The 57,671-nt window shown below is 72.1% G+C and carries 52 protein-coding genes (2 of these 52 running past the window's edge); 39 read left to right on the top strand and 13 right to left on the bottom strand.

What is annotated here, in order from left to right:
- Positions 1-417: the 5' portion of a beta-class carbonic anhydrase gene (locus Srubr_RS08090; RefSeq protein ID WP_189996580.1), read on the bottom strand. Its footprint begins 132 nt before the window's first position; only the first 417 of its 549 coding nucleotides appear in the window; its start codon is at positions 415-417; the stop codon falls past the left edge of the window.
- 350 nt (positions 418-767) lie between these two features.
- On the opposite strand from Srubr_RS08090, the gene rsmH reads away from it, so the two are divergent.
- From rsmH to Srubr_RS08010, 16 genes are all read left to right on the top strand, one after another.
- Positions 768-1,724 (top strand): 16S rRNA (cytosine(1402)-N(4))-methyltransferase RsmH, encoded by a 957-nt coding sequence (gene rsmH, locus Srubr_RS08085; protein WP_189996581.1) that lies wholly within the window; start codon positions 768-770, stop codon positions 1,722-1,724.
- A 64-nt stretch (positions 1,725-1,788) separates the two neighbouring features.
- Entirely contained in the window at positions 1,789-2,415 is a 627-nt protein-coding gene (locus Srubr_RS08080; RefSeq protein WP_189996582.1) for a cell division protein FtsL, read from the top strand.
- Positions 2,416-2,420: 5 nt separating this feature from the next.
- Positions 2,421-4,385 carry a peptidoglycan D,D-transpeptidase FtsI family protein gene (locus tag Srubr_RS08075; RefSeq protein WP_308439907.1) on the top strand — a complete coding sequence of 655 codons (1,965 nt, stop codon included), beginning with the start codon at positions 2,421-2,423 and terminating at the stop codon, positions 4,383-4,385.
- A 179-nt stretch (positions 4,386-4,564) separates the two neighbouring features.
- The gene (locus Srubr_RS08070; RefSeq protein WP_189996584.1) at positions 4,565-6,085 is read left to right on the top strand and encodes a UDP-N-acetylmuramoyl-L-alanyl-D-glutamate--2,6-diaminopimelate ligase; all 1,521 of its coding nucleotides are present in this window, start codon (positions 4,565-4,567) and stop codon (positions 6,083-6,085) included.
- Between the two features lie 4 nt (positions 6,086-6,089).
- Positions 6,090-7,505 carry a UDP-N-acetylmuramoyl-tripeptide--D-alanyl-D-alanine ligase gene (locus Srubr_RS08065; RefSeq protein ID WP_189996585.1) on the top strand — a complete coding sequence of 472 codons (1,416 nt, stop codon included), beginning with the start codon at positions 6,090-6,092 and terminating at the stop codon, positions 7,503-7,505.
- Entirely contained in the window at positions 7,505-8,575 is a 1,071-nt protein-coding gene (mraY, locus tag Srubr_RS08060) for a phospho-N-acetylmuramoyl-pentapeptide-transferase (RefSeq protein WP_030605496.1), read from the top strand. The genes Srubr_RS08065 and mraY overlap by 1 nt, the downstream gene beginning before the upstream one ends.
- Positions 8,557-9,993: a UDP-N-acetylmuramoyl-L-alanine--D-glutamate ligase gene (gene murD, locus Srubr_RS08055; protein ID WP_189996586.1), complete on the top strand. Its 1,437-nt coding sequence runs from the start codon at positions 8,557-8,559 to the stop codon at positions 9,991-9,993. Before mraY ends, murD begins: the two co-directional genes overlap by 19 nt.
- A gap of 68 nt (positions 9,994-10,061) precedes the next feature.
- Complete coding sequence (ftsW, locus tag Srubr_RS08050; protein ID WP_189996587.1) at positions 10,062-11,423, top strand: putative lipid II flippase FtsW; 1,362 nt, start codon at positions 10,062-10,064, stop codon at positions 11,421-11,423.
- A gap of 6 nt (positions 11,424-11,429) precedes the next feature.
- The gene (murG, locus tag Srubr_RS08045) at positions 11,430-12,518 is read left to right on the top strand and encodes an undecaprenyldiphospho-muramoylpentapeptide beta-N-acetylglucosaminyltransferase (protein ID WP_030783441.1); all 1,089 of its coding nucleotides are present in this window, start codon (positions 11,430-11,432) and stop codon (positions 12,516-12,518) included.
- A gap of 26 nt (positions 12,519-12,544) precedes the next feature.
- Positions 12,545-13,336, top strand: coding sequence for a cell division protein FtsQ/DivIB (locus tag Srubr_RS08040; RefSeq protein WP_189996588.1), 792 nt, complete (start codon positions 12,545-12,547; stop codon positions 13,334-13,336).
- Positions 13,337-13,615: 279 nt separating this feature from the next.
- Complete coding sequence (gene ftsZ / locus Srubr_RS08035; protein ID WP_189996589.1) at positions 13,616-14,827, top strand: cell division protein FtsZ; 1,212 nt, start codon at positions 13,616-13,618, stop codon at positions 14,825-14,827.
- A complete protein-coding gene (pgeF, locus tag Srubr_RS08030; protein WP_189996590.1) occupies positions 14,824-15,552 on the top strand; it encodes a peptidoglycan editing factor PgeF in 729 nt (242 codons plus the stop codon). The genes ftsZ and pgeF overlap by 4 nt, the downstream gene beginning before the upstream one ends.
- Positions 15,553-15,558: 6 nt before the next feature.
- Positions 15,559-16,278, top strand: a complete 720-nt coding sequence (locus Srubr_RS08025) for a YggS family pyridoxal phosphate-dependent enzyme (protein ID WP_189996591.1) — start codon at positions 15,559-15,561, stop codon at positions 16,276-16,278.
- A 128-nt stretch (positions 16,279-16,406) separates the two neighbouring features.
- Positions 16,407-17,048: a cell division protein SepF gene (locus Srubr_RS08020; protein WP_189996592.1), complete on the top strand. Its 642-nt coding sequence runs from the start codon at positions 16,407-16,409 to the stop codon at positions 17,046-17,048.
- Between the two features lie 59 nt (positions 17,049-17,107).
- Positions 17,108-17,398 (top strand): YggT family protein, encoded by a 291-nt coding sequence (locus Srubr_RS08015; RefSeq protein ID WP_030605475.1) that lies wholly within the window; start codon positions 17,108-17,110, stop codon positions 17,396-17,398.
- A gap of 52 nt (positions 17,399-17,450) precedes the next feature.
- The gene (locus Srubr_RS08010) at positions 17,451-18,602 is read left to right on the top strand and encodes a DivIVA domain-containing protein (RefSeq protein WP_189996593.1); all 1,152 of its coding nucleotides are present in this window, start codon (positions 17,451-17,453) and stop codon (positions 18,600-18,602) included.
- A gap of 475 nt (positions 18,603-19,077) precedes the next feature.
- Here Srubr_RS08010 and ileS read toward each other — a convergent pair whose 3' ends face one another.
- A complete protein-coding gene (gene ileS / locus Srubr_RS08005; RefSeq protein WP_189996594.1) occupies positions 19,078-22,221 on the bottom strand; it encodes an isoleucine--tRNA ligase in 3,144 nt (1,047 codons plus the stop codon).
- Between the two features lie 605 nt (positions 22,222-22,826).
- Here ileS and Srubr_RS08000 point away from each other — a divergent pair.
- From Srubr_RS08000 to Srubr_RS07980, 5 genes are all read left to right on the top strand, one after another.
- Positions 22,827-23,894: a TraR/DksA family transcriptional regulator gene (locus Srubr_RS08000; protein WP_189996595.1), complete on the top strand. Its 1,068-nt coding sequence runs from the start codon at positions 22,827-22,829 to the stop codon at positions 23,892-23,894.
- Positions 23,895-23,953: 59 nt separating this feature from the next.
- On the top strand, positions 23,954-24,601 hold the full coding sequence (gene lspA, locus Srubr_RS07995) for a signal peptidase II (RefSeq protein WP_189996596.1): 648 nt from the start codon (positions 23,954-23,956) through the stop codon (positions 24,599-24,601).
- A gap of 73 nt (positions 24,602-24,674) precedes the next feature.
- The gene (locus Srubr_RS07990) at positions 24,675-25,619 is read left to right on the top strand and encodes an RluA family pseudouridine synthase (protein WP_189996597.1); all 945 of its coding nucleotides are present in this window, start codon (positions 24,675-24,677) and stop codon (positions 25,617-25,619) included.
- Positions 25,616-26,083, top strand: coding sequence for a GNAT family N-acetyltransferase (locus Srubr_RS07985; protein WP_189996598.1), 468 nt, complete (start codon positions 25,616-25,618; stop codon positions 26,081-26,083). The genes Srubr_RS07990 and Srubr_RS07985 overlap by 4 nt, the downstream gene beginning before the upstream one ends.
- A gap of 112 nt (positions 26,084-26,195) precedes the next feature.
- A complete protein-coding gene (locus Srubr_RS07980) occupies positions 26,196-27,782 on the top strand; it encodes a Na+/H+ antiporter (protein ID WP_189996599.1) in 1,587 nt (528 codons plus the stop codon).
- 7 nt (positions 27,783-27,789) lie between these two features.
- Here the strand turns inward: Srubr_RS07980 and Srubr_RS07975 are convergent, their stop codons facing one another.
- Positions 27,790-28,896: a mechanosensitive ion channel family protein gene (locus tag Srubr_RS07975; protein ID WP_189996600.1), complete on the bottom strand. Its 1,107-nt coding sequence runs from the start codon at positions 28,894-28,896 to the stop codon at positions 27,790-27,792.
- Between the two features lie 107 nt (positions 28,897-29,003).
- On the opposite strand from Srubr_RS07975, the gene Srubr_RS07970 reads away from it, so the two are divergent.
- A complete protein-coding gene (locus tag Srubr_RS07970; protein WP_189996601.1) occupies positions 29,004-29,576 on the top strand; it encodes a dienelactone hydrolase family protein in 573 nt (190 codons plus the stop codon).
- Positions 29,577-29,580: 4 nt separating this feature from the next.
- Here Srubr_RS07970 and Srubr_RS07965 read toward each other — a convergent pair whose 3' ends face one another.
- The 4 genes from Srubr_RS07965 to Srubr_RS07950 all read right to left on the bottom strand — a co-directional run bounded on the left by Srubr_RS07965 (position 29,581) and on the right by Srubr_RS07950 (position 34,325).
- Positions 29,581-31,251 carry an alkaline phosphatase D family protein gene (locus tag Srubr_RS07965; protein WP_189996602.1) on the bottom strand — a complete coding sequence of 557 codons (1,671 nt, stop codon included), beginning with the start codon at positions 31,249-31,251 and terminating at the stop codon, positions 29,581-29,583.
- A gap of 80 nt (positions 31,252-31,331) precedes the next feature.
- Positions 31,332-32,144: a thioredoxin domain-containing protein gene (locus Srubr_RS07960; protein ID WP_189996603.1), complete on the bottom strand. Its 813-nt coding sequence runs from the start codon at positions 32,142-32,144 to the stop codon at positions 31,332-31,334.
- A 97-nt stretch (positions 32,145-32,241) separates the two neighbouring features.
- Entirely contained in the window at positions 32,242-32,931 is a 690-nt protein-coding gene (locus Srubr_RS07955) for a hypothetical protein (protein ID WP_189996604.1), read from the bottom strand.
- Positions 32,932-32,999: 68 nt separating this feature from the next.
- Positions 33,000-34,325, bottom strand: a complete 1,326-nt coding sequence (locus tag Srubr_RS07950; protein WP_189996605.1) for a DUF2252 domain-containing protein — start codon at positions 34,323-34,325, stop codon at positions 33,000-33,002.
- A 266-nt stretch (positions 34,326-34,591) separates the two neighbouring features.
- On the opposite strand from Srubr_RS07950, the gene dnaE reads away from it, so the two are divergent.
- Entirely contained in the window at positions 34,592-38,131 is a 3,540-nt protein-coding gene (dnaE, locus tag Srubr_RS07945) for a DNA polymerase III subunit alpha (RefSeq protein WP_189996606.1), read from the top strand.
- 118 nt (positions 38,132-38,249) lie between these two features.
- Here the strand turns inward: dnaE and Srubr_RS07940 are convergent, their stop codons facing one another.
- Complete coding sequence (locus Srubr_RS07940; RefSeq protein ID WP_167346016.1) at positions 38,250-38,417, bottom strand: hypothetical protein; 168 nt, start codon at positions 38,415-38,417, stop codon at positions 38,250-38,252.
- 223 nt (positions 38,418-38,640) lie between these two features.
- On the opposite strand from Srubr_RS07940, the gene Srubr_RS07935 reads away from it, so the two are divergent.
- From Srubr_RS07935 to Srubr_RS07920, 4 genes are all read left to right on the top strand, one after another.
- Positions 38,641-39,861, top strand: coding sequence for an NYN domain-containing protein (locus tag Srubr_RS07935; RefSeq protein WP_189996607.1), 1,221 nt, complete (start codon positions 38,641-38,643; stop codon positions 39,859-39,861).
- A gap of 62 nt (positions 39,862-39,923) precedes the next feature.
- Positions 39,924-40,934: an ABC transporter ATP-binding protein gene (locus tag Srubr_RS07930; RefSeq protein ID WP_189996608.1), complete on the top strand. Its 1,011-nt coding sequence runs from the start codon at positions 39,924-39,926 to the stop codon at positions 40,932-40,934.
- Positions 40,935-40,998: 64 nt separating this feature from the next.
- The gene (locus Srubr_RS07925) at positions 40,999-41,820 is read left to right on the top strand and encodes an ABC transporter permease (protein WP_189996609.1); all 822 of its coding nucleotides are present in this window, start codon (positions 40,999-41,001) and stop codon (positions 41,818-41,820) included.
- Between the two features lie 34 nt (positions 41,821-41,854).
- Positions 41,855-42,475 carry an AAA family ATPase gene (locus tag Srubr_RS07920; RefSeq protein ID WP_189996610.1) on the top strand — a complete coding sequence of 207 codons (621 nt, stop codon included), beginning with the start codon at positions 41,855-41,857 and terminating at the stop codon, positions 42,473-42,475.
- A gap of 83 nt (positions 42,476-42,558) precedes the next feature.
- Here the strand turns inward: Srubr_RS07920 and ybaK are convergent, their stop codons facing one another.
- From ybaK to Srubr_RS07900, 4 genes are all read right to left on the bottom strand, one after another.
- Positions 42,559-43,059 carry a Cys-tRNA(Pro) deacylase gene (ybaK, locus tag Srubr_RS07915; RefSeq protein WP_189996611.1) on the bottom strand — a complete coding sequence of 167 codons (501 nt, stop codon included), beginning with the start codon at positions 43,057-43,059 and terminating at the stop codon, positions 42,559-42,561.
- A gap of 30 nt (positions 43,060-43,089) precedes the next feature.
- Positions 43,090-43,830 carry an LON peptidase substrate-binding domain-containing protein gene (locus Srubr_RS07910; protein WP_189996612.1) on the bottom strand — a complete coding sequence of 247 codons (741 nt, stop codon included), beginning with the start codon at positions 43,828-43,830 and terminating at the stop codon, positions 43,090-43,092.
- Positions 43,831-43,841: 11 nt separating this feature from the next.
- Positions 43,842-44,897, bottom strand: coding sequence for a hypothetical protein (locus Srubr_RS07905; protein ID WP_189996613.1), 1,056 nt, complete (start codon positions 44,895-44,897; stop codon positions 43,842-43,844).
- Between the two features lie 532 nt (positions 44,898-45,429).
- Positions 45,430-47,013 (bottom strand): oxidoreductase, encoded by a 1,584-nt coding sequence (locus Srubr_RS07900; protein WP_189996614.1) that lies wholly within the window; start codon positions 47,011-47,013, stop codon positions 45,430-45,432.
- A gap of 288 nt (positions 47,014-47,301) precedes the next feature.
- Here Srubr_RS07900 and hisD point away from each other — a divergent pair, with 288 nt between their 5' ends.
- The 10 genes from hisD (at position 47,302) to Srubr_RS07850 (ending at position 54,995) form a co-directional block, all read left to right on the top strand.
- Positions 47,302-48,627: a histidinol dehydrogenase gene (gene hisD, locus Srubr_RS07895; RefSeq protein WP_189996615.1), complete on the top strand. Its 1,326-nt coding sequence runs from the start codon at positions 47,302-47,304 to the stop codon at positions 48,625-48,627.
- Positions 48,624-49,730 (top strand): histidinol-phosphate transaminase, encoded by a 1,107-nt coding sequence (locus Srubr_RS07890; protein WP_189996616.1) that lies wholly within the window; start codon positions 48,624-48,626, stop codon positions 49,728-49,730. Before hisD ends, Srubr_RS07890 begins: the two co-directional genes overlap by 4 nt.
- Positions 49,727-50,320, top strand: a complete 594-nt coding sequence (gene hisB, locus Srubr_RS07885) for an imidazoleglycerol-phosphate dehydratase HisB (protein WP_030743584.1) — start codon at positions 49,727-49,729, stop codon at positions 50,318-50,320. The genes Srubr_RS07890 and hisB overlap by 4 nt, the downstream gene beginning before the upstream one ends.
- A gap of 3 nt (positions 50,321-50,323) precedes the next feature.
- Positions 50,324-50,488: a hypothetical protein gene (locus Srubr_RS07880; RefSeq protein ID WP_189996617.1), complete on the top strand. Its 165-nt coding sequence runs from the start codon at positions 50,324-50,326 to the stop codon at positions 50,486-50,488.
- On the top strand, positions 50,479-51,135 hold the full coding sequence (gene hisH, locus Srubr_RS07875; protein WP_373313552.1) for an imidazole glycerol phosphate synthase subunit HisH: 657 nt from the start codon (positions 50,479-50,481) through the stop codon (positions 51,133-51,135). Before Srubr_RS07880 ends, hisH begins: the two co-directional genes overlap by 10 nt.
- Positions 51,136-51,138: 3 nt before the next feature.
- Complete coding sequence (gene priA, locus Srubr_RS07870) at positions 51,139-51,864, top strand: bifunctional 1-(5-phosphoribosyl)-5-((5-phosphoribosylamino)methylideneamino)imidazole-4-carboxamide isomerase/phosphoribosylanthranilate isomerase PriA (protein WP_189996619.1); 726 nt, start codon at positions 51,139-51,141, stop codon at positions 51,862-51,864.
- Complete coding sequence (locus Srubr_RS07865) at positions 51,861-52,256, top strand: RidA family protein (protein ID WP_189996620.1); 396 nt, start codon at positions 51,861-51,863, stop codon at positions 52,254-52,256. Before priA ends, Srubr_RS07865 begins: the two co-directional genes overlap by 4 nt.
- A 6-nt stretch (positions 52,257-52,262) precedes the next feature.
- On the top strand, positions 52,263-53,018 hold the full coding sequence (gene hisF, locus Srubr_RS07860) for an imidazole glycerol phosphate synthase subunit HisF (RefSeq protein WP_189996621.1): 756 nt from the start codon (positions 52,263-52,265) through the stop codon (positions 53,016-53,018).
- Between the two features lie 117 nt (positions 53,019-53,135).
- Positions 53,136-53,723: an ArsR/SmtB family transcription factor gene (locus tag Srubr_RS07855; RefSeq protein WP_189996622.1), complete on the top strand. Its 588-nt coding sequence runs from the start codon at positions 53,136-53,138 to the stop codon at positions 53,721-53,723.
- A gap of 39 nt (positions 53,724-53,762) precedes the next feature.
- Positions 53,763-54,995, top strand: a complete 1,233-nt coding sequence (locus Srubr_RS07850; protein ID WP_229926740.1) for an MFS transporter — start codon at positions 53,763-53,765, stop codon at positions 54,993-54,995.
- A 25-nt stretch (positions 54,996-55,020) separates the two neighbouring features.
- Here the strand turns inward: Srubr_RS07850 and Srubr_RS07845 are convergent, their stop codons facing one another.
- Entirely contained in the window at positions 55,021-55,656 is a 636-nt protein-coding gene (locus Srubr_RS07845) for a TIGR03085 family metal-binding protein (RefSeq protein WP_189996623.1), read from the bottom strand.
- 128 nt (positions 55,657-55,784) lie between these two features.
- Between Srubr_RS07845 and hisI the strand changes: the two genes are divergently transcribed.
- Both hisI and Srubr_RS07835 read left to right on the top strand, forming a co-directional pair.
- Positions 55,785-56,186 carry a phosphoribosyl-AMP cyclohydrolase gene (hisI, locus tag Srubr_RS07840; protein ID WP_189996624.1) on the top strand — a complete coding sequence of 134 codons (402 nt, stop codon included), beginning with the start codon at positions 55,785-55,787 and terminating at the stop codon, positions 56,184-56,186.
- Between the two features lie 11 nt (positions 56,187-56,197).
- On the top strand, positions 56,198-57,671 hold the 5' portion of the coding sequence (locus tag Srubr_RS07835; RefSeq protein WP_189996625.1) for an anthranilate synthase component I. Its footprint extends 5 nt past the window's final position; only the first 1,474 of its 1,479 coding nucleotides appear in the window; the start codon lies at positions 56,198-56,200; its stop codon lies beyond the right edge, outside the window.

Here is a 57,671-nt window from a genome sequence, read left to right as displayed (position 1 = left end):
CCGGAAGGACTCCACCGCCCAGGCCGGCCGCTGCCCGACCTCCATCTCCAGCTCGGAACGGAAGTCCTCGGTCAGGGACTCCAGGCCGCAGTTGGTGTGGTGGATCAGCACGACGCTGCGGGTGCCGAGCTTGCGCTGGCTGATGGTCAGCGACCGGATCACGTCGTCGGTGACCACACCGCCCGCGTTGCGGATGGTGTGACAGTCGCCGAGTTCCAGACCGAGGGCCTCGTGCAGGTCGAGCCGCGCGTCCATGCAGGCGACCACGGCGACACGCAGAACGGGACGGGCGTCCATGCCCGGGTCCTTGAAGGCCTCGGCGTAGCGCCGGTTGGCCGCCAGGAGACGCTCGGTCACGTTGCCGCCGGGCTTTATGGCGCCTTCGGACCCAGGGTGTGCCGCTGCGGAAGTCGTCATGCCCCCGACGTTACTGGTCACGTGGCGGTCCGGCCCGCTGTGAGAGGGGACAAAGATCGCCCCCGCGGCTTGTTGTGAGCGAATCCACACAGCGGGGGGAGATGCCCGAACGGGTGGACCGGTGCCGGTCCGGGCCCTCGCGCCGCCGCCCGCGCGACGCGCAGGCCGGTTGATTGACCCGGGCACGGCGTGGACTAAAGTGACGCGAAAGCGGGAGACGAGTCTCTCCCCGCTGGTGAAACCCCCGGAGACCCCGGCGCCGCCCGGACCCGTCTCCCCGCGCGCGCGGCGCGTACGTACGGCTCGGGGGACCGACGGTGCGTACGGCCCGCCGGAACTGAGAGGCCCCCTTGAGCCAGAGTCGACACGTCCCGGTGATGCTCCAGCGGTGCCTGGACCTGCTGGCGCCCGCCCTGGAGCGCCCCGGAGCCGTGGTCGTCGACTGCACCCTCGGCCTCGGCGGGCACAGCGAGGCGCTGCTGACCCGGTTCCCCGGCGCGCGGCTGATCGGCCTGGACCGGGACAAGGAGGCGCTGCGGCTGTCCGGCGAACGGCTGGCGCCCTTCGGCGAGCGCGCCACCCTGGTGCACGCCGTGTACGACGAGCTGCCCGACGTCCTCGGCCGGCTCGGCATCGCGCGCGCGCAGGGGGTGCTGTTCGACCTCGGGGTCTCCTCCATGCAGCTCGACGAGGCCGGCCGCGGCTTCGCCTACGCGCAGGACGCGCCCCTGGACATGCGCATGGACCAGACGACCGGCATCAGCGCCGCCGAGGTCCTCAACACCTACCCGCCCGGCGAACTCGTGCGCATCCTGCGCGCGTACGGCGAGGAGAAGCAGGCCAAGCGGATCGTCGCCGCGATCGTGCGGGAGCGGGAGAAGGAGCCGTTCAGCACCAGCGCGCGGCTCGTGGAACTCATCCGGGACGCCCTGCCGCAGGCCGCCAAGCGCACCGGCGGCAACCCCGCCAAGCGCACCTTCCAGGCGCTGCGCATCGAGGTCAACGGCGAGCTGTCCGTGCTGGAGCGGGCGATCCCGGCGGCAGTGAAGGCCCTGGACGTCGGCGGGCGCATCGCCGTGCTGTCGTACCAGTCACTCGAAGACCGGCTGGTCAAGCAGGTGTTCGCGGCCGGGGCGGCCTCCACCGCGCCGCCCGGGCTGCCGGTCGTGCCCGAGCGGTACCAGCCGCGGCTCAAGCTGCTCACCCGTGGTGCCGAACTTCCCACCGAGGAGGAGATCGCGGAGAACCGCCGGGCGGCACCGGCCAGGCTGCGGGGTGCCGAGCGCATCAGGGAGGACGTGGAGTGAGCGAGACGGGTCGGAGGGTCTCCTTCGCGCACCGGGGGAGCGGCATCCCCGTACCGGGGGAGCGGTGAGCAGGAAACCCGAGCTGAGGGGGAGGGCCGCGCGGCTGGCCCGGCTCTTCCCGGCCGGCCGCGCGCGGGCGGCCCGCACCCCGTTCGTGCTCCTCGTCGTCCTGCTGCTCGGCGGCGGTCTCATCGGGCTGCTGGTGCTGAACTCCGCCCTCAGCGAAGGCTCGTTCAAACTCGACGACCTGCGGAAGCGGACGAAGACGCTCACCGACGAGAAGCAGGCCCTCCAGCGGGACATCGACGCCTACTCGGCCCCCGACGCGCTCCAGCGGCGCGCCCGCGAACTCGGCATGGTCCCCGGCGGCGACCCCGCCTTCCTCGCCCCCGACGGCACCGTCAAGGGCGTCCCCAGCGCCGCCCCCGGACCGGCGGCCCTCTCCGCCCCGGCAGCCGCCCCGGGCACCACGACCGTCCCGGGCCAAGCCGCCGCCCCGGGCACCACGACCGTCCCGGGCCAGGCCGCCGCCCCCGGCACCACGGCCCTCTCCGGCCCGGCCACCGCCCCCGGCGCACCGCTCCCGCCCGGCCCCCCGGCCCCCACGACGGCCCCCGCCACCCCGCCGGCCGCCCCCGCGGCCCCGGCCGCCGTCCCCCCGTCCGTGTCCATCCCGACCTCCGGCAGGTGACGGAAGTGTCCGACAGGCAAGCGCCGCGTCGTCGTGTGCCCGGGCCCGCCAAGCCGCCGCGGCCCAGGGAGGCCGTCCGGCGGCAGCCCGGGCCCGGGGCGCGACCGGCGCGCCGGCCCGGCGGGGCCCGGCCCATGCCGCCCGCCCCGCTCCGGCTCGGCAGCCCCCGGCCCCGGCTGCGCCTGGTCGGCCTCGCCCTGACGCTGGTGCTGCTCGTCTTCGTCGTACGGCTGCTCCAGGTGCAGGCCGTCGACGCCAGCGCCTACGCGGCGCGGGCCGAGCAGAACCGGTACGTGGTGCACACCCTCGCCGCCGAGCGCGGCGAGATCACCGACCGCAACGGCGTCGCCCTCGCCGTCAGCGAGGACGCGTACGACATCACGGCCGACCCGACCATGTTCGGCGTCAAACAGCTGAAGATCACCGACGGGCCGGAGCGGGCCGCCGCGCTGCTCGCCCCGATCCTCGGCCAGGACCAGGCCGCCCTCGTCAAGAAGCTGCGGCCCGCGAACAAGAACTCCCGCTACACCCGCCTGGCCGCCCGGCAGACCCCGCAGGTCTGGAAGCAGATCAAGGACCTGAAGACCGCGCTCGCCAACAAGTCCGGCACCGACCGCACCACCGTCAACGTGCTGGCCGGCGTCTTCGCGGACCCCAGCAGCCAGCGCGTGTACCCCAACGGCGACCTGGCCGCCGGGATACTGGGCTGGGTCAACGCCGACGGCAAGGGCGGCGGCGGCATCGAGCAGCAGCTCGACAAGCAGCTCACCGGCAAGGACGGCAAGGTCCGCTACGCCCAGGCCGGCGGCCGCGAGGTGCCCACGGCCGGGTCGACGCAGACGCCCGCCGTGCCCGGCGCCGACGTGGAGCTGACCATCGACCGGGACATCCAGTGGGCCGCGCAGAACGCCATCACCGAGCAGGTGGCGAAGTCCAAGGCGGACCGCGGCTACGTCATCGTCCAGGACACCCGCACCGGCCAGATCCTGGCCATGGCCAACTCGCCCGGCTTCGACCCCAACGACCTGTCGAAGGCCGACGGCGACGCCATGGGCAACGCGGCCCTCCAGGACGCCTACGAGCCCGGCTCCACCGCCAAGGTGATGTCGATGGCGGCCGTGCTGGAGCGGAACGCGGCCACCCCGCTCACCCATGTCGTCGTACCCAACCGGCTGCACCGCGGCGACCGGCTGTTCCAGGACGACATCGACCACCGCACCTGGTACCTCACGCTCAACGGCGTGCTCGCCAAGTCCAGCAACATCGGCACCATCCTGGCCACCGGCGAACTCGCCCGGAGCCAGCCCGAGGCCAACAAGGTCCTCTACTCCTACCTGCGCAAGTTCGGCATCGGCGGCTACACCGGACTCGGCTTCCCCGGCGAGACCCCCGGCATCCTCGCGCCGCCGCAGAAGTGGTCCACCTCGCAGCAGTACACGATCCCTTTCGGCCAGGGCTTCTCCATCAACGCCATGCAGGCCGCCTCCGTGTACTCGACGATCGCCAACGGCGGCGTCCGCGTCGAGCCCACCCTGGTGCGCGGCACCAAGGGCGCCGACGGACGGTTCACCCCGGCGCCGCAGCCCGAGAAGACACGGGTGGTCAGCGCCAAGACCGCCAAGAGCCTCGCCCAGATGCTGGAGTCCGTGGTCGACGACGAGCAGGGCACCGGCATCAAGGCCCGCATCCCCGGGTACCGGGTGGCGGGCAAGACCGGCACGGCCAACCGAGTGGATCCGGCCACCGGCCGCTACCGCGGCTACACCTCGTCGTTCGCCGGTTTCGCCCCCGCCGACAACCCGCGGATCACCGTCTACTGCGCCATCCAGAACGCCACCTCCGGCAGCTATTTCGGCGGCCAGATCTGCGGTCCCATCTACAAGCAGGTGATGGAGTTCGCCCTGAAGACCCTCCAGGTCCCCCCCACCGGCGCGAAGCCCGCCAGCCTGCCCGTCGAGTACAAGCCCTGATCAGCACCCCCACTGGTCAGCACGGAAACACCAGGAACGAACCCGTGACAACGATCACCCCCGATCCCGGGAACCAAGGGCCCCACAGCCCCTCACTTAGCTCCGGAGCCGGTACGCCCGGTACGCTCACCGCCGTGCCACACGCTGATCAGTCCCAAACCACCCAGAAAGGCGCTCCCGTGACATATCCGGGGCCGCCGCGACCGGTCCAGGTCTCCGCCACACCCCTCGCGGAACTGGCCGATCAGCTGGGTACCGCCGCTCCGGACACCGCCGCCGAGGTCACGGGCATCACCCACGACTCGCGCGCCGTCCGCCCCGGCGACCTGTACGCCGCCCTGCCGGGCGCCCGGCTGCACGGCGCCGACTTCGTCACCCAGGCCGCCGGCCTCGGCGCGGCCGCCGTGCTCACCGACGCCGACGGCGCCGAGCGCGCCGCCGCCACCGGCCTGCCCGTCCTGGTCGTGGACGACCCGCGCGGCCGGATGGGCGAGCTGGCGGCCCGGATCTACGGCCACCCCGGCCGCGATCTGCTCCAGATCGGCATCACCGGCACCTCCGGCAAGACCACCACCGCCTACCTGGTGGAGGGCGGCCTGCGGACCGCCCGCGCCACCGGGCTGGTCGGCACCGTCGAGACGCGCATCGGCGACGAGCGGATCAAGTCCGAGCGCACCACCCCCGAGGCCACCGACCTCCAGGCCCTGTTCGCCGTCATGCGCGAACGCGGCGTCGAGGCGGTCGCCATGGAGGTCTCCAGCCACGCCCTGGTCCTCGGCCGGGTCGACGGCTGCGTCTTCGACATCGCCGTCTTCACCAACCTCAGCCCGGAACACATGGAGTTCCACTCCGACATGGAGGACTACTTCCGGGCCAAGGCGCGGCTGTTCACCCCCGAGCGCAGCAGGCTCGGCGTGGTCAACGCCGACGACGAGTACGGCCGCCGGCTCGCGAAGGAGGCGACCGTCCCGGTCGTCACCTACTCCGCCGAGGGCCACCCCGACGCCGACTGGCGCGCCCAGGACGTGCAGATCGGCCCGATGGACTCGACGTTCACCGTGCTCGGCCCGGACGGCGAGCGGGTGCACGCCAGGTCGCCGATCGCCGGTCCCTTCAACGTGGCGAACACCCTCGCCGCCATCGTCGCCCTCGCCGCCGCCGGCCTCGACCCGCAGGCCGCCGCCGACGGCATCGCCGCCGTACCGGGCGTGCCGGGCCGGCTGGAGCGCGTCGACGCCGGGCAGCCCTACCTCGCGGTCGTCGACTACGCCCACAAGACGGACGCGGTCGAGTCGGTGCTCAGGGCGCTGCGCAAGGTCACCAAGGGCCGGCTGCACGTCGTCCTCGGCTGCGGCGGCGACCGTGACCGGACCAAGCGCGCCCCGATGGGCGCCGCCGCCGCCCGGCTCGCCGACACGGCCGTACTGACCTCCGACAACCCCCGTTCCGAGGACCCCCTCGCGATCCTCGCGACCATGCTCCAGGGCGCCGCCTCGGTGCCCGCGCACGAGCGCGGCGAGGTGCTCCTCTTCGAGGACCGGGCCGCCGCCGTCGCCGCCGCCGTGGGCCGCGCCCAGGCCGGCGACACGGTGCTGGTCGCGGGCAAGGGTCACGAGCAGGGCCAGGACATCGCCGGCGTGATCCGTCCCTTCGACGACCGCCAGGTGCTTCGCGAAGCTATCCAGAAGACCCAGGGATGAACTTGTGATCGCCCTCTCCCTCGCCGAGATCGCAGCAGTCGTCGGCGGGCAGACGCACGACATACCGGATCCGTCCGTGCAGGTCACGGGACCGGTCGTCCGGGACTCCCGGGAGGTGGTGCCCGGCAGCCTGTTCGCCGCCTTCGTCGGCGAGCGCGTGGACGGCCACGACTACGCCCGGCAGGTCGTCGAGGCCGGCGCGGTCGCCGTGCTGGCCGCCCGGCCGGTCGGCGTCCCCGCCATCGTGGTGGACGACGTCCAGGCCGCCCTCGGCGCCCTCGCCCGGCACGTCGTGGGCCGGCTCGGCACGACCCTCGTGGCGCTGACCGGCTCGGCCGGCAAGACCAGCACCAAGGACCTGATCGCCCAGGTGCTCGGGCGCAAGGCGCCGACCGTGTTCACGCCCGGCTCGCTCAACAACGAGATCGGGCTGCCGCTGACCGCCCTGTCCGCCACCGAGGAGACGCGGTTCCTCGTACTGGAGATGGGCGCCCGTGGCATCGGGCACATCCGCTACCTCACCGGCCTCACCCCGCCGAGGATCGGCCTGGTGCTCAACGTCGGCTCCGCGCACATCGGCGAGTTCGGCGGGCGCGAGCAGATCGCCCAGGCCAAGGGCGAACTGGTGGAGGCGCTGCCCCCGGCGAGCGAGGGCGGCGCGGCGATCCTCAACGCCGACGACCCGCTGGTGAAGGCCATGGCCTCCCGTACCAAGGCGAAGGTGGTCCTTTTCGGAGAGTCGGCCGAAGCGGACGTACGCGCCGAGAACGTACGACTCACGGACAGCGGACAGCCCTCCTTCAGGCTTCACACACCCTCCGGTGCAAGCGATGTGACGATGCGCCTGTACGGTGAGCACCACGTGTCGAACGCGCTCGCCGCGGCCGCCGTCGCCCATGAGCTGGGCATGTCCGCGGAAGAGATCGCCCTCGCGCTCTCCGAGGCGGGCTCCCTCTCCCGGTGGCGCATGGAGGTCACCGAGCGCCCGGACGGCGTGACCATCGTCAACGACGCCTACAACGCCAACCCCGAGTCCATGCGGGCCGCCCTCAGGGCGCTCGCGGCCATGGGCAAGGGGCGTCGCACGTGGGCGGTGCTCGGCAAGATGGCCGAGCTGGGGGACGAGGCGCTCGCCGAGCACGACGCCGTCGGACGGCTCGCCGTCCGGCTCAACGTCAGCAAGCTCGTCGCCGTCGGGGGGATTGAGGCCTCCTGGCTGCAATTGGGCGCATATAACGAGGGTTCGTGGGGTGAGGAGTCGGTGCACGTGTCCGACGCACAGGCGGCGGTCGACCTGTTGCGCAGCGAGTTGCGCCCGGGGGACGTCGTGCTCGTGAAGGCGTCCCGGTCGGTGGGGCTGGAGAGCGTCGCCCAGGCGCTCGTCGAGGCCGGTACCGAGGGTGAGGTCGCCGCCCGATGATGAAGCAGATCCTGTTCTCGGGAGTCATTGGCCTCTTCCTGACGCTGGTCGGCACCCCGCTGCTGATCAAGCTGCTGGCCCGCAAGGGCTACGGCCAGTACATCCGCGACGACGGCCCGCGCGAGCACGCCAGCAAGCGCGGTACGCCGACCATGGGCGGTATCGCCTTCATCCTGGCGACCATCGCCGCGTACTTCCTGAGCAAGCTCATCACCGGCTACGCGCCGACCTACTCCGGTCTGCTGGTCCTCGGCCTGATGTTCGGCATGGGCCTGGTCGGCTTCCTCGACGACTACATCAAGATCGTCAAGCGGCGTTCGCTGGGTCTGCGGGCCAAGGCGAAGATGGCCGGCCAGCTGATCGTCGGCATCGCCTTCGCCGTGCTGTCGCTGCAGTTCTCCGACTCCCGCGGCAACACCCCGGCCTCCACGAAGCTGTCGTTCATCACCGACTTCGGCTGGTCGATCGGCCCGGTGCTGTTCGTCGTCTGGGCGCTGTTCATGATCCTCGCGATGTCGAACGGCGTGAACCTCACCGACGGTCTGGACGGTCTGGCCACCGGCGCCTCCGTGCTCGTCTTCGGCGCCTACACCTTCATCGGCGTCTGGCAGTTCCAGGAGTCCTGCGCCAACGCGCAGACCCTGACCAACCCCGGCGCCTGCTACGAGGTGCGCGACCCGCTCGACCTCGCGGTGGTCGCCTCCGCGCTGATGGGCGCCTGCCTCGGCTTCCTGTGGTGGAACACCTCGCCGGCGAAGATCTTCATGGGCGACACCGGCTCGCTCGCCCTCGGCGGTGTCCTCACCGGCCTGGCCATCCTCTCCCGCACGGAGCTGCTGGTGGCCATCATGGGCGGCCTGTTCGTCCTCATCACCATGTCGGTCGTCATCCAGGTCGGCTCCTTCCGGCTCACCGGCAAGCGCGTCTTCCGGATGGCACCACTCCAGCACCACTTCGAACTCAAGGGCTGGTCCGAAGTCCTGGTGGTGGTCCGCTTCTGGATCATCCAGGGCATCTGCGTGATCGTCGGACTGGGCCTCTTCTACGCGGGATGGGCAGCGGACAAGTGACCTCCACCTCGGGGCCCTTCGACTTCCAGGGCAAGCACGTCACCGTCGCCGGGCTCGGTGTCTCCGGCGTCCCGGCGGCCAAGGCGCTGCACGCGCGCGGCGCGGTCGTCACGGTCGTCAACGACGGCGACGACGCACGCGCGCGGGAACAGGCCGCGGAACTGGAGGCGCTCGGCATCACCGTGCGCCTCGGTGACGGCTCCTCCCTGCCGGAGGGCACCGAGCTGGTCGTCACCGCGCCCGGCTGGCAGCCCGGCAAGCCGCTGTTCCGCGCCGCCGAGCAGGCCGGTGTGCCGGTCTGGGGCGACGTGGAGCTGGCCTGGCGGCTGCGCGGCCCGGACGCGGCCCCCTGGCTGGCCGTCACGGGCACCAACGGCAAGACCACCACCGTGCAGATGCTCGCCTCCATCCTCAAGGCGGCGGGCCTGCGCACGGCCGCCGTCGGCAACATCGGCGTCTCCCTGCTGGACGCGGTCCTCGGTGAGGAGGAGTACGACGTGCTCGCCGTGGAGCTCTCCAGCTACCAGCTGCACTGGGCGCCCTCGCTGCGCGCCCACTCGGCCGCCGTCCTCAACCTCGCGCCGGACCACCTGGACTGGCACGGTTCCATGGAGGCGTACGCGCGCGACAAGGGCCGCATCTACGAGGGCAACAAGGTCGCCTGCGTCTACAACGTCGCCGACCGGGCCACCGAGGACCTGGTGCGCGAGGCCGACGTCGAAGAGGGCTGCCGGGCGATCGGGTTCACCCTCGGTGCCCCGGGGCCGTCCCAACTCGGCGTCGTGGACGGCATCCTGGTGGACCGCGCCTTCGTCGAGAACCGGCAGAAGAACGCGCAGGAGCTGGCCGAGGTCTCGGACATCCACCCGCCGGCCCCGCACAACATCGCCAACGCCCTCGCGGCGGCGGCCCTCGCGCGCGCCTTCGGGGTGCCCGCCACCGCCGTGCGCGACGGCCTGCGGGCCTTCCGTCCGGACGCCCACCGCATCGCGCACGTCGCCGACATCGACGGGGTCGCGTACGTGGACGACTCCAAGGCCACCAACACCCATGCCGCCGAAGCGTCGTTGGCGGCATATGAGCCGATCGTATGGATCGCGGGCGGACTGGCGAAGGGCGCCACCTTCGACGAACTGGTCGCCAAGTCGGCGAAGCGGCTGCGGGGCGCGGTCCTGATCGGTGCCGATCGGGCCCTGATCCGCGACGCCCTCGCGCGACACGCCCCGGAAGTACCCGTGGTCGACCTCGACCGGACCGACACTGGGGCGATGCTCCAGGCGGTGACGGAGGCCAAGCGGCTGGCCCGGCCCGGCGACACGGTGCTGCTGGCCCCGGCCTGCGCCTCCATGGACATGTTCACCAACTACAACCAGCGCGGCGACGCGTTCGCGGCGGCGGTCCGCGAACTCGGCGCCTGAACCCGGCCGCCTGCCGGGCGGATCTTGGGAGGGACGCGTGGGACGGTCGACGTTCAGCGGAGGCACCGATGCCCGGTAGCCGCACCGGCCGGCCGCCCGTACAGCGGGCGTCCCGCCGTCCCGCCGTCCCCCGCATCGCGCGCGAGAACCCCGTGCAGCGGTTCTACATCCGCGCCCGCAAGGCCTGGGACCGGCCGCTGACCGCCTACTACCTGATCCTCGGCGGCAGCGTGCTGATCACCGTGCTGGGCCTGGTGATGGTCTACTCGGCCTCCCAGATCACCGCGCTCCAACTGTCGCTGCCCGGGTCGTACTTCTTCCGCAAGCAGTTCCTCGCCGCGCTCATCGGCGGCGCACTGCTGTTCGCCGCCTCCCGCATGCCGGTGAAACTGCACCGGGCGCTGGCCTACCCGATCCTCGCCGCCGCCGTCTTCCTGATGGCCCTGGTGCAGGTGCCGGGGATAGGGATGTCGGTCAACGGCAACCAGAACTGGATCTCCCTCGGCGGCTCCTTCCAGATCCAGCCCAGCGAGTTCGGCAAGCTCGCCCTGGTGCTGTGGGGCGCCGACCTGATCGCCCGCAAGCAGGAGAGAAGGCTGCTGGCCCAGTGGAAGCACATGCTGGTGCCGCTGGTCCCGGTCACCTTCCTGCTGCTCGGACTGATCATGCTGGGCGGCGACATGGGCACCGCGATCATTCTCACGGCGATCCTCTTCGGCCTGCTGTGGCTCGCGGGCGCGCCGACCCGGCTGTTCGCCGGGGTACTGTCGGTGGCCGGCCTGATCGGTGTGCTCCTGATCAAGACCAGCGACAACCGGATGGCCCGGCTCGCCTGCATCGGCGCCACCGAGCCCAGGAGCGGGGTCGCCGACTGCTGGCAGGCCGTGCACGGCATCTACGCGCTCGCCTCCGGGGGGTTCTTCGGCTCCGGACTCGGGGCGAGTGTGGAAAAATGGGGCCAACTCCCCGAAGCCCACACCGACTTCATCTTCGCCGTCACCGGTGAGGAACTGGGCCTGGCGGGGACGCTGTCGGTGCTCGCCCTGTTCGCGGCTCTAGGCTATGCGGGTATCCGCGTGGCCGGACGCACGGAGGACCCCTTCGTGAGGTACGCCGCGGGAGGCGTGACCACCTGGATCACCGCCCAGGCGGTGATCAACATCGGTGCGGTGCTCGGCCTGCTGCCGATCGCCGGTGTCCCGCTCCCGCTGTTCTCCTACGGAGGGTCCGCCCTGCTGCCGACCATGTTCGCCATCGGGCTGCTGATCGCCTTCGCGCGCGACGAGCCCGCTGCGCGGGCAGCGCTTGCGATGCGGCAACCCCGCTTTGGTAAAAAGCGGGCGGGAGGCTCCGGTGCCGAGCGGGGGCCTCGGAGATGGAACACGATGCGACGGCGTGCCTCGGCGGCGCGTTCGTCCGGAGAGCGGTGAATTTCGGTGCATGTCGTACTCGCCGGTGGGGGGACCGCCGGCCACATCGAGCCCGCGCTCGCCCTCGCGGACGCCCTGCGCAGGCAGGACCCGACCGTGGGGATCACGGCCCTGGGCACGGAGCGCGGCCTGGAGACCCGGCTCGTCCCGGAGCGCGGCTATGAGCTGGCGCTGATCCCCGCGGTGCCGCTGCCCCGCAAGCCCACCCCCGAGCTGATCACCGTCCCGGGCCGGCTGCGCGGCACGATCAAGGCCGCGGAGCAGATCCTGGAGCGCACCAAGGCGGACGTCGTGGTCGGCTTCGGCGGCTATGTGGCGCTGCCCGGCTATCTGGCCGCCAAGCGCCTCGGGGTGCCCATCGTGATCCACGAGGCCAACGCCCGCCCCGGCCTGGCCAACAAGATCGGCTCGCGCTACGCGGCCCGGGTCGCCGTCTCCACGCCGGACAGCAAGCTGCGTGACGCCCGTTACATCGGCATCCCGCTGCGCCGCTCCATCGCCACGCTGGACCGCGCCGCCGTCCGCCCCGAGGCCCGGCACCGCTTCGGCCTCGACCCGAACCTGCCCACGCTGCTCGTCTCCGGCGGCTCGCAGGGCGCCCGGCGGCTGAACGAGGTGACGCAGACCGTCGCCCCCTGGCTCCAGCAGGCCGGCATCCAGATCCTGCACGCGGTCGGCCCGAAGAACGAACTGCCGCAGGTGCAGCAGATGCCGGGAATGCCCCCCTACATCCCGGTAAGTTACCTGGACCGGATGGACCTCGCGTACGCCGCGGCCGACATGATGCTCTGCCGCGCGGGGGCGATGACCGTCGCCGAACTCTCCGCCGTGGGCCTGCCGGCCGCGTACGTCCCGCTGCCCATCGGCAACGGCGAACAGCGGCTGAACGCCCAGCCGGTGGTCAAGGCGGGCGGCGGACTCCTCGTCGACGACGCGGAACTGACGCCCGAGTGGGTGCAGCAGAACGTGCTGCCCGTGCTGGCCGACCCGCACCGGCTGTACGAGATGTCCCGCGCGGCAAGCGAGTTCGGCCGCCGGGACGCCGACGAGCTGCTCGTCGGCATGGTGTACGAGGCGATCGCCTCGCGCCGTTAGGACCGTATGACGAAAGGGCAGTGACGGTGGCCGGACCGACAACCGCCGAGCGCGGGGAACGCCAGCAGGGGTCGTCCGGTCCGCCGCTCGCCCGCGGCGCCGGACGGCGTCTTCGTACGATCGTCATCCTGGCCGTGGCCGTCGTCCTGCTCGGGGCCGGTGGCGCCTGGGTGTTGTACGGCTCGCAGTGGCTGCGGGTGCGGCACGTCTCGGTGTCGGGCACGCTCGTGCTGACCACCGCGGAGGTCCGCGAGGCGGCGGACGTGCCCGTCGGGGCGCCGATGGCGTCCGTCGACACGGACGCCATCGAGGCCCGGATTCGCCGGAAATTGCCCCGAATCGACACCGTGGACGTGGTGCGTTCCTGGCCCCGGGGAATCGCCCTGAACGTGAGCGAACGCACTCCGGTTCTGCTGATCCGAAAAGGCGGCGACTTCGTCGAAGTCGATGACGAAGGTGTCCGTTTCGCCACGGTTTCGCAGGCGCCGAAAGGCGTTCCGAGCCTGGAATTGTCCGCCTCCCGCAAGGGGCCCGGAGCCGCGAGCCTGCGGCGCTTCGGTGCCGGCCGGCTGGTGCGCGCGGCCGTCCGGGTCGCCGGCGACCTGCCCGCCCCCGTGGCGCGCGGCGCGCGGACCGTCCGGGTGCGCTCCTATGACGCCATCTCGGTCGAGTTGGGCGACGGCCGCACGGTGGCGTGGGGCAGCGACGAGCAGGGCCGCGCCAAGGCACGGGCCCTCACGGCTCTCATGAAAGCATCCCCCGGCGCACGGCACTTCGACGTCACCGTTCCCACCGCCCCTGCGTCATCGGTGAGTTGACGCACATCAGCGCAGGCCAGCCCCCTGGTTGGGCACGGCTACGGCTGATCACATAGGGTGAAAAGAAAAACGGGAGGTTCGGCGTGTTCGTTGAACGGGCGCCACTTGTCGACTTAGTGTCCTGTTCGGAAGACTCCAGGGAACAGACACACTGGTAACCCTAAACTTCAGGGTTAGGGTTCGGGTCGGCGCTACGGACCGTCCCATTCGGCATCCGTCGTCCCGGCGCGGGGCACCGCACGGCGGCGACAACGTAATTCGAGGCGAGAGGCCTTCGACGTGGCAGCACCGCAGAACTACCTCGCAGTCATCAAGGTCATCGGTGTCGGCGGCGGTGGTGTCAATGCCATCAACCGGATGATCGAGGTCGGTCTCAAGGGCGTCGAGTTCATCGCCATCAACACCGACGCACAGGCGCTGTTGATGAGCGACGCCGACGTCAAGCTCGACGTCGGCCGCGAACTCACCCGCGGACTCGGCGCCGGAGCCAACCCGGCCGTCGGCCGCAAGGCCGCCGAGGACCACCGCGAGGAGATCGAGGAGGTCCTCAAGGGGGCCGACATGGTCTTCGTGACGGCCGGTGAAGGCGGCGGCACCGGCACCGGCGGGGCGCCCGTCGTGGCCAACATCGCGCGCTCGCTCGGCGCCCTGACCATCGGCGTGGTCACGCGCCCGTTCACCTTCGAGGGACGGCGCCGCGCGAACCAGGCCGAGGACGGCATCGCCGAACTGCGCGAAGAGGTCGACACCCTCATCGTCATCCCCAACGACCGGCTGCTGTCCATCTCGGACCGCCAGGTCTCGGTCCTGGACGCCTTCAAGTCCGCGGACCAGGTCCTGCTCTCCGGTGTGCAGGGCATCACCGACCTCATCACCACCCCCGGCCTGATCAACCTGGACTTCGCCGACGTGAAGTCGGTCATGTCCGAGGCCGGTTCGGCCCTCATGGGCATCGGCTCGGCCCGCGGCGACGACCGCGCGGTGGCCGCGGCCGAGATGGCGATCTCCTCGCCGCTGCTGGAGGCGTCCATCGACGGCGCCCGGGGCGTCCTGCTGTCCATCTCCGGCGGCTCCGACCTCGGTCTGTTCGAGATCAACGAGGCGGCCCAGCTGGTCAGCGAGGCCGCCCACCCCGAGGCCAACATCATCTTCGGCGCGGTCATCGACGACGCCCTCGGCGACGAGGTGCGGGTCACCGTGATCGCGGCCGGCTTCGACGGCGGCCAGCCGCCGGCCCGCCGGGACAACGTCCTCGGCTCCGCCTCCGGTTCGGCCCCCGCCCGCCGCGAGGAGCCCGCCCCGGCGGCCCGGCCGAGCGAGCCCAGCCGCCCGTCCTTCGGCTCGCTGGGCAGCGTCAAGCCCAAGGAGGAGCCGGAGCCGGCGCCCGAGCCGGTGCCGGACATCCCGGTCGCCCCGCCGGTCCCCCCGGCGCCCCGGACCTACTCGGACAGCGCGGCCGAGGAGCTGGACGTCCCGGACTTCCTCAAGTGATAGGACAGCGCGAGAGCGTGAGCGGCGCGCACTTCGCCTTCACCGACCGGTGGGGCGGGGTGAGCGCCGCTCCGTATGAGGAGCTGAACCTCGGCGGCGCGGTCGGCGACGCGCCCGAGGCGGTGCGCGGCAACCGCGAACTGGCGGCGAAGTCGCTCGGCCTGGACCCGGACCTGGTGGTGTGGATGAACCAGGTGCACGGCGCCGACGTCGCCGTGGTGGACGAGCCGTGGGGCGAGGGCCCGGTGCCGGAGGCCGACGCGGTCGTCACCCCGCGGCGCGGACTGGCCCTGGCCGTCCTGACCGCCGACTGCGTGCCGGTGCTGCTGGCCGACCCCGTCGCCGGGGTCGTCGCCGCGGCGCACGCGGGCCGGCCCGGCATGGTCAAGGGCGTCGTCCCCGCCGCCGTACGGGCCATGGTCCGGCTCGGCGCCGAGCCCGACCGGATCATCGCCCGCACCGGACCGGCCGTGTGCGGCCGGTGCTACGAGGTGCCGGAGGCGATGCGCGCCGAGGTGGCCGCCGTCGAGCCGGCGGCGCACGCCGAGACGAGCTGGGGCACGCCGGCGGTGGACGTGAACGCCGGGGTGCACGCGCAGCTCGACCGGCTCGGGGTGTGCGACCGGGCGCGTACGCCGGTGTGCACGCTGGAGTCACAGGATCACTTCTCGTACCGCCGCGACCGCACCACCGGGCGGCTCGCCGGCTATGTCTGGCTGGACTGATGGGGCATGACGGACCGTAAGACCGAACTCGCCGCGAATCTGGCGAAGGTGGAGGAGCGCATCACCGCCGCGTGTGCGGCGGCGGGGCGCAAGCGGGAGGAGGTGACCCTGATCGTGGTCACCAAGACCCACCCGGCGAGCGATGTGCGGACGCTGTCGGAGCTCGGTGTGCGCCATGTCGCCGAGAACCGCGACCAGGAGGCGGCCCCGAAGGCCGCCGCCTGTGCGGATCTGTCACTGAAGTGGCACTTCGTCGGTCAGTTGCAGACCAACAAGGTGCGTTCCGTGGTCGGTTATGCCGATGTCGTGCAGTCGGTCGACCGCGCACGGCTCGTCACCGCGCTGTCGAAGGAGGCGGTGCGGGCGGAGCGCGAGGTGGGCTGTCTGCTCCAGGTCGCGCTCGACGCCGGGGCGAGCGGCCGGGGCGAGCGCGGTGGCGTGGCCCCCGGCGGAATCGAAGAGTTGGCCGACCTCGTCGCCGGCGCGCCCGGGCTGCGGCTCGACGGACTGATGACCGTCGCCCCGCTCACCGGGGAGTACGCGGGACGCGAACAGGCGGCGTTCGAGCGGCTCATGGATTTGTCGACCGACCTGCGCCGGGCTCATCCGGCTGCGACCATGGTGTCGGCAGGGATGAGCGCGGACCTCGAACAGGCCGTGGCCGCCGGGGCGACACATGTGCGCATTGGCACCGCGGTACTCGGAGTCCGACCCAGGCTCGGGTAACGTCGCCAAGAAGTCGGACCACAGCAGAAAATATGGTCAATGCCCGTGAAGTTGGGCACAACGACCACGTGGATCGCGGGCACTTGGCAGTCGTCAGCCGATCCACCACAGAGCGGAGGACTCAGAGCATGGCCGGCGCGATGCGCAAGATGGCGGTCTACCTCGGCCTCGTGGAGGACGATGGGTACGACGGCCGTGGATTCGACCCCGACGACGACTTCGAGCCGGAGCTGGACCCGGAGCCCGAGCGGGACCACCGGCGGCACGAACCGTCACATCAGCCGCATGGTGCGCATTCTCCCCAAAGGGACGAAGAGGTGCGGATCGTGCAGCCGCCCGCGCCTCGCGAACCGGTTTCCCGTTCGACTTCGCTCGCCGCGGAATCCGGACGTCCGGCGCGCATCGCGCCCGTGGCATCCATCACACAAGAACGTCAGTCCCTGGAGAAGAACGCGCCGGTGATCATGCCCAAGGTTGTGTCGGAACGAGAGCCTTACCGAATCACCACGCTTCACCCGCGGACCTACAACGAGGCCCGTACCATCGGGGAACACTTCCGTGAGGGCACCCCGGTGATCATGAATCTGACTGAGATGGATGACACAGACGCGAAGCGACTTGTCGACTTCGCGGCCGGTTTGGTGTTTGGTCTTCACGGCAGCATCGAACGGGTGACGCAGAAGGTGTTCCTGTTGTCTCCTGCTAACGTCGATGTCACGGCGGAGGACAAGGCCCGCATCGCAGAGGGCGGGTTCTTCAACCAGAGCTGAGACGCAACGCAGGACCGAAGCACGGAAAAGCATGGACAGGGGAGAGGGAACCACAGGCCATGAGCGTGTTCGCGCAGGTGATCTACATCGCGCTGATGGTGTTCCTCGTCATCCTCATCTTCCGGCTGGTCATGGACTACGTCTTCCAGTTCGCCCGCTCGTGGCAACCCGGCAAGGCGATGGTGGTCGTTCTGGAGGCCACCTACACTGTCACCGATCCACCGCTGAAGCTTCTGCGGCGGTTCATCCCGCCGCTGCGTCTCGGGGGCGTGGCGCTCGACCTGTCCTTCTTCGTACTGATGATCATCGTCTACATTCTCATCTCCATCGTGCAGGGTTTCGTGAGATGAGGGTGGACGATCCGGTCTTGCCGACTGCCGATGACAACGTTGAGGTGAAGAGATGCCGTTGACCCCCGAGGACGTGCGGAACAAGCAGTTCACGACCGTCCGCCTCCGAGAAGGCTATGACGAGGACGAGGTCGATGCCTTCCTCGACGAGGTCGAAGCCGAACTGACCCGTCTGCTCCGGGAGAACGAGGACCTGCGCGCCAAGCTGGCCGCCGCGACGCGAGCCGCCGCGCAGAACCAGCAGAACGCGCGCAAGCCTCCGGAGCAGGACCAGCAGCAGCAACATCCGCAGCAGCAGCACCCCCAGCAGCAGGGCATGCGAGGTCCCGGCCAGCCGGTGCCCGCCGGGATATCGGGCCCGCCGCAGCAGCAGATGGGCGGCCCCATGGGTGGTCCGCCCCAGCTGCCGAGCGGTGCCCCGCAGCTGCCCGCCGGCCCCGGCGGTCAGGGCGGCCCGCAGGGTCCCGGCCCCATGGGCCAGGGTCCGATGGGTCAGGGCCCGATGGGCGGTCAGCCGCCCATGCAGCAGCAGATGGGCGGCCCGATGGGCGGTCCCATGGGTGGCCCCATGGGCGGTCCGATGGGCGGCCCCGGTCAGGGCCCCGGTGGCGACAGCGCCGCCCGTGTCCTCTCGCTGGCCCAGCAGACCGCCGACCAGGCGATCGCCGAGGCCCGCTCCGAGGCCAACAAGATCGTCGGCGAGGCCCGCAGCCGCGCCGAGGGTCTGGAGCGTGACGCCCGTGCCAAGGCCGACGCCCTGGAGCGGGACGCGCAGGAGAAGCACCGTGTCGCCATGGGCTCCCTGGAGTCCGCGCGCGCCACGCTGGAGCGCAAGGTCGAGGACCTGCGCGGCTTCGAGCGCGAGTACCGCACGCGGCTGAAGTCGTACCTGGAGTCGCAGCTGCGTCAGCTGGAGACCCAGGCCGACGACTCGCTGGCCCCGCCGCGCACCCCGGCCGCCGCCTCGCTGCCGCCGTCCCCGACGCCCTCCATGGCCCCGGCCGGCGCCGGTGCCCCGTCCTACGGCGGCAACCAGTCGATGGGCGGTTCGCAGGCCCCGTCCGGTCCGTCCTACGGCGGCCAGCAGCAGATGACCCCGGCCATGACGCAGCCCATGGCCCCGGTCCGTCCGCAGGGTCCGTCCCCGATGGGCCAGGCTCCCTCGCCGATGCGCGGGTTCCTGATCGACGAGGACGACAACTGAGCACCGGGCACGGTGCGTAGGACGCCTTGAGCGTCGGCGGCATTCAGGGCGCGGCCCCGGGTTCACGATCCGGGGCCGCGCCCTTTTGCGCGGAACCCGCCCCAGCGCCGATTGAGGTGCCGCGGCCGTGGCCGCGCTCTCTCCGCGTGGCCGTGATCCCGTGCGCGGGGCGCGTGGAAGCTCTTCCGGCGCGCGGTGTCGCTCGGGGTGCGCGGGCGGACGGGAGCCGGCAACCGGCTCGCGGCGCACGGGCCGCACCGGCCGGGCTTCCCCGGGCCGAGAAGGCCGCGGTGATCGTTTTCGGGTAGTCTGGCCCGTGCGCCGGGGTGCGTAGCGCAGATGGTCGTCGCGCCTCGATGGCATCTAGGAGGACGCCGGTTCGAATCCGGCCCGCCCCGGCGCACCCGGTCGCTCGTGCGTGACACCGAAGGCCCGGCCCCCGCAGGGGGGACCGGGCCTTCGGGCTGTCCGGCGCCTACGCCTTGCGCAGGCGGAACGTCAGCGACAGACCCTCGTCGGTGAACGGCTCGCCGTAGCCGCCGTCGGCCTCGCCCTGGGCGAAGTCGGTCGCGAGGACCTCGTCGGCGATCAGACCGGCGTGCTCGGAGAGGGCCGCGACGACCGCCGGGTCCGTGGAGGTCCAGCGCAGCGCGATCCGGTCGGCGACGTCCAGGCCGCTGTTCTTGCGGGCCTCCTGGATCAGCCGGATCGCGTCCCGGGCCAGGCCCGCCTGCCGCAGCTCCTCGGTGATCTCCAGGTCCAGCGCCACCGTGGCACCGGAGTCGGAGGCCACCGACCAGCCCTCGCGCGGGGTCTCCGTGACGATCACCTCGTCCGGGGCGAGGGTGATGGTCTCACCGTCGACCTCCACGGACGCCGTGCCCTGCCGCAGCGCGAGGGACAGCGCGGCGGCGTCGGCGCCCGCGATGGCCTTCGCCACGTCCTGCACCCGCTTGCCGAACCGCTTGCCCAGCGCCCGGAAGTTGGCCTTGGCGGTCGTGTCGACCAGGCTGCCGCCGACCTCGGACAGGGACGCCAGGGAGGAGACGTTCAGTTCCTCGGTGATCTGCGCGTGCAGCTCCGGGTCCAGGGACTCGAACCCGGTGGCCGCGATCAGCGCGCGGGACAGCGGCTGACGGGTCTTGACGCCCGACTCCGCGCGGGTGGCGCGGCCCAGCTCCACCAGCCGGCGCACCAGCGCCATCTGCTGGGACAGCTCCGGGTCGATCGCCGACAGGTCGGCCTCCGGCCAGGCGGCCAGGTGCACGGACTCCGGCGCGCCCGGGGTGACCGGGACGACCAGGTCCTGCCACACCCGCTCGGTGATGAACGGGGTGATCGGCGCCATCAGCTTGGTGACCGTCTCCAGTACCTCGTGCAGCGTGCGCAGCGCGGCCTTGTCGCCCTGCCAGAAGCGGCGGCGGGAACGCCGGACGTACCAGTTGGACAGGTCGTCGACGAACGCGGACAGCAGCTTGCCGGCGCGCTGGGTGTCGTAGCCCTCCAGCGCCTGGGTCACCTGGTCGGTCAGCGCGTGCAGTTCGGACAGCAGCCAGCGGTCCAGCACCGGGCGGTCGGCCGGCGCCGGGTCCGCCGCGGACGGCGCCCATTCCGACGTGCGCGCGTACAGCGCCTGGAAGGCGACCGTGTTCCAGTAGGTCAGCAGCGTCTTGCGGACGACCTCCTGGATGGTGCCGTGGCCGACCCGGCGCGCGGCCCACGGGGAGCCGCCGGCCGCCATGAACCAGCGCACCGCGTCCGCGCCGTGCTGTTCCATCAGCGGGATCGGCTGGAGGATGTTGCCCAGGTGCTTGGACATCTTCCGGCCGTCCTCGGCCAGGATGTGACCCAGGCAGACCACGTTCTCGAACGACGACTTGTCGAAGACGAGCGTGCCGACGGCCATCATCGTGTAGAACCAGCCGCGGGTCTGGTCGATGGCCTCGGAGATGAACTGCGCCGGGTACCGGCTTTCGAACAGCTCCTTGTTCTTGTACGGGTAGCCCCACTGCGCGAACGGCATCGAGCCCGAGTCGTACCAGGCGTCGATCACCTCGGGCACGCGCACCGCTTCGAGGGAGCAGCCCTCGTGCGGGCAGGTGAAGGTGATCTCGTCGATGTACGGGCGGTGCGGGTCCAGGCCCGACTGGTCGGTGCCGGTCAGCTCGGTCAGCTCCGCGCGGGAGCCGACGCAGGTGAGGTGGTCCTCCGCGCAGCGCCAGATCGGCAGCGGGGTGCCCCAGTAGCGGTTGCGGGACAGTGCCCAGTCGATGTTGTTGTTGAGCCAGTCCCCGTACCGGCCGTGCTTGACCGTCTCCGGGAACCAGTTGGTCTTCTCGTTCTCCTGGATGAGCCGGTCCTTGATGGCCGTCGTGCGGATGTACCAGGAGGGCTGCGCGTAGTAGAGCAGCGCTGTGTGGCAGCGCCAGCAGTGCGGGTAGCTGTGTTCGTACGGCAGGTGCTTGAAGAGGAGGCCGCGCTGGGCGAGGTCCTCGGTGAGCTTTTCGTCCGCCTTCTTGAAGAAGACGCCGCCGACCAGCGGGACGTCCTCGGCGAAGGTGCCGTCCGCGCGGACCGGGTTCACGACCGGCAGGCCGTAGGAGCGGCAGACCTTGAGGTCGTCCTCACCGAAGGCCGGGGACTGGTGGACCAGACCCGTGCCGTCCTCGGTGGTGACGTAGTCGGCGTTCACCACGAAGTGCGCCGGCTCCGGGAACTCCACCAGCTCGAAGGGACGCTGGTACGTCCAGCGTTCCATCTCGGCGCCGGTGAAGGTCTGGCCCGTGCTCTCCCAGCCCTCGCCGAGCGCCTTGGCGAGCAGCGGCTCGGCGACGACGAGCTTCTCCTCGCCGTCGGTCGCGACGACGTAGGTGACCTCCGGGTGCGCGGCGACCGCCGTGTTGGACACCAGGGTCCAGGGGGTCGTCGTCCACACCAGGAGCGCGGCCTGGCCGGCGAGCGGACCGGAGGTGAGCGGGAAACGGACGTACACGGACGGGTCGACGACCGTCTCGTAGCCCTGCGCCAGCTCGTGGTCGGACAGGCCGGTGCCGCAGCGCGGGCACCAGGGGGCGACGCGGTGGTCCTGGACCAGCAGGCCCTTGCCGAAGATCCGCTTCAGCGACCACCACACGGACTCCACGTACTCGGGGTCCATCGTGCGGTAGGCGTCGTCCAGGTCGACCCAGTAGCCCATGCGGGTGGTCAGCTCGGCGAACGCGTCGGTGTGCCGGGTCACGGACTCGCGGCACTTGGCGTTGAACTCGGCGATGCCGTACGCCTCGATGTCCTGCTTGCCGGAGAAGCCCAGCTCCTTCTCGACGGCCAGCTCGACGGGCAGGCCGTGGCAGTCCCAGCCGGCCTTGCGGCCCACGTGGTAGCCGCGCATGGTGCGGAAGCGGGGGAAGACGTCCTTGAAGACGCGCGCCTCGATGTGATGGGCACCGGGCATGCCGTTGGCGGTGGGCGGGCCCTCGAAGAACACCCACTCCGGGCGGCCCTCGGACCGCTCCAGGCTCTTGGCGAAGATCTTCTGCTCGCGCCAGAAGTCGAGCACGGCGTGCTCAAGAGCGGGCAGGTCGACCTGTGCGGGCACCTGGCGGTACGTCGGCGCTGTCATCTGCGAGCATCCTCCAACGGACTTGCTGCCTTCCGTCGGAGGGACGAGAGCCTTCGATCCTGTGTACGCCGTGTGCGGCGCGCTCCCGCGGTACCACCCTCCTTGGCCCCCCGGCACGCTGTATGCGCCGGTGAGCCCCCTCATTGGGCTCGCGAAGCCGGTTCTACTCGCCGTGGCCCTGCGGCTGCGGCTTTCTTCCGGCGGCTCCGGGGTGATCTTCACGTCGCGCTCGCCCCCGGGCTCACACCGTCCCCGGGTCGCTCTGGGCTGCGTACGCCGCTACTCGTCCCCATCCACGCTTCTCGCTGCGCCCAGTGTACGGCGCCGCGCGGACAGCGGCGGACCGGTTTTCCGGGGGGCGGGGGCGGGCGGCCGGTGACCGGGGCGGATGACCCGAATGGCGAGGGGGTGCCGGAGCCGGTCCGGGCCGGCCCGGGGCGGCGGATTACCCGGCGGGGAGCTGGGCACAACGGATGCAGGCCCGTGGCTCGGGGGGCGCGGGCGGGCGAATCGGGCGGTGTGCCCCGTTGCCGCGGGACTCAAGTCGATTTATCGTCCCAGCACGATTCGCGAGCAAGATCACAATATGTGAAGGGGCCGCGGCCATGGTGGCGAAGAAGACCGCCGTACAGCAGCCGGCGACCGGGAAGACCGGCGCGCGGCCTGCCGCCAGGAAGGCGGCCCCCGACAGCACCGCCCCGGGCCGGACGGCCGCGAAAGAGGGCGAGGCCGCGAAGGAGCCGGCTGCCGGGACGAAGACGGCCGTCGCCAAGAGGACGGCCGTCGCCAAGAAGGCGGCGGTTGCCAAGAAGACGACCATCGGCAAGAAGACGGCGATCGCCAAGGAGACAGCGATCGCCAAGGAGACGCCGAACGGCAAGGAGAAGCCCGTCGGCAAGAAGACCGCGGTCGGCAAGAAGGCGGCGGTTGGCAAGAAGGCGGCGGCTGGGAAGAAAGCGGTGGGGAAGAAGACAGCGGGTGCGGACGCGGTCGCGAAGAAGTCCGCGGCGACGAAGAAGGGGGCCACGAAGAACGCGGTCGTCCCGGCGGCGGCCGCCGGGAAGAACGCCGCCGAGAAGACCGCCGTCCCCGGGGAGGCCGCCGCGGGGAAGGCCGCGGCGCGGGCGGCGGCGCACGAGAGCACGGCCAAGAAAGCGGGCGCGGCGCGGGCCGCCAAGCAGACGGGAGCCACGACGGTGGTTGCGAAGAAGACTCCTGGCACGGCCACGGCGGAACAGACCGCCGTTCCCAAGGCGCGGGCGGGCGCGGCGGAGCCCGGCGAGCTGGCGGTGCGCCCCGGCGAGGACCCCTGGAGCCCACAGGAGGCCGGCGAGGCGCGCGCGGAGCTGCAGTCCGAGCTGGAACGGCTGCGGGCGGAGATCAGCTCCTCCGAGGCGTCCCTGGTCGGCCTCATGCGGGACTCCGGGGACGGCGCCGGCGACGACCAGGCCGACACCGGCACCAAGAACATCACGCGCGAGCACGAACTGGCGCTGGCCGCCAACGCGCGCGAGATGCTCACCCAGACCGAGCGCGCCCTGGAACGGCTGGACGCGGGCACCTACGGTCTGTGCGAGAACTGCGGCAATCCCATCGGCAAGGCCCGGATGCAGGCGTTCCCGAGGGCGACGCTGTGCGTGGAGTGCAAACAGAAGCAGGAACGCCGCTCCTGAGGGCGCCCCGCCGTGCCGTAGTCTCGTGCCCAGTCAGGTACCTAGGCTGAGGGACTCACGTGGCAGAGGCGGAGCGCATCATCGGTACGCCGGACACCCCGGACGACGATCACCAGCAGACGGCGGCGGCCGGTACGGCCGCCGGCGCCCAGGCCGCCGGTGCGTCCGGGGAGGCGGGCGCGGACGGCGCGACCGGGCGGCAGACGGCGCACAAGCCCGGCCGCGGGCGCCGGATCGCCGTGCTGTTCTCGGTGGCCGCCTTCGCGTACGCCCTCGATCTGATCAGCAAGATGCTCGTCGTCGCCCGGCTGGAGGGCCGCGCGCCGATCCGGGTCGTCGGGGACCTGCTGGAACTGCACGTCATCCGCAACCCCGGCGCCGCCTTCAGCTTCGGCGCGGCGTTCACGGTGATCTTCTCGCTGATCGCCGCAATCGTGATCGTGGTGATCATCCGGCTGGCCCGCAAGTTGTACAGCTTCCCCTGGGCGGTCGCGCTCGGCCTGCTGCTCGGCGGTGCGCTCGGCAACCTCACCGACCGGATCTTCCGGGCGCCGGGCGTCTTCGAGGGCGCGGTGGTGGACTTCATCGCGCCCAAGGGGTTCGCGGTGTTCAACCTCGCCGACTCGGCGATCGTGTGCGGTGGCATCCTGATCGTGGTGCTGTCCTTCTACGGCCTGGACCCGGACGGCAAGGTCCACAGGGACTGAGGCCGAGGCCGGAGCCGGGGGGTTGTCCACAGGCTCGTTCGGTGGCCCGCGGCCCGTCCGGCATACTCGACGGGTGAGCACGATTCCCGAGATCCGTACCCTGCCCGTGCCCGACGGCCTGGAGGGCGAGCGCGTCGACGCCGCCATCTCCCGCATGTTCGGCTTCTCCCGCACGAAGGCGGCGGAGCTGGCCGCGGCCGGCAAGGTCCAGGTCGACGGCGCGGTGGTCGGCAAGTCCGAGCGGGTGCGCGGCGGCGCCTGGCTGGAGGTCGAGATGCCGCAGGCGCCCGCGCCGGTCCAGGTGGTCGCGGAGCCGGTCGAGGGCATGGAGATCGTGCACGACGACGATGACGTGGTGGTGATCGTCAAGCCGGTCGGCGTGGCCGCGCACCCGTCGCCGGGCTGGTCCGGCCCGACCGTCATCGGCGGTCTCGCCGCCGCCGGGTACCGGATCTCCACCTCCGGCGCCGCCGAGCGCCAGGGCATCGTGCACCGCCTGGACGTGGGCACCTCGGGCCTGATGGTGGTCGCCAAGTCCGAGTACGCGTACACGTCGCTCAAGCGCCAGTTCAAGGAGCGCACGGTCGACAAGCGCTACCACACGCTGGTCCAGGGCCACCCGGACCCGACGAGCGGCACCATCGACGCCCCCATCGGCCGCCACCCGAACCACGACTACAAGTGGGCGGTCACCGCCGACGGCAAGCCGTCGGTGACCCACTACGACCTCATCGAGGCATTCCGCGCCGCCTCCCTGCTGGACGTGAAGCTGGAGACGGGCCGCACCCACCAGATCCGCGTCCACATGGCCGCTCACCGGCACCCGTGCGTCGGCGACCTCACCTACGGCGCCGACCCGACCCTCGCCAAGCGGCTGCGCCTGACCCGCCAGTGGCTGCACGCCGTCCGCCTCGGTTTCGAGCACCCCGGGGACGGCCGCTGGGTGGAGTTCGGGAGCGACTACCCCGAAGACCTCCAGAAGGCCCTCGACCAGGTCCGGGAGGAGACGTGGGCGTGAGCCCGCGCCACACCGTCCGGGTCGTCGAGGACCCCGCCGACCGCGAGGCCTGCTTCGCGGTCCGCAAGGAGGTCTTCGTGGCCGAACAGGGCGTCCCGGAGGACATCGAGTACGACGCCCACGACGCCGTGGCCGTGCACGTGCTGGCGGTCCACGAGGACGGCCGGCCGCTGGGCACCGGGCGGCTGCTGTACGGCGCGGCGGCGGCGGACCGGACCGGCGGGGACGCCTCGGTCGGCGCGCTGGGCCGGCTCGCCGTCCTGCGGGCGGCGCGCGGGCTCGGCGTCGGCGCGGCCCTGGTGCGCGCCATCGAGGAGGCGGCGCGCGCGCGTGGCCTCACGGCGGTGGACCTGCACGCGCAGACCCAGGCCCTGGGCTTCTACGAACGCCTGGGCTACACGGCGTACGGCCCGGAGTTCCAGGACGCCGGCATACCGCACCGGGCGATGCGCCGGGCTCTTTAGGAGCCGGCGGCTCCGGACCGGCCGGTGCCGAGGGGATGTCCTGCGGAATCCGCAGGTCGCGATGGCAGACTGGACCCCGGCCGTGTGATCGTCGACCCCCGGAGCGCCGTCCGTGGACCAGCTGGCTCTGTTGTTCGTACTGTTGCTCGGGGCCCTGGTGAGCGTCCCGGTCGGGGACCGGCTGGGGGTGCCGGCGCCGGTGCTGATGACCCTGTTCGGTGGGGTCCTGGCCGTGCTGGATTTCGTACCCAACGTGGACATCCCGCCCGAGCTGATCCTGCCGGGGCTGCTGCCGCCCCTGCTCTACGCCGCCGTCCGCCGCACCTCCTGGCGGCAGTTCGCGGCCAACGTGCGGCCGATCTTCCTGCTGGCCGTCGCCCTGGTGTTCGTGACGATGGTCTGCGTGGCGTTCGTCGCCCACCGGATCGTGCCCGGACTTCCGTTCGCCGCCGCCTTCGCGCTCGGCGCCCTGATCGCCCCGCCCGACCCGGTCGCCGCGACCAGCGTCGCCGGACAGCTGGGGCTGCCGCGCCGGCTGGTGTCGATCCTGGAGGGCGAGGGGCTGTTCAACGACGTCACGGCCATCGTCCTGTACCACGTGGCGATCGCCGCCGCCGTCAGCGGCACCTTCTCGGCCTGGCGGGCCGGGCTGGACCTGGTGCTGTCCGCCGTCGTCGCGGTCCTCGTGGGGCTGGCGCTGGGCTGGGGCGCGAACAAGCTGATGGGCCTGCTGGGCGACCCGACGCTCCAGATCGGCATGACCCTGCTGGTGCCCTACGCCTCCTACGTGCTCGCGGAGAAGCTGCACGGCTCCGGGGTGCTCGCCGTGCTCACCACCGCCCTCTTCCTCGCCGAGTACGCCACCGACGCCGACGACGTGCTGACCCGGCTCGCCGGGCACACCTTCTGGGACATCATCGACACCCTCGTCACCGGAGTCGCCTTCGGGCTCATCGGGCTGGAGCTGCACAACGCCGTCCACACGGCCCAGGGCCGGTGGGGCGAGATGCTCGGCTGGGCGGCGGCCGTCGTGGGCGTGGTGGTGGTCGTACGGCTGCTGTGGCTGCTGCCGGCGACCTGGCTGACCAAACGGCTGCACGCCCGCCGGGACTACGACGAGGAGATCCCGGTCAGCTGGCGGGAGACCGTCGTGATGTGGTGGGCCGGGATGCGCGGGGTGGCCTCGGTGGCGCTGGCGCTGGCCGTGCCGCTGCGGACCGAGGACGGCTCCCCCTTCCCCGACCGGGACGAGATCATCTTCATCGCGTTCGGAGTGATCGTCGCCACACTGGTGGTGCAGGGGCTCACGCTGCCCTGGCTGGTGCGGCGGCTCGGGGTGCGGGCCGACGCCGCGCGGGAGAAGGAGTTCGAGAAGGAGCTGGCGGTGCGGGCGGCGAAGGCGGCCAAGCGCCGGCTGCGGGAGATCGAGCAGGTCGAGGAGCTGCCCGAGGAGCTGTCCGAGCAGATGCTGCGGCGCGCCTTCGAGATCGGGATCCGGATCAGTCCGGACATGGGGGAGGACGAGCGGCGCGAGGCCCAGGTCCAGCGGGTCAAGCGGATCAAACGGGTGCGGCGCATCCAGAACGAGATGCTCAGCGCCGCGCGGCACGAGGTGCTGGCCGCGCGGAGCGAGCCCGGCGCGGACCCGGAGATCGTGGACCGGGTGCTGCGCCATCTCGACGTACGGAGCCTGCGGTGACGTCCGCTCAGCCGCGACCCGAGCGCGGGAACTCGTAGGCCCTGCGGAAGGAGGTGCCGTCGGGAGAGGGGGCCTGGTGCGGCGGGAGGACCGCGTCGGCGGTGTTCACCCGGGGCAGCGCGTAGGGGTGTTCCGCGGCCAGCCAGGTGACCATCTGCTCGCGGACCGTGACCCGGACCGTCCAGATGTCGTCCGCGTCCTTGGCCGTCACCAGGGCCCGCACCTGGATGGTGTTGGGCGTGCTGTCCGTCACCTGGAGGCCGTAGGCGCGGCCGTCCCAGGCCGGGCAGGCGCGCAGGATGTCCCGCAACTTCTCGCGCATCGCCTCCACCGGCGCGCTGTGGTCGAGGTGCCAGTAGACGATCCCGGTCATCTGCGGGGTGCCCCGGGACCAGTTCTCGAACGGCCTGGAGGTGAAGTACGACACCGGCATGGTGATCCGGCGCTCGTCCCAGGTCCGGACCGTCAGGAAGGTCAGGGTGATCTCCTCGACCGTGCCCCACTCGCCGTCGACCACGACCGTGTCGCCGATCCGGACCATGTCGCCGAAGGCGATCTGCAGCCCGGCGAACATGTTGGACAGCGTGGACTGGGCGGCGACACCGGCCACGATGCCGAGGACACCGGCCGAGGCCAGCAGGGAGGCGCCGGCCGCGCGCATCGCCGGGAACGTCAGCAGCATCGCCGCCACGGCCACCACCCCGACGATCGCCGACACCACCCGCATGATCAGCGTCACCTGGGTGCGCACCCGGCGGACCCGGGCCGGGTCGTGGTGGGCGCGCGCGTAACGCGTGTACGTCGTCTCGACTATGGCCGCCGCGATCCGGATCACCAGCCATGCCGCCGCGCCGATCAGCACCAGGGTCAGCGTCCGGCCGACGCCGGTGCGGTGCTCCGGGAACAGCTCGGCCTCGTCGTAGGAGCCTCTGAGCAGGGCCGCGCACAGTACGAGTTGATAGGGCACGCGGGCGCGCCGCAGCAGGTCCCACAGCGGGGTGTCGCCATGCCTGTCGTCGGCCTTGCGCAGCAGCAGGTCCGTGGCCCAGCCGACCAGCAGGGTCAGCACCACGGCACCGCCGGCCACGATCGCGGGGCGGAGTACGGTCTCCATGCCTCCGAACGTAACCGGCTTCGGCCGGTCATGAACATGTGTCTTCGGGACGCGCGTGGGTAGGGCCGCGATGCGCCCCCGGTGCGCCCGGCTGGCACCATGGCCCTATGAACATCATGCTCTTTCACTCGACCTACGGGCTCAGGCCCGCGGTGCGCGAGGCCGCGGACCGGCTGCGCGCGGCGGGCCACGAGGTGTGGACGCCGGACCTCTTCGAGGGGCGCACGTTCGACACCGTCGAGGCGGGCATGGAGTTCAACGAGGGGATCGGCAAGGAGGAACTGCTGAAGCGGGCCGTGCTGGCGGCGGCGCCCTACTCCGAACGCGGGCTGGTGTACGCCGGGTTCTCGCTCGGCGCCTCCGTCGCCCAGACCCTCGCCCTCGGCGACGAGAAGGCACGCGGGCTGCTGCTCCTGCACGGCACCTCCGACATCGCGCCGAACGCGCACGTGGACGAGCTGCCGGTGCAGCTGCACGTGGCCGAACCCGACCCGTTCGAGCCGGACGACTGGCTGAGCGCCTGGTATCTGCAGATGGGCCGCACCGGCGCCGACGTGGAGGTCTACCGGTACGCCGGGGCCGGCCACCTCTACACCGACCCCGGGCTGCCGGACTACGACGCGGAGGCCGCCGAGGCCACCTGGCGGGTGGCGCTCGGCTTCCTCGGCTCGCTCGGGTGAGGGATCACACCGGGTCGTAGGTCCGCTCGACCTTCTGGGTGCCGCTCAGGGTGCGGTAGGAGCGCGCCCAGGTGGCGCGGGCGTCCGGGTCGGTGCGGTCGGACAGGACGTAGTAGTCCATCTGCGCCCGCTCGGCGGTGATGTCCAGCACGCCGTAGCCGTGCCGGTCCGTGTCGACCCAGTGGACGTGCCGGTTGGCGGCCCTGATGACCGGGGCGGCGACCGCGGAGACCGTGCCCTCGGGCACCTTGACGATGTCGTCCAGGTTGTCGGAGGTCACCGAGGTCACCACGAACTCGGTGGCCGCCGACGGCGACAGCGGGTAGGTGCCCGCGTCCACCGGCACGTCGTTGGCCCAGGCCATGTGGATGTCACCGGTCAGGAAGACGGTGTTCCTGATCGTGTTGGACCGCAGGTGGGCCAGGAGTTCGCGGCGGTCGTCGGTGTAGCCGTCCCACTGGTCGGTGTTGAAGGCGATGCCCTCCTGCGGCAGGCCGAGCAGCTTGGCGAGCGGCTTCAGCAGGTCGGCGGAGAGCGAGCCGATGGCGAACGGCGAGATCATCACCGAGTTGCCGACCAGCCGCCACTTCGTGTCGGAGGCGCGCAGTCCGGCCTTGAGCCAGTCGAGCTGGGCCCGGCCGGTGAGCGTGCGGTCCGGGTCGTCCACCGAGCCGCTCGCCGTGGCCGCCTGCCGCGAGCGGAAGGAGCGCAGGTCCAGCAGGGACAGGTCGGCGAGCTTGCCGAAGCGCAGCCGCCGGTAGGTGGTGCCGGCGAGGGCCGGGCGGACCGGCATCCACTCGAAGTAGGCCTGCTTGGCGGCGGCCTGACGGGCCGCCCAGCCGCCCTCGGCGCCCTCGGTGTGGTTGACCGCTCCGCCCGGCCAGGCGTTGTCGGCGAACTCGTGGTCGTCCCAGATCGCGATGACCGGCGCCGTCAGGTGCAGGGCCATCAGGTCGGGGTCGGTCTTGTACGTCGCGTGCCGGGTCCGGTAGTCGGCGAGAGTGAGGATCTCGTTCGCCGGCGCGTGCGGGCGGACGACCTTGCCCCGGGCGCCGTACTCGCCGGAGGCGTACTCGTAGATGTAGTCGCCGAGGTGCAGCCAGGCGTCCAGGTCGCCCCGGGCCGCGAGGTGGCGGTAGGCGGCGAAGTACCCGGCCTCCCAGTTGGCGCAGGAGACCACGCCGAAGCGCAGGGAGGAGACGTCCGCGTCCGCCGCCGGCGCGGTGCGGGTGCGCGCCACCGGGGAGTCGGTACCGCCCGCGGAGAAGCGGAACCAGTAGTCCGTGGCCGGGGAGAGGCCCCGTACGTCGGCCTTGACGGTGTGGTCGGAGGCGGCCGTGGCGGTGACGGAGCCCCGGGCGACGACGTCCGTCAGCGCCTGGTCGCGGGCCACGACCCAGCCGACCTCGGTGTCCGGGCCGAGCCCGGAGCCGGGTATGGCCTCCGGGACGGGGGTCACCCGGGTCCACAGCAGCACGCCGTCGGGCAGCGGGTCGCCGGAGGCGACGCCGTGCAGGAAGGCGGGGGCGCCGGTGGCGGCGCGGGCCGGCAGGGCGGCGGCCAGCGGGCCGGCCAGCACGGTGGACGCCGCCGCGGCCTTGACGACCGTACGGCGGCGGGGCGGAAGCGAGCCGGGGTCCTGTGCGGCCCCGGCTGATCTGTATCGACTGGTCACGACCGATCAGGTTACTGATCGGTATGCGCGAAGGCGGGCGAACTCCCGAAAGTTCGCCCGCAGTTCGGCGTGTCGTGGGCTCAGCCCTTGAGGGCCGCCTCCAGCGCGGTGTTGAACTCCTCGACGGTCATCGGCGCGTTCTTGCCGCCGGCGTCCGTCAGGGCCTTGCCGTCCATCTTCAGGGTCGGGGTGGCCTCGACGCCGTCCTTGTCGAAGACCTTCGACTCCTCCAGCGCCCACCGGTCGAAGGTGCCGTCCTTGACGTCCTTCTGGAACTTCGCGTTGCCCTTCAGGGCGGGGACCGTGTCGGCGATCTCGATCAGGTAGGAGTCGTCCTTGAACTTGTCGTCGGTCTCCGCCGGGTGCCACTTCTTGGAGAACAGCGCGCTCTTGTACTCCAGGAACGCCTCCGGGCTGACGTTGAGCGCCGCGCCCAGGGCGCTCAGCGCGTTCTTCGAACCCTCGCCGGTCAGGCCCTTGTCGAGGAAGGTCGCGCCGACGAACTGGACCTTGTACTTGCCGGCGTCGAGGTCCTCCTTGACGGTCGGGCCGACCGCCTGCTCGAAGGAGGCGCAGACCGGGCAGCGCGGGTCCTCGTACATCACCAGCGTCTTCTTGGCGGTGCTCTTGCCGACCAGGACCGTCGTGCCGTCCTCGCCCGTGGCGTGGGCCGGCTTGACCAGCTTGGCGTCCTTCGCCGACTCCCAGTAGCCGGGCTTGTTGGCCTGGACGACGGCGTAGCCGATGCCGCCGGCCGCCGCCAGCACGGCGACGACCGAGCCGGCCACGATCAGCTGCCGCCTGGCCTTGTCGCGCTTGGCCTGCCGCTCGCGCTCCTGCCGCAGCCGCTCCCGGGCCGCCGTCTTCGCGGCCTGGCTGTTCCGCTTGCTCATGGTGGTGATCTCCCTGGGGGACGCGCACATGTCGTACGCGGTTCGTAGGTGGGGGACTGATGTGCTCGGGTGCCGTCCGCCGCGCGGGAGCCGTGGCTCAGGCGAGGGCGGTCCGGCCGGGGCGGGAGCACGGCGGTCCACGCCGTCCCAGGGAGTGCGCGAGGAGCCGGTCCCGGGCGGTGGCCCGGCGCGGCGCCGGGCGGTGCGGCCCGCGGACCGGAAGCGGCCGTACGACGACCGCGGCCACCGCCAGCAGCAGCGGCCGGAAGGTGGTGGCGGCGACCGCGCGCACCAGCCGGGTCAGCGCCCGCTCGCCCCGGCGCAGCCAGGCCGCGGCGAGCAGGCCCACACCGACGTGTGCGGCCAGCAGCAGCCAGGCGGCGGCCGGGCCGGCGTGCGCGAACAGCTCTCCCGCCGGATCGGGACCGGCCATCCGGGCCAGCGGAGAGCCCACCCGGCCCTCGCACAGCACGTCCAGGCCGACCGCGCGCAGCGGGCCCGCGACCGGGCCGCCCGCCCGGCCGTAGCAGGCGTGCTGACCGGTGGTGAACACCGTGTCGGCGGCCAGCTCCAGCGGGACCAGCAGGGCCGCGATCCGGCCGAAGCCGCGCTCGCGGCCCGCCAGCCCGTACGCGGTGACGAACACCCCGGCGGCGACCGCGGCCACGGTCGCCCCCGGCAGCGGGGCACGGGACAGCAGCACGTGCGACGCGGTGCCGAGCGTCACGACGAAGGCCGTGAACAGCGCCGCGCGCACGGCTCTGAGCTGGGTCCCGGATATGTCCATAGCGATTGGAGAGTGTGTCACGTCCGCGGGTAAGGGACCCCTAAAGGGTGCCTGTGAATCCGCGAAGGTCACAGCCCCGGAATCCGGCCGTTGCGGAACAGGTCCACGAAGATCTGGTGATCGGCGCGCGCGCGTGCGCCGTAGCCGTGCGCGAAGTCCACCAGAAGGGGCGCGAAGCCCTCCTCGTCGGCCGCGATCGCCGCGTCGATGGCCCGCTCGGTGGAGAACGGCACCAGGGACTCGCCGGAGGTGTCGTCCGCCACCGCGTGCATGGTCGCGGTGGCCCGGCCCAGGTCGGCGACGACGGCCGCGATCTCCTCCGGGTCGTCGATGTCGCCCCAGTCCAGGTCCACCGCGTACGGCGAGACCTCGGCGACCAGCTGGCCCGCGCCGTCCAGCTCGGTCCAGCCCAGCCACGGGTCGGCGTGCGCCTGGAGCGCGCGCTGGGAGATCACCGTGCGGTGTCCCTCGTGCAGGAAGTACTCCGCGATGGCCGGATCCGTGACGTGCCGGGAGACGGCCGGGGTCTGCGCCTGCTTGATGTAGATCACCACATCGTTCTCCAGGGCGTCGCTGTGGCCCTCCAGGAGGATGTTGTACGACGGCAGGCCCGCCGAGCCGATGCCGATGCCCCGGCGCCCCACCACGTCCTTCACCCGGTAGGAGTCCGGGCGGGCCAGGGAGGAGTCCGGCAGGGTCTCCAGATAGCCGTCGAAGGCCGCCAGGACCTTGTAGCGGGTGGCAGCGTCCAGCTCGACGGAGCCGCCGCCCGGGGCGAAGCGGCGCTCGAAGTCGCGGATCTCCGTCATCGACTCCAGCAGCCCGAACCGGGTCATCGAGCGGGCGTCACGCAGCGCGTCCAGCAGCGGACCCTGCGCGGTCTCCAGCGTGAACGGCGGCACCTCGTCCCGCTTGGCGCCCGTGGCCAGGGCGTGGATCCGCTCCCGGTACGCGTGCGCGTAGATGGTCACCAGCTCGGTGATCTGCGCGTCGCCGAGCGCCTTCGCGTACCCGATCAGCGCGACGGACGCCGCGAAGCGCTTGAGGTCCCAGGTGAAGGGGCCGACGTAGGCCTCGTCGAAGTCGTTGACGTTGAAGACCAGCCGGCCGTTCGAATCCATGTACGTGCCGAAGTTCTCCGCGTGCAGGTCGCCGTGGATCCACACGCGCGAGGTGCGCTCGTCCAGGTACGGACCGCCGCGCCTGTCGGTGTCCAGGTCGTGGTAGAAGAGGCACGCCGTGCCCCGGTAGAACGCGAAGGCCGAGGCCGCCATCTTCCGGAACTTCACCCGGAACGCGGCCGGGTCGGCGGCCAGGAGCCGGCCGAAGGCGGTGTCGAAGACGGCGAGGATCTCCTCGCCGCGCTGCTCCTCGTCGAGCTGGGGGACCGACATCGCGGGGTGCCTCCTGGTGCATGTGTACGACAGCGTTTCTGCCGTCTCCAACGCACGAAGGTACGCGCAGGTGCCCGCCCGTCACCCGACCGCCACCCCCCACGGAGACGCTTCGCGCCACTGTGCTTGTCCTGTCCGTCACCCGACCGCCACCCCTCACGGAGGCGCTTCGCGCCACCGGCTGTCAGTGGTGAGGCATAGACTTCGACGCTGACCCCAGAACCGTCCGCCAGACCGTCGCCGAGTGTTTCCCCGGAGGCTCAACCGTGTCGAAGCCGCCCTTCACGCACCTGCACGTCCACACCCAGTACTCGCTGCTGGACGGTGCCGCGCGGCTGAAGGACATGTTCAACGCCTGCAATGAGATGGGCATGACGCACATCGCCATGTCCGACCACGGCAACCTGCACGGCGCGTACGACTTCTTCCACTCCGCGAAAAAGGCCGGAATCACCCCGATCATCGGGATCGAGGCCTATGTCGCCCCCGAGTCCCGGCGCAACAAGCGCAAGATCCTCTGGGGTCAGCCGCACCAGAAGAGGGACGACGTCTCCGGTTCCGGTGGTTACACCCACAAGACGATGTGGGCGGTGAACAAGACCGGCCTGCACAACCTCTTCCGGCTCTCCTCCGACGCCTACGCCGAGGGCTGGCTCCAGAAGTGGCCCCGGATGGACAAGGAGACCATCGCCCAGTGGTCCGAGGGCATCGTCGCCTCCACCGGCTGCCCCTCCGGCGAGGTGCAGACCCGGCTGCGCCTCGGCCACTTCGACGAGGCACTGAAGGCCGCCGCCGAGTACCAGGACATCTTCGGCAAGGACAAGTACTTCCTGGAGCTGATGGACCACGGCATCGAGATCGAGCGCCGGGTCCGCGACGGCCTGCTGGAGATCGGCAAGAAGCTCGGCATCCCCCCGCTGGTCACCAACGACTCGCACTACACCTACGCGCACGAGGCCGGGGCCCACGACGCCCTGCTGTGCATCCAGACCGGCAAGAACCTCTCCGACCCCGACCGCTTCAAGTTCGACGGCACCGGTTACTACCTGAAGTCCACGGACGAGATGTACGCCATCGACTCCTCGGACGCCTGGCAGGAGGGCTGCGCCAACACGCTCCTCGTCGCCGAGATGGTGGACACCGCCGGCATGTTCGAGAAGCGCGACCTCATGCCCAAGTTCGACATCCCCGAGGGCTACACCGAGGTCACCTGGTTCAAGGAGGAGGTCCGCCGCGGCATGGAGCGCCGCTACCCGGGCGGCGTCCCCGAGGACCGCCAGAAGCAGGCCGAGTACGAGATGGACACCATCATCTCGATGGGCTTCCCGGGCTACTTCCTCGTGGTCGCCGACTTCATCATGTGGGCCAAGAAGCAGGGCATCGCGGTCGGCCCCGGCCGTGGTTCCGCGGCCGGCTCGATCGTCGCCTACGCCCTCGGCATCACCGACCTCGACCCGATCCCGCACGGCCTGATCTTCGAGCGGTTCCTCAACCCCGAGCGCATCTCGATGCCCGATGTCGACATCGACTTCGACGAGCGCCGGCGCGTCGAGGTGATCCGGTACGTGACCGAGAAGTACGGCGCCGACAAGGTCGCCATGATCGGCACCTACGGCACCATCAAGGCCAAGAACGCGATCAAGGACTCCGCGCGCGTGCTGGGCTACCCGTACGCGATGGGCGACCGCATCACCAAGGCCATGCCCGCCGACGTCCTCGGCAAGGGCATCCCGCTGTCCGGCATCACCGACCCCAGCCACCCGCGCTACAGCGAGGCCGGCGAGGTCCGCTCGATGTACGAGAACGAGCCGGATGTGAAGAAGGTCATCGACACCGCGCGCGGTGTGGAGGGCTTGGTGCGGCAGATGGGCGTGCACGCCGCCGGTGTGATCATGTCCAGCGAGACCATCACCGAGCACGTCCCGGTGTGGGTCAGGCACACCGACGGCGTGACCATCACCCAGTGGGACTACCCGAGCTGTGAGTCGCTCGGCCTGCTGAAGATGGACTTCCTGGGCCTGCGCAACCTCACGATCATGGACGACGCGGTCAAGATGGTGAAGGCCAACAAGGGCCTCGACATCGACCTGCTGTCCCTGCCGCTGGACGACCCCACGACCTTCGAACTGCTCCAGCGCGGCGACACCCTCGGCGTCTTCCAGTTCGACGGCGGCCCGATGCGGTCCCTGCTCCGGCTGATGAAGCCGGACAACTTCGAGGACATCTCCGCCGTCTCGGCCCTGTACCGGCCGGGCCCGATGGGCATGAACTCGCACACGAACTACGCGCTGCGCAAGAACGGGCAGCAGGAGATCACGCCGATCCACCCGGAGCTGGAGGAGCCGCTCAAGGAGGTCCTGGACGTCACCTACGGCCTGATCGTCTACCAGGAGCAGGTGCAGAAGGCCGCCCAGATCATCGCCGGCTACTCGCTCGGCGAGGCCGACATCCTCCGCCGGGTGATGGGCAAGAAGAAGCCGGAGGAACTGGAGAAGAACTTCGTCATCTTCCAGGCCGGCGCCCGCAAGAACGGCTACAGCGACGAGGCCATCCAGGCGCTGTGGGACGTGCTGGTCCCGTTCGCCGGCTACGCGTTCAACAAGGCCCACTCGGCCGCGTACGGCCTGGTGTCGTACTGGACGGCGTACCTGAAGGCGAACCACCCCGCCGAGTACATGGCCGCCCTGCTCACCTCCGTCAAGGACGACAAGGACAAGTCGGCGGTCTATCTGAACGAGTGCCGTCGCATGGGCATCCGGGTGCTCCCGCCGAACGTCAACGAGTCGGAGGCGAACTTCGCGGCCCAGGGCGACGACGTGATCCTCTTCGGCCTGTCCGCCGTCCGCAACGTCGGCACCAACGTCGTCGAGTCGATCATCAAGTGCCGCAAGGCGAAGGGGAAGTACACCTCCTTCCCCGACTACCTCGACAAGGTCGAGGCGGTGGTCTGCAACAAGCGCACCACCGAATCGCTGATCAAGGCCGGCGCCTTCGACTCCATGGGCCACACCCGCAAGGGGCTCATGGCCCAGTACGAGCCGATGATCGACAACGTGGTCGCGGTCAAGCGCAAGGAGGCCGAGGGCCAGTTCGACCTCTTCGGCGGGATGGGCGAGGAGACCAGCAGCGAACCCGGCTTCGGACTCGACGTGGAGTTCTCCACCGACGAGTGGGACAAGACCTATCTGCTCGCCCAGGAGCGGGAGATGCTCGGTCTGTACGTCTCCGACCACCCCCTCTTCGGCCTGGAGCACGTCCTCGCCGACAAGGCCGACGCGGGCATCTCCCAGCTCACCGGCGGCGAGCACGCCGACGGCGCGGTGGTCACCATCGGCGGCATCATCTCCGGCCTCCAGCGCAAGATGACCAAGCAGGGCAACGCCTGGGCCATCGCCACCGTGGAGGACCTCGCGGGCTCCATCGAGTGCATGTTCTTCCCGGCCACCTACCAGCTGGTGTCGACCCAACTCGTCGAGGACGCCGTGGTGTTCGTCAAGGGCCGGCTCGACAAGCGGGAGGACGTGCCGCGGCTGGTCGCGATGGAGCTCCAGGTCCCGGACCTGTCCAACGCGGGCACCAACGCGCCCGTGATCCTCACCATCCCGGCCACCCGGGTCACCCCGCCGATGGTCAGCCGCCTCGGCGAGATCCTCAGCCACCACAAGGGCGACAGCGAGGTGCGCATCAAGCTCCAGGGCCCGCGCAAGACCACCGTGCTGCGCCTGGACCGGCACCGGGTCAAGCCCGACCCGGCCCTGTTCGGCGACCTGAAGGTGCTGCTCGGCCCGTCCTGCCTGGCCGGCTGAGGCCGCCGCCGCAAGAGGGCGGGAAAAGCAGCGGGGGCAGGGGTGGAAGAAGGGGCAGGAAAAGGGGCGCACCCGGCACGGGTGCGCCCCTCATATGTGCCCGGGCTTCAACTGCCCTTTAGTTGTGGCCGAAGCTCTTCTGCTTCTTGCGCGCGCCCTCCGCCGGGCCGCCCTGGATGTGGGACACCGGCGACTCGGGCTCCTGAGCCGGGGGCCGCTGCGCGTGCTCGCTCTGCTGCGCGCGGTTCTTCGGGCCGGCCTGCTTGCGGTTCTTGTTCTTGGCCATGGTGATGCCTCCTGTGGGGGATCTAGGGGCCAGGGCCGGGACCAGATTCACATACGCTGACATCAGGCGCATGTCGGATAATTACCGTGTGTGACAGGGCAGCTGGGCGGCCGAGAACCGGAAACGCCACGCCGAAGATCGAGTTCGGGCCGTTAAGCTCCGCGGGGTCGGGCAGACTCGAAGCAAGTCCGAAGCAAAGCCTCCCGGGAAGAGGGTGAGTCGCGTGGACCGCTGCATCGTCCTGGTGGACGCCGGGTACCTGCTGGGCGCCGCCGCCAGCCTCCTCGCGGGTGAGCCCTCGCGGTCCCGGATCACCGTCGACCACGCCGGGCTGATCCAGGCCCTGCGTGAACGCGCGGAGTCCGACACCGAGCGCCCGTTGCTGCGCATCTACTGGTTCGACGGTGCCCCCGACCGGGTTCCCCAGCCCGAGCACCGCCGCCTGCGCGTGATGCCCCGGGTCACCGTCCGGCTGGGCGCCCTGACCCGCAGCGACGGACGCTGGGCCCAGAAGGGCGTGGACGCCGCCATGCACGCCGAACTGACCGAACTGGCCCGCAACCGCGCCTGTTCCGACATCGTCCTGGTCACCGGCGACGGCGATCTGCTGCCCGGCATGATGGCCGCCAAGGAGCACGGCGTCGCCGTCCACCTGTGGGCCGTGCAGGCCGCCGACGGCGACTACAACCAGTCCGAGGACCTGGTCGCCGAGGCCGACGAGCGGCGGGTGCTGGACCGCGTCTGGATCACCCAGGCCGTCCGTGCCAAGGAGCTGACCGGCGTCTGCCCCCCTTCGCCCGCGCCCCGCCCCGAGATCGCCGCGATCCTCTCCGCCCCCCTGCCCGACTCCGCGCTCACCACGGCCGAACGGCCCGCCGAACAGCCCGCGCACCCCCCGGCCGCCGCGGCGGCGCAGAACGGCGCCCCCGAGCGGGTCCCGGCCGCCAAGGGCGTCCCCACCCCCAAGGACCTGGCCGCGCTGCGCGCACCCGGCACCCAGACCGTGCAGCACCCGGCCACCGCGACCCTGCGCTGGTCCTCCGACAAGGGCTGGGTCGACCGGCCCGGCGTGGTCGCCGAGCCCCCCGAGGCCGCCTCCCTGCCGACGCTGGCCCAGCTGACCACCGCCGAACAGCGCTGGGCCGACCGGGAGGAGGACATCACCACCGTCGGCGGCGACCCGTACGAGGTGGGGCAGGTCTTCGCCCGCCGCTGGATCTCCCGGCTCGGCGACCAGGGACACTTGCAGCGGCTGTCGCAGATGTACCCGCGCATCCCGCACCGCATCGACGGCGAGCTGCTGCGCTACGCGGCCCGCTTCGGGCTGCTCGCGCACAAGGACGACCAGATCGACGAACACGACCGTTACGCCATCCGGGCGGGGTTCTGGCGCGAGTTCGACATCCCGGCGGCGGCCGAACAGCACGCGCCCGCCGGCGACTGAATCCCCGTAGCCGCCCCCAAAGGCGAGTAAAGCGCCCGGACCCCGTAGTCTCGTCCCTTGTGATGACGCGCGCGGGACAGGCACTCGGCTACGACGAGGTCGTACGCGTACGCGGGCTCAGCAAGACCTACCCGGCGATCCGGGGCCGGCGGGGCACGCCGGGCACCCCCGAGGTACGGGCCACCGACGGGGTGGAACTGGACGTGCGGCGCGGCGAGGTGTTCGGGCTGCTCGGCCCGAACGGCGCCGGCAAGTCCACCCTGGTACGGCAGCTCACCGGGCTGCTGCGGCCGGACACGGGCAGCGTCGAGATCCTCGGCCACGACATCGTCCGGCACCCCGAGCGGGCGGCCCGCATCCTCGCCTACCTCGGCCAGGAGTCCAGCGCCCTGGACGAGCTGACCGTCTCCCTCGCCGTCGAGACCACCGGGCGCCTGCGCGGCCTGGACGTACGGCGGGCCCGGGCCGAACGGGACGCCGTGCTGGAGGAACTGGGGCTGACCCCGATCGCCGGCCGTGCGCTGAAGAAGCTGTCCGGCGGGCAGCGGCGGCTCGCCTGCTTCGCCGCCGCGCTGGTGGGCCGGCGCCCGCTGCTCGTGCTGGACGAGCCGACCACCGGCATGGACCCGGTGGCCCGGCGCGCGGTGTGGGCGGCTGTGGACCGGCGGCGGGCCGAGCACGGCACGACCGTGCTGCTGGTCACCCACAACGTGATCGAGGCCGAGACGGTGCTGGACCGGGTCGCCGTGCTCGACCAGGGCCGGGTCATCGCCTGCGACACCCCCGCCGGGCTCAAGGCGCGGGTGGCCGGCGAGGTGCGGGTGGAACTGGTGTGGCGGGAGCGGGCGCCGCTGGAGGTGCCCGAGGTGGCCGTGCTGCGCGAGCGGGCGGCGCGGTCCGGCCGGCGCTGGACGCTGCGGCTCGCCCCCGAGGAGGCCCGCGCCGTCGTCGCCACGGTGACCGGCGGGGCCGCCTTCGCCGCCCTGGACGACTTCACGCTCGCCACGCCCAGCCTGGAGGACGTCTATCTGGCGCTGGGCGGCGAGGCCCGGCAGGGACTGGTGAGGGCGTGAGCGAGCGGGTCCCGCAGCACGCGAGGGTCTGTGCCGCCGCCGAAGCGAAGAGGAGCAGCTCGTCGTGAGTGTCGTACCCGCCGAGGTTCTGCCCGGCGGCTCCCGGGCCGTGCCGGAGACGGCGTCCGGCCCGGCCGAGCTCGGGCCGCGGGCGCGGCTGTGGCCGTCGCTGGTGGCCGTCTACCGGGCGCAGCTGTCCCGGGCCCGGGTGGCACGGATTCCGCTGCTGTTCGTGGCGACCTTCCAGTCCGTCGGCATCGCCGTGATGATGCGCGGTGTGGTCGAGGGCGGTGACGAGGCCCAGTCCGTGGTGGCCGGCTCGTCGGTGCTGGTCGTCGCCTACGTGGCGCTGAACCTGCTCTCGCAGTACTTCGGGCAGCTGCGGGCCAGCGGCGGGCTCGACCACTACGCCACCCTGCCGGTGCCGCCGGCCGCCGTGGTGCTGGGCGCGGCGGCGGCCTACGCCTCCTTCACCGTGCCGGGCACCCTGGTCACCGCCGTCTTCGGCTGTGTGCTCTTCGGGCTGCCGCTGACCAACCTGTGGGTCCTGCTGGCCGTCATCCCGCTCGCCGGGGCCGCGCTCGCCGGGCTCGGCGCCGCGTGCGGGCTGCTCGCGCCCCGGCCGGAGCTGGCCACGCTGCTCGGCCAGCTGGGCATGTCGGCGGCGCTGCTGCTGGGCGTGCTGCCGGCCGGCCGGATGCCGGAGGTGATCCGGCTGGCCCGCTCCCTGCTGCCCTCCACCTACGGCGTGGAGGCGTACGCGCGGACCTTCGGACCGCACCCCGACTGGGCCCTCGTCCTCGCTGACCTGGGCGTGTGCGCGGGCGTCGGCGTCGTCTCGCTGGCCGTGGCGACCCGGGCCTACCGCAGGGCCGCCGTCCGGTGACGCGGCGCACGGCGCGACCTGGCACGATGGCAGGGTGACCGCACCGTTGACTCCACCACCGCACGACGACTCCGCGCACCAGGTCTGGCAAGGGGCGCCGCCCGCCGGGGCGCTCGCCGGGCACGGGCCGGAACAGGACGGTCCCGGGCTGCGGACGGAGCTGCGGGAGGCCGCCGTGACCACGGTGGTGCTGGCGCTCGGCGGGGTGCTGCTGGGGCTGCTGTGGTGGTGGCTGGCGCCGCGCGTGCCGCTGGTCGGCGACGTGCTGGACAAGAGCTGGGTCGTCTACCTGAAGGACAGCGAGGGGGAGCAGGCCGTCGGGGTCGACGGAACGTTCACTCTGCTGGGGCTCGGCTTCGGACTCGTCAGCGCGCTCGTCGTCTTCCTGCTGCGCCGGCGCGGCGGGGTGCCCCTGGTGGTCGCGCTCGGACTCGGGGGCCTGCTCGGGTCGCTGCTGGCCTGGCGCCTCGGGATCTGGCTGGGCCCCGACCCGGACGTGCTCGCGCACGCCCAGGCGGCGGGCAAGGGCGTGACGTTCTCCGCGCCGCTGAAGCTGTCGGCCAAGGGCGCGCTACTGGCCTGGCCGCTCGCCGGGCTCCTGGCCCACCTCGGCCTGACCGCCCTGTTCGGCCCCCGGGACCCCGAGACGCCGTAGCCGACGGGCCGCGGGCCGCCGTGACGCGCTGGTCCGGCTTCCCGGGCCGGGCCGCCCGCGCCCGCGGGGCCCGGCGTGACCGGTCAGCTCTTGCCGATCGGGGCCAGTACCGCGTCCGTCAGGTCGGCCAGGTCCTTCGGGGACAGCTCGACCTCCAGGCCGCGGCGGCCGGCCGAGACGCAGATCGTGGGGTGGGCCGCGGCCGAGTCGTCGAGGACCGTGGGGAGCTTCTTGCGCTGGCCGAGCGGGGAGATGCCGCCGCGGACATAGCCCGTGGTGCGCTCGGCGAGCGCCGGGTCGGCCATCACCGCCCGCTTGCCGCCCACCGCCGCCGCCAGGGCCTTCAGGTCCAGCGAACCGGCCACCGGGACCACACCGACCACCAGGGAACCGTCCACCTCGGCCACCAGGGTCTTGAAGACCCGGTCCGGGGAGACGCCCATCGCCTCGGCCGCCTCCTCACCGTAGGAGGGATGGGACGGGTCGTGGTCGTAGGAGTGGACGGTGAAGTCCACGCCCGCCGCCGTCAGGGCCACCGTCGCGGGCGTGCCCCCGGACTGGGCCTTCTTCTGCTTCTTCGCCATCCTCGGTTTCCTCGTGGTCCCTGTGGTCCCTCAGTTCAGGCTCGTCGGCGTCCGCGTCAGCTCGAACGCGGGCAGCGACGGCAGGCTGCGGATGATCGACGTCTCCGCGCGCAGCAGCCTCAGCTCGTCCCGCAGCCGCGAGGCGGTGTCCGGCGCCTGGAGCAGCCGCTGCTTGGTCGGCGTGTCGTGCACCATCGCCGCGGCCACCAGGTACGACACCACGCCCGGGTCGTCCGGCAGTTCCGCGCCGGACGACAGCGAGCGCTCCCGGGCGCCCGCCAGCCGCTTCTGGTAGCGGCGGAAGGAGCGCAGGACGTCCTCGGCCAGCGCGCCGGCGTCGTCCCCGGGCTCCTCCGTCAGCTCCTCCAGCTCCGCGATCAGGTACGGGCCCGACGCGTCCACGGACAGCAGCCGCACCCGGGTCGTCCCGGTCGCCAGCACCTCGAACGTGCCGTCGGACCGTTCCCGGATGGTCGCCGCGTCGGCCACACAGCCCACCCCGTGGAAGGCGCGGAGCGGGTCCGGGCCGAAGCCGGCGGCCGGGCCCCGCTCGGGCCGCGCGGTGGGATCGGGCATGCCGGGGGCGCTCGGCGCGACCTCGTGGCCGTCCCGGATGGCGACGACGGCGAACCGGCGCGGCTCGTCCTCGGGGGTCTTCAGCAGGTCGCGCAGCATGGCGCGATACCGCTCCTCGAAGACGTTCAGCGGCAGCACGAGACCCGGGAACAGCACCGAGTTCAGCGGAAAGAGCGGCAGGCGGACGGTGGTCACGGCGCCCCAGCCTAGTGGCCTGCGGCGCGGGCGTGTCCGCCGTGTCCGTCACCGGGCTCCGGCGGCGCCGAGAGCAGCCCGGCCAGGGCGGCCCCGGGGAGCGCCGCGTCCAGCTCCTCGCGCAGCTTCAGGAAGTGGCCGAGCGGGTCCTCGGAGAACCGGTCCCAGGGGAACGACGTGGCGTACGGGCCGATCAGCCGCAGCTGGGCCCGGGCGTCCCGCCAGCGCTCCAGTCGCAGCAGCACGTACAGCAGCTTGTTGCGGACCTCGGCCGGGTACGGGTCGGCCGCCGGCAGGCGCGCGGACAGGGCGATCGCCCGGTCCGCCGCCGCCTCCAGCCGGCCGCGCGGCACCGCCGCGCCGCAGCCGTCGGTCAGATAGCCGAACGCCGCCCGGGCGGGCAGCGCCTGGACCAGCGAGTCGGCAGGGGCGTCCTGCGCGGCCCGGTCGGCGAAGTCGAAGCACTCGCGGTGGGAGCCGTGCCAGGAGGCGGCCAGGTAGCGCAGGGCGGCCACATGGCAGCCGTAGTGGTGCGGGGCGCGCCGGACAGCCGCCTCCCACAGCTCCCCGAAGTAGCGGTGCCCGGCCCGGGTGCCGCGCGCGTGGTCGAGCGCGATGCGCCAGGGCACCGGGTCGCGGTCGTCGGCGCGGGCGGCGGCGGTGATCAGCGGGCTCACCTCGCGCAGCAGCTCGGCCCGGGCCGGCGAGGGCCAGGCGCGGTCCACCGCCAGCTGGGCTCCGACCAGCAGCACCCCGGCGTCGTGGGGGTCGGCGGCGCGCCACTCCTCGTACCACTCCGGGCGGGAGCGGGCGAAGGCGGCCAGGCGCCGGGTGTACCGGTCCCGGTGCTCCCAGTCGGCCGTGGCGCGGGTGTCGGCGAGCAGCCCGGCCGCGGTGGCGTACTCGCCCCGGCCGGCCGCGACGAGCGCGGGCGAGAGGCGGTCGTCGGGCGCGTCGAGCACGGCCTCGTACCCGGCCGGTGGCCGGTGGGCCGGGCGCGCGGGTCGTCGGGGCATCCGGCGGTGGGGGCGGATGAACGAGGGCAGCAGAGCCATGGTGCCGACCATTGAAAGTCCGCAGGTCGGGGCGGCGCCAGAGGGACACGGCAAGTCGTGGAAGGTTGTACGGCCGACGGTGAAGGTCCTGTAAAGGGTGCATGTGCATGCGGGTCATGCGTGGGTGCGGAGGGCTCGCGCGGGTGCCGCGGGGATCGGCTCCGCCGTAGCGGCCGGGCGCGGCGAAGGGCGGCTCCGCCGTAGCGGTCGGGTGTGGCGAAGGGCGGCTCCGCTGGTAGTGGCCGGGTGTGGCGTGGGTCGGTTCCGCCGGTAGCGGTCGGGTGTGGAGGGTCGGATTCGTCGTAGCGGCCGGGTGTGGCGAGGAGGGGCTCCGCCCGTAACGGCCGGGTGCGGGGAGGACCGGTTCCGTCGTAGTAGCCGGGTGTGGCGTGGGTCGGTTTCGCCGGTAGCGGGCGGGTGTGGCGAGGAGGGGCTCCGCCCGCAGCGGGCGGGTGTGGGGAGGACCGGTTCCGTCGTGGTGGCCGGGTGTGGTGTGGGTCGGCTTCGGTGTGGCGGCCGGCGCAGCGGGCGGGTGCCGTGCGGGTCAGCTTCGTCGCAGCAGCCGGGTCGCGCCCGCCGCCACCGTGGTGGCCAGAACCCAGCCGGCGAGGATCATCACCGTCGCCAGCCACTGCCAGCCGCCGCGCAGCTGCCACTGGCCCGCCTGGCCGAGGTCGATCACCGGCAGCAGCAGGTCCAGTGTGAACAGCGCCGGACTCCAGGCCGGATGGCCGCCGGAGTTCAGCGGCGGATGGTCGGCGTGCGCGAACGCCAGCGTGCCCGCCGCCCACAGCACCGCCATCCACACCGCGGCCCGGCCCGGCCGGTAGCCGTAGGCCACGGTCCAGTCCTGCGCGAACCCCCAGACCTTGGCGGCCGGCGGCAGCGTCTCGCGCCGCCGGCGCTGCTTGGCGAGCAGCACCTCGCGCGCGTCCTCGTCCTCCCCGGCGGAGCGCAGCACCGAGGCCAGCCGCTCGTACGGCTCCGGGGCGTACTCGGCGGTGGCCGCCGCCACCCAGTCCAGGCGCCGGGTCAGCGGGAACGGGCCCTGCGGCACCAGGTTCTCGTAGGTGAACCCGCCCATGTGCAGATTGCCCGCCTCCGGCCAGCTGCTCGCCCGGTCCACCAGGTTCACCACGCGCGCGCCCGACAGCACCACCTTGCCGCGCTGCGGCTTGTCCCCGAGGAAGCGCAGCTCCGGCGTCTGCACCCGGCGCAGCGACAGCTCCTGGTCGTCGGTGAAGGCGAACCGGGCCCGCTCCAGGTCGACGGCGTCCCCGAACCGGCCGTCGTCCAGCCGCACCCCGCCCCGGCACTCGAAGCGCTGGATGCGCGTCCCGTGCGCGGGCGTGGTGCCGCTGAGCGCCGGACCGCCCACGCCGGCCGGGGTCAGGTACAGGGTGCGCTCGACCGTGAGCTGGGGGGCGTTCAGGGCGAACCGCGCATGAGCGTTGGCGAGTTTCGCGCCGCGCAGGCTGAGCGAGACGCCGACCTGGGCGCCGCGCAGGCTCAGCTCGCCGTGCGACTCCAGCATCTCCGCCTGGAGGTCCTGGCCGACGGTCATGCCGTCCGCCGTGATCGACCGGCCGCTGCGGTCTCGGTACGCGATCGCCTGGTTGAGCAGCAGGTCGGTGCCGATCTGCGCGTCCGTCAGCCGGACCCCGCTCTGGAACCGGCAGCGCGGCAGATGCAGATCGCCCTCCGTGTGCACCCGCGCCGCCTCCAGCCGCGGCACCGCGCAGTCCACCAGGCGCACGGTCGTGAACCGGGCCTCCGGCAGCCGGATCTCCTGGTCGAAGCGGCACCTCGTCAGCTCCACGTACGGCGTCACCTGACCGCCGGCGAGGTCCACCACGCCGGTGATCCGTACGCCGACGAGCTTCAGCGAGGACACCCGGCCGGCCAGCGCCGGCGGGCCGTCCAGCAGCAGCCAGCAGACGATGCGGGCCCGCACGCTCCGCTCCGGGCCCCACGGGTGCCCGCCGTGCGGGTCGTCCGCCGTGGGCACGCCGCTGCTCAGGTCGTACACGCTGCCGTTGCGGAAGGCCTGCCACATGCCCGCCTCGGCCGCGGTCAGGTCGTCCGGCAGGTCCCCGGTGGCGATGCGGACGCCGGCTCCCTCGGTCACCGCTCTCCTCTCTTCGTGCGATGCCTTGCGATGCCTTTCGTACAGCCGTTCATGCCCGGTGGGTGACCCGTCGAACACTCCCCGTGAAGGTGATCGTCCGGTTTCCGGCCACCGTCTGTACCAGGCATTGACCCGCGGAGAAGCGGCTGACGGGCGGTGTCACGGCCACCCGCGGGACGTCAAGCACCGGCTTTCGGCCCACGGCGGACCCGGCCATCGGCCCATGTTCTGTATCAGCCACTGATACGCGCGGACGGCTCCCGGCGGCGGTCTGCGAGAATTGACCCCGTGATTTCCCGAATCGATCTGCGCGGCGACGCCCTTCCCGAGGGCCCCGCCCTGCGCGACCTGCTGCCCCGAGCCGACTTCGACGTTCAGGCCGCCCTGGAGAAGGTGCGCCCGATCTGCGAGGCCGTGCATCATCGCGGCGACGCGGCGCTGATCGACTTCGCGGAGAAGTTCGACGGAGTACGGCTGGAAAACGTCCGTGTCCCGGCGCGGGCGCTCACCGAGGCGCTCGCCGGTCTCGACCCGGCCGTGCGCGCCGCCCTGGAGGAGTCCATCCGCCGCGCCCGGCTGGTCCACCGCGCGCAGCGCCGCACGACCCACACCACCCAGGTGGTGCCGGGCGGCTCCGTCACCGAGAAGTGGGTGCCGGTCGAGCGGGTCGGGCTGTACGCGCCCGGCGGGCGGTCCGTGTACCCGTCCTCCGTGGTGATGAACGTGGTGCCCGCGCAGGAGGCCGGCGTCGAGTCCATCGCGCTCGCCTCCCCGGCCCAGGCCGAGTTCGGCGGCCTGCCGCACCCGACGATCCTGGCCGCCTGCGCCCTGCTCGGCGTGGACGAGGTGTACGCCGCGGGCGGCGCCACCGCCGTCGCGATGTTCGCGTACGGCACCGAGTCCTGCCCGCCCGCCAACATGGTCACCGGCCCCGGCAACATCTGGGTCGCCGCCGCCAAGCGCTACTTCACCGGCAAGATCGGCATCGACGCGGAGGCCGGCCCGACCGAGATCGCGATCCTCGCCGACGACACCGCCGACCCGGTGCACGTGGCCGCCGACCTGATCAGCCAGGCCGAGCACGACCCGCTCGCGGCGGCCGTCCTGGTCACCGACTCCGCCGACCTGGCGGACGCGGTGGAGAAGGAGCTGGCACCGCAGGTCGCGGCGACCCGGCACGTGGACGACCGGATCGTGCCCGCCCTCAAGGGCAGGCAGTCCGCGATCGTCCTGGTGGACGGCATCGAGGAGGGCCTGAAGGTGGTCGACGCCTACGGCGCCGAGCACCTGGAGATCCAGACCGCCGACGCCGCCGCGGTCGCCGGCCGGGTCCGCAACGCGGGCGCGATCTTCATCGGCCCCTGGGCCCCCGTCTCGCTCGGCGACTACGCGGCCGGGTCCAACCACGTCCTGCCCACCGGCGGCTGCGCCTGCCACTCCTCGGGCCTGTCCGTCCAGTCGTTCCTGCGCGGCATCCACATCGTGGACTACACCAGGGACGCGCTCGCCGAGGTCGCCCACCACGTGGTGACGCTGGCGGAGGCGGAGGACCTGCCCGCGCACGGCGCGGCGATCAAGGCGAGGTTCGGCTGGAAGGTACCCGAGAGCAAGTGACCGGCATTGACGATCTGCCCATCCGGGACGAGCTGCGCGGCAAGTCCCCCTACGGCGCGCCCCAGCTGGACGTGCCCGTACGGCTGAACACCAACGAGAACCCCTACCCGCTGCCCGAGCCGCTGGTCGAGCGGATCGCGGAGCGGGTGCGCGAGGCCGCCCGCGACCTGAACCGCTACCCGGACCGGGACGCGGTCCGCCTGCGCACCGGGCTGGCCGAGTACCTGACGAAGAGCGGCGGCTACCCCCTCGGCATCGAGAACGTCTGGGCCGCCAACGGCTCCAACGAGGTCATCCAGCAGCTGCTGCAGACCTTCGGCGGGCCGGGCCGCACGGCCATCGGCTTCGAGCCGTCGTACTCGATGCACGCGCTCATCGCGCGCGGCACCGGCACCGGCTGGATCTCCGGCCCCCGGAACGAGGACTTCACGATCGACCTCGCCGCCGCCGAGCGCGCCATCGCCGAGCACAAGCCGGACGTCGTCTTCGTCACCACCCCCAACAACCCCACCGGCAACGCGGTCCCGCCCGAGACCGTGCTCGCGCTGTACGAGGCGGCGCAGGCGGCCAAGCCGTCCATGGTGATCGTGGACGAGGCGTACATCGAGTTCAGCCACGGCGCCTCGCTGCTGCCGCTGCTGGACGGCCGTCCCCACCTGGTGATCTCTCGCACGATGTCCAAGGCGTTCGGCGCCGCCGGCCTGCGCCTCGGCTACCTGGCCGCGCACCCGGCCGTCGTGGACGCCGTCCAGCTGGTCCGGCTGCCGTACCACCTGTCGGCCGTCACCCAGGCCACCGCGCTGGCCGCGCTGGAGCACACCGACACGCTGCTCGGGTACGTCGAGCAGCTCAAGGCCGAACGGGACCGGCTGGTCGCCGAACTGCGCGCGATCGGCTACGAGGTCACCGAGTCCGACGCGAACTTCGTGCAGTTCGGCCGCTTCGCCGACGCCCACGCGGCCTGGCGGAAGATCCTCGACCGGGGCGTGCTGGTCCGGGACAACGGCGTACCGGGGTGGCTGCGGGTGTCCGCGGGCACCCCGCGGGAGAACGACGCGTTCCTCGACGCGGTACGGGAAGTCAAGAAGGAGCTGGGTTCATGAGCCGCGTTGGACGCGTGGAGCGCACCACCAAGGAGACCTCGGTGCTGGTCGAGATAGACCTCGACGGCACCGGCCGCACCGACATCGCCACCGGTGTCGGCTTCTACGACCACATGCTCGACCAGCTCGGCCGGCACGGTCTGTTCGACCTGACCGTGAAGACCGACGGCGACCTGCACATCGACTCCCACCACACCATCGAGGACACCGCCCTCGCGCTGGGCGCCGCCTTCAAGCAGGCCCTCGGCGACAAGGTGGGCATCTACCGCTTCGGCAACTGCACGGTCCCGCTGGACGAGTCCCTCGCCCAGGTCACCGTCGATCTGTCCGGCCGCCCCTACCTCGTGCACACCGAGCCCGAGAAGATGGCACCGATGATCGGCGAGTACGACACCACGATGACCCGGCACATCCTGGAGTCCTTCGTCGCCCAGGCGCAGATCGCGCTGCACGTGCACGTGCCCTACGGTCGCAATGCCCACCACATCGTGGAGTGCCAGTTCAAGGCGCTGGCCAGGGCCCTCAGGTACGCCTCCGAGCGCGACCCGCGCGCGGCCGGCATCCTCCCGTCGACGAAGGGCGCGCTGTAACCCATGACCGGTCTGTCGACCCTGCTGATCGTCGTCGGCCTCTTCCTGGTCGGCGGGATCATCTCCTTCGTCAAGCAGAAGATGCCCACCAGCCTGATCGTGCTGCTCTCGATCGGCGCGGCGCTGTGCCTGGTGGCGGGCGTCCTGCGGCTGGAGGTGTGGAATTGAGCACCCCGTCGGGCAAGAAGAAGGTCGTCGTCTTCGACTACGGCTTCGGCAACGTCCGCTCCGCCGAACGCGCCCTCGCGCGCGTGGGCGCCGATGTCGAGATCACCCGTGACTTCGACAAGGCGATGAACGCCGACGGGCTGCTCGTGCCGGGCGTCGGCGCGTTCGCCGCCTGCATGAAGGGCCTGCGCGACGCGCGCGGCGACTGGGTCGTGGACCGCCGGCTGTCCGGCGGGCGCCCGGTCATGGGCATCTGCGTCGGCATGCAGATCCTCTTCGCGCGCGGCATCGAGCACGGCGTGGAGGCCGAGGGCCTGGACGAGTGGCCCGGCACGGTCGAGCCGCTCCAGGCCGACGTGGTGCCCCACATGGGCTGGAACACCGTGGAGGCGCCGGCCGGCTCGCGGCTGTTCGCGGGCCTGGACGCCGACGCCCGCTTCTACTTCGTGCACTCCTACGCCGTCCACGAGTGGTCCCTGGAAACCCACAACCCGGTGATCGAGGCCCCCAAGGTCACCTGGTCGACGCACGGCAAGCCGTTCGTGGCCGCCGTGGAGAACGGCGCCCTGTGGGCCACCCAGTTCCACCCCGAGAAGTCCGGCGACGCCGGCGCCCAGCTCCTCACCAACTGGATCGGAACCCTGTAGACCATGGCCAAGCTCGAACTGCTCCCCGCCGTCGACGTCCGCGACGGCCAGGCCGTCCGCCTCGTACACGGCGAGTCCGGCACCGAGACCTCCTACGGCTCCCCGCTGGAGGCCGCCCTCGCCTGGCAGCGCGCCGGCGCGGAGTGGCTGCACCTGGTCGACCTGGACGCCGCGTTCGGCACCGGTGACAACCGCGACCTGATCGCCGAGGTCGCCGGGGCCATGGACATCAAGGTGGAGCTGTCCGGCGGCATCCGCGACGACGACACCCTCGCCGCCGCCCTCGCCACCGGCTGCACCCGGGTGAACCTCGGCACGGCCGCCCTGGAGACCCCCGAGTGGGTCGCCCGGGTGATCGCCGAGCACGGCGACAAGATCGCCGTCGGCCTGGACGTCCGCGGCACCACCCTGCGCGGCCGGGGCTGGACCCGCGACGGCGGCGACCTGTACGAGACGCTGGACCGCCTGAACAAGGAGGGCTGCGCCCGCTACGTCGTCACCGACATCGCCAAGGACGGCACCCTCCAGGGCCCCAACCTGGAACTGCTGCGCGACGTGTGCGCGGCGACCGACCGCCCGGTGGTCGCCTCCGGCGGCGTGTCCTCCCTGGACGACCTGCGGGCCCTGGCCGGCCTCGTGCCGCTCGGTGTCGAAGGCGCCATCGTAGGGAAGGCGCTGTACGCGAAGGCGTTCACCCTGGAAGAGGCCTTGGAGGCTGTGTCGTCATGACGTCCGAAGCCGTACGGCGTGTGCAGAGCGGAAGTCCCTGGGAAGAGTCCTTCGGTTTCGCACGCGCCGTGGCGGCGGGTGACCGGGTGCTGGTGGGCGGCACGACGTCCTTCAAGGGCACCGTGCTGTACGGCGAGGGCGACCCCTACGAACAGGCCAAGGTGGCCTTCACCAGCGCCGTCGAGGCGATCGCGGAGTTCGGCCTCGGCATCGAGTCCGTGATCCGCACCCGGATGTACCTGACCCATGCGCGGGACGTGGACGCCGTCGGCCGGGCCCACCAGGAGCTGTTCGACTCCGTGCGCCCGGTATCGACCTTGCTGGTCGTCGAGGGCTTCGTCGACCCGCGCATCCTGGTCGAAGTGGAACTAGAAGCATTCAGAGGAGCCTGAGCAGTCATGACCCTGGCGGTCCGAGTCATCCCCTGCCTGGACGTGGACAACGGCCGGGTCGTCAAGGGCGTGAACTTCCAGAACCTGCGCGACGCGGGTGATCCCGTCGAGATGGCCAAGGTGTACGACGCCGAGGGCGCCGACGAACTGACGTTCCTGGACATCACCGCGTCCTCCGGCGACCGGGAGACGACCTACGACGTGGTGCGCCGCACCGCCGAGCAGGTGTTCATCCCGCTGACCGTCGGCGGGGGCGTGCGCACCGCCGAGGACGTGGACAAGCTGCTGCGGGCGGGCGCCGACAAGGTGGGCGTGAACACCGCCGCGATCGCCCGCCCGGACCTGATCCGCGAGATCGCCGAGCGGTTCGGCCGCCAGGTGCTGGTCCTGTCGGTGGACGCCCGCCGCACCCCCGAGGGCACCTTCGAGGTCACCACTCACGGCGGCCGGCGCGGCACCGGCCTGGACGCGGTGGAGTGGGCGCACCGGGCGGCGGAGCTGGGCGCGGGCGAGATCCTGCTGAACTCCATGGACGCCGACGGCACCAAGGACGGCTACGACCTGGAGATGATCGCCGCCGTCCGCAAGCACGTCACGGTCCCCGTGATCGCCTCCGGCGGCGCCGGCAAGCTCGCCGACTTCCCGCCGGCCGTCGAGGCGGGCGCCGACGCGGTCCTGGCCGCCTCGGTCTTCCACTTCGGCGACCTGCGCATCGGCGAGGTGAAGCAGACCCTGCGGGGCGCCGGGCACCCCGTCAGGTAGCGAGCCGCAACGGCAGGCCCCGGCCGGACGGCCGGGGCCTCTTCGCGACCGGATGCGAAAGAAAAGTTGCGCAAGGAAGATTGCGCAGTTTCACTTTCGTGTCTAGGGTCCAGTGTCATGCCACGCGAAGAGAACCGCCGGGTCACGGACATCGGGACGCTCAAGGCGCTCGCCCACCCCCTGCGCATGAAGCTCTACCGCCTGCTGTTCGTCTCCGAGGCGGCCACGGCCTCCCAGCTGGCCGGGCAAGTGGACGAGGCGGTCTCCCTGGTCAGCTATCACCTGCGCACACTGGCCCGGCACGGCCTGGTGGAGGAGGCCGAGGCGCGTAGTTCCGACGGGCGGGAGCGGTGGTGGCGGCCCGTGTCCGAGGGGGTCTCCATCCGGGACGAGGACTTCCGGGACGCGCCCGAGAAAGCCGCCGCGCATCTCGCGGCCTCGCGGCTGTTCCTGGAGCAGCGCATGGAGATGTACCGGACCTACCTCGACACGCGCGCCCACTGGGGAGCCGAGTGGAACGCGGCGGCCCGTGACACCGAGGCCCTGCTGCGGCTCACCCCCGGCGAACTGACCGCGCTGCAGAAGGACCTGACCGACCTGCTCAGGCGCTACGACGCGCAGGGACGCGCCCGAGAGGCCGCCGGTGACACCGAGGGCCGCGAGCACGTCGCACTGCACGTGTACGGCTTCCCGTTCCGCCTCTGATCCCCGCCCCGCTTCCGCGCCCGAGAGGACACCTCCTCCGTGACCACCACGCTCATACCGCCCGCCTCCGTGCGCGCCCACCGTGATCCCAACGTGCTGCGCTGGCTCGGGGCCTACACCTCCTCGATGCTCGGCGACAACATCTACTACCTCGCCCTGTCCTGGGCCGCCGTCCAGGCCGGCACCCCCGCGCAGGCCGGGCTCGTGATGTCCGTGAGCGCGCTGCCGCGGGCCGTGCTGATGCTCGGCGGAGGCGTGATCGCCGACCGGCTGGGCCCGAGGAGGGTCGTGATCGGCAGCGACGCCGTGCGCTGCGCCGCCGTCCTCGCCGTGGCCGCCCTGCTCTTCCTCACCAGCCCCGGGCTGTGGCCGCTCGCCCTGCTCGCGTGCGTCTTCGGCACCGTCGACGCCGTGTTCATGCCGGCCGTGGGCGCCCTGCCGGCCCGGCTCACCGGCAAGGACCAGCTCGCCCGCGTCCAGGGCCTGCGCGGCCTCGCCATCCGCGCCGCGAGCGTCGTCGGCGCCCCGCTCGGCGGCCTCGGCGTGGCCCTCGGCGGCGCCCCGGCGGCCTTCGCCCTCGCCGGAGCGCTCATCGCGCTGTCGATACCGCTGCTGCTGTCCGTCCACGTACGGGACCTGCCCGCCGGCACCGAGCGCGGCGCCACCGCCTGGGCCGACCTGAAGGCCGGACTGCGCCACGTCCGCCGGCACCGGGTGCTCGGCCCCCTCATGATCGCCATCGCGCTCGGCGACCTCGGCTTCGTCGGCCCGCTGAACGTCGGCCTCACCCTGCTCGCCGACCACCGCGGCTGGGGCGCCGCGGGCATGGGCTGGATACTGGCCGGGTTCGGCACCGGCGCGGGCGCCGCCTCCCTGCTGCTCGCCGCCCGCGGCCGGCTGCCCCGCGCCGGACTGGTCACCGGGTGCGCGTGCGCGGCCGGCTCCGTGGCCGTCGGCGCCCTCGGCTTCGTCCCCGGCCTCGCCGCCGCCGTCGGCACCGCCCTGCTCGTCGGCCTGCTCACCGGACTCAGCGGCGCGCTGTGCGGCGCCCTGCTCCAGACCCAGGCCGACCCCGCCTACCTGGGCCGCGTCACCGCCGTCTCCAGCCTCGTCAGCCTCGGCCTCACCCCGCTGAGCATGCCCTTCGCCGCCGCCGCGACCGGCGCCTTCGGACTCGGCCCGGTCTACGCCGTCAGCGCCGCCGTCTGCGGACTCGGCGGCCTCGTCTTCCTCGCCGTACCGGCCCTGCGCCGCGCGGAACTGCCCGGCTGACGGACCGGCGGCGGACGGACCGGCGTCAGATCCCCAGCTGCTTCGACTCGTGCAGCTTGTCGATCGCGTCCGCGTCCCCGGCCAGCTCCACCCTGGCCACGCCCTGCCGTCCGTACGCGAACATCAGCAGCTCCGACGGCACACCGGTCGCCGTGACCACCGGCGTGCCCCGGTGCGCCACCACCGTCTGCCCGTCCGGGCGGCGCAGCACCAGGCCCGTCGGCGCGCCCTTCCCCAGCAGCCGCGCGGCACGCTCCAGCCGGGACCACAGCGCGTCCTGGAACACCGGGTCCAGCTCGCGCGGGGTCCACTCCGGCTGGGCGCGGCGCACGTCCTCCGTGTGGACGTAGAACTCGATGATGTTGGCGGCCTCGTCGACCTGCTTGAGCTGGAACGGCGACAGGCGCGGCGGGCCGGTGCGGATCAGCCGGATCAGCTCTCCGTACGGCTTCGCGGTGTACTCGGCCATCACCTTCTCCAGGCGCGGCGCGAGCCGCCTGACCAAGGTGCCGCCCGCCGCGTCCGGGCGGCGTTCGCGCACGACGACATGCGCGGCCAGGTCCCGGGTCCGCCAGCCCGCGCAGAGGGTCTCGGCGTCCGGACCGACGGTTTCCAACAGGTCGGCGAGCAGCAGCCGTTCACGCTTGGCGAAGGTCGACATGCAGCCAGCCTACGACCAGGTGATCGTTCCGCCCACCCGTCGCCTCCCGGCGGGGCTCCCGTGCCCGCCGTGACCGTTCCGTGGACGCGCGGGGCCCGCCGCCGGTACCGCGCGGCACAATGGCACCCATGACCAGTACGACCGGCAACCCCCGGCCCAGCAGCCTCGACCCGGAGATCGCCGCGCGGCTCAAGCGCAGCGCCGACGGGCTCGTCCCCGCCATCGCCCAGCAGTACGACACCGGCGAGGTGCTCATGCTCGGCTGGATGGACGACGAGGCACTGCACCGCACGCTGACCACCGGCCGCTGCACCTACTGGTCGCGCAGCCGCCGGGAGTACTGGGTCAAGGGCGACACCTCCGGCCACGTCCAGTGGGTGAAGTCGGTCGCGCTGGACTGCGACGGCGACACCCTGCTGGTCCGGGTCGACCAGGTGGGGGCCGCCTGCCACACCGGCGCGCGCACCTGCTTCGACGAAGACGTGCTCCTGAAGAACGCGGACGCCGCCACTCCGGCGTCCGCGTCGTAAGGTCGGCCGCCATGGATCTAGAGACCTTCCGCAAGCTGGCCGGCGACCGGCGCGTCATCCCGGTCACCCGCAAGCTCCTGGCCGACGGTGACACACCGGTCGCGCTCTACCGCAAACTCGCCGCCGAACGCCCCGGCACCTTCCTGCTGGAGTCCGCGGAGAACGGCCGCTCCTGGTCCCGGTACTCCTTCGTCGGGGTCCGCAGCGCGGCCACGCTCACCGCCCGGGACGGGCAGGCCCACTGGATCGGCACCCCGCCCGTCGGCGTCCCCACGGACGGCGACCCCCTCGCGGCCTTGCGCGCCAGCCTCCAGACCCTGCACACCCCGCACCAGGAGGGCCTGCCGCCCTTCACCGGCGGCATGGTCGGCTACCTGGGCTACGACATCGTCCGCCGCCTGGAGAAGATCGGCCCCGGCGAGCACGACGAGCTGCGGCTGCCCGAGCTGACCATGCTGCTGACCAGCGACCTCGCGGTGATGGACCACTGGGAGGGCTCGGTCCTGCTGATCGCCAACGCGATCAACCACAACGACCTTGACACCGGCGTCGACGAGGCGTACGCGGACGCCGTGGCCCGCCTGGACGCCATGGAGGCCGACCTCTCCCGCCCGGTCTCCCAGCCCCCGGCCCACCTGCCGCCCTCCGAGCTGCCCGAGTACACCGCCCGCTGGGGCGGCGCCGACTACCAGCGGGCCGTGGAGGACATCAAGGAGCGCATCCGCGCGGGCGAGGCCTTCCAGGTCGTGCCCTCCCAGCGCTTCGAGACCCCCTGCACGGCGAGCGCCCTGGACGTCTACCGGGTGCTGCGGGCCACCAACCCGTCGCCGTACATGTACCTGTTCCGCTTCGACGGCTTCGACGTCGTCGGCTCCTCCCCGGAGGCGCTGGTGAAGGTCGAGGACGGGCGCGCGATGGTCCACCCCATCGCCGGCACCCGGCACCGCGGGGCCACCCCGCAGGAGGACCAGGCGCTCGCCGAGGAACTGCTCGCCGACCCCAAGGAGCGCGCCGAGCACCTGATGCTGGTCGACCTCGGCCGCAACGACCTCGGCCGGGTCTGCGAGCCCGGCTCGGTCGAGGTGGTCGACTTCATGTCCATCGAGCGCTACTCGCACGTGATGCACATCGTCTCCACCGTCACCGGCAAGGTGGCCCCCGGCCGCACCGCCTTCGACGTGCTCACCGCGTGCTTCCCGGCCGGCACCCTCTCCGGCGCCCCCAAGCCCCGCGCGATGCAGATCATCGACGAACTGGAGCCGTCCCGGCGCGGCCTGTACGGCGGCTGCGTCGGCTATCTGGACTTCGCCGGCGACTCCGACACCGCGATCGCCATCCGCACCGCCCTGCTCCGCGACGGCGTCGCGTACGTCCAGGCCGGCGCGGGCGTCGTCGCGGACTCCGACCCGGTCGCCGAGGACCAGGAGTGCCGCAACAAGGCGGCGGCGGTGCTGCGGGCGGTGCACACGGCGAACCGCCTCGGGC

Source organism: Streptomyces rubradiris (assembly GCF_016860525.1).
GTDB lineage: Bacteria > Actinomycetota > Actinomycetes > Streptomycetales > Streptomycetaceae > Streptomyces > Streptomyces rubradiris.
The sequence above is the reverse complement of the archived record's forward strand: the minus strand, read 5'-3'. Positions and strand labels throughout refer to the sequence as shown.

What these genes read in the sequence shown, in the direction of transcription:
- Srubr_RS08000 (WP_189996595.1), top strand. Translation starts at nt 22,827, where the DNA reads ATGGTGGCGAAGAAGACCGCCGTACAGCAGCCGGCGACCGGGAAGACC.
- Srubr_RS07940 (WP_167346016.1), bottom strand. Translation starts at nt 38,417, where the DNA reads ATGGCCAAGAACAAGAACCGCAAGCAGGCCGGCCCGAAGAACCGCGCG.
- priA (WP_189996619.1), top strand. Translation starts at nt 51,139, where the DNA reads ATGGCCAAGCTCGAACTGCTCCCCGCCGTCGACGTCCGCGACGGCCAG.
- hisI (WP_189996624.1), top strand. Translation starts at nt 55,785, where the DNA reads ATGACCAGTACGACCGGCAACCCCCGGCCCAGCAGCCTCGACCCGGAG.
- Srubr_RS07880 (WP_189996617.1), top strand. Translation starts at nt 50,324, where the DNA reads ATGACCGGTCTGTCGACCCTGCTGATCGTCGTCGGCCTCTTCCTGGTC.
- Srubr_RS07905 (WP_189996613.1), bottom strand. Translation starts at nt 44,897, where the DNA reads ATGGTCGGCACCATGGCTCTGCTGCCCTCGTTCATCCGCCCCCACCGC.
- hisB (WP_030743584.1), top strand. Translation starts at nt 49,727, where the DNA reads ATGAGCCGCGTTGGACGCGTGGAGCGCACCACCAAGGAGACCTCGGTG.
- ftsW (WP_189996587.1), top strand. Translation starts at nt 10,062, where the DNA reads ATGCCCGGTAGCCGCACCGGCCGGCCGCCCGTACAGCGGGCGTCCCGC.
- Srubr_RS08015 (WP_030605475.1), top strand. Translation starts at nt 17,108, where the DNA reads ATGAGCGTGTTCGCGCAGGTGATCTACATCGCGCTGATGGTGTTCCTC.
- Srubr_RS07930 (WP_189996608.1), top strand. Translation starts at nt 39,924, where the DNA reads ATGACGCGCGCGGGACAGGCACTCGGCTACGACGAGGTCGTACGCGTA.
- ileS (WP_189996594.1), bottom strand. Translation starts at nt 22,221, where the DNA reads ATGACAGCGCCGACGTACCGCCAGGTGCCCGCACAGGTCGACCTGCCC.
- Srubr_RS07950 (WP_189996605.1), bottom strand. Translation starts at nt 34,325, where the DNA reads ATGTCGGTCCCCCAGCTCGACGAGGAGCAGCGCGGCGAGGAGATCCTC.
- hisF (WP_189996621.1), top strand. Translation starts at nt 52,263, where the DNA reads ATGACCCTGGCGGTCCGAGTCATCCCCTGCCTGGACGTGGACAACGGC.
- Srubr_RS07865 (WP_189996620.1), top strand. Translation starts at nt 51,861, where the DNA reads ATGACGTCCGAAGCCGTACGGCGTGTGCAGAGCGGAAGTCCCTGGGAA.
- Srubr_RS07975 (WP_189996600.1), bottom strand. Translation starts at nt 28,896, where the DNA reads ATGGAGACCGTACTCCGCCCCGCGATCGTGGCCGGCGGTGCCGTGGTG.
- Srubr_RS08020 (WP_189996592.1), top strand. Translation starts at nt 16,407, where the DNA reads ATGGCCGGCGCGATGCGCAAGATGGCGGTCTACCTCGGCCTCGTGGAG.
- Srubr_RS08025 (WP_189996591.1), top strand. Translation starts at nt 15,559, where the DNA reads ATGACGGACCGTAAGACCGAACTCGCCGCGAATCTGGCGAAGGTGGAG.
- Srubr_RS07960 (WP_189996603.1), bottom strand. Translation starts at nt 32,144, where the DNA reads ATGAGCAAGCGGAACAGCCAGGCCGCGAAGACGGCGGCCCGGGAGCGG.
- ybaK (WP_189996611.1), bottom strand. Translation starts at nt 43,059, where the DNA reads ATGGCGAAGAAGCAGAAGAAGGCCCAGTCCGGGGGCACGCCCGCGACG.
- Srubr_RS07845 (WP_189996623.1), bottom strand. Translation starts at nt 55,656, where the DNA reads ATGTCGACCTTCGCCAAGCGTGAACGGCTGCTGCTCGCCGACCTGTTG.
- murD (WP_189996586.1), top strand. Translation starts at nt 8,557, where the DNA reads ATGGGCAGCGGACAAGTGACCTCCACCTCGGGGCCCTTCGACTTCCAG.
- Srubr_RS07970 (WP_189996601.1), top strand. Translation starts at nt 29,004, where the DNA reads ATGAACATCATGCTCTTTCACTCGACCTACGGGCTCAGGCCCGCGGTG.
- Srubr_RS08010 (WP_189996593.1), top strand. Translation starts at nt 17,451, where the DNA reads ATGCCGTTGACCCCCGAGGACGTGCGGAACAAGCAGTTCACGACCGTC.
- mraY (WP_030605496.1), top strand. Translation starts at nt 7,505, where the DNA reads ATGAAGCAGATCCTGTTCTCGGGAGTCATTGGCCTCTTCCTGACGCTG.
- Srubr_RS07855 (WP_189996622.1), top strand. Translation starts at nt 53,136, where the DNA reads ATGCCACGCGAAGAGAACCGCCGGGTCACGGACATCGGGACGCTCAAG.
- Srubr_RS07955 (WP_189996604.1), bottom strand. Translation starts at nt 32,931, where the DNA reads ATGGACATATCCGGGACCCAGCTCAGAGCCGTGCGCGCGGCGCTGTTC.